The following is a 53,174-nucleotide window of genomic DNA, read 5'->3' as shown; positions in this document are numbered from 1 at the left end:
CCGCAGCGACCTCATAGACGGCTGCCTCGCCGAGACCGGCCTGACCATCAAACCCACCTGAGCAACCCAGCGACATCACGAGTTCAACCTCAGTAGTTTTCCCAGTCCACGGCAAAAGAGCGCGAGTCGAAGAAGTACTCCCGCGACCAGCATATCTTCCCGTATTTCACACGGAACATCGACATCATATCGAGCGCATGTATCAGCTTGCCGTCCTTGTCCATGACATTGTCTGTCCTGTGCAACAGAACAACGTCTCCGCTGTCCTGGATATGATGTATGTCCACACGAAATCGTTCCGCCCCCATGGTTTCACGGGCGCGGTGCAGGTTCTCCAGCATCGCGTCGAGGCTTTCCACGGGGTGGTCGATGGTTGTGATGGACTGCCAGCTGACATTCGAGTGGATCAGTCGCTTGAACATGACGATGGCGTCGTCGTAGGTGGGCCCGAAGTTTGCACAGAAGTCTCGGACTACTTCCGAGGGCGATGCGTGACTCACAAATTCTTCCTTGGCGTAAGAGGGTGTTCGGTACTGGTTTAGGCTGCCGCGGGGGGGTTTCGGACGGAGGTGTTGCCCTACTTTGTTCGGGTCGACGGTCAGCCGGTGGGTCAGGGAGTTGACCATGGCCCAGTGGATACGGTCTCCTGGCTGGCCGGATGCCGCAGACTGCACCGCCGCTACGAGCGCAACCGAGCACTTCCTCGCCTTCGTCGGCATCGCCGCAGCCCTCATCGGCTACCGCCGACTCACCAACTGAAACGGTGCCTAAGACCGTGTCCTATGTGGTGAGGCGGACGAGTAGCAGCAGAGGGCGGCGGCGAGGCCGAGGAAGGCCAGGTGGTTGCGGGGGTGGCGCTCGTAGCGGTGGTTGAGTCTGCGGTAGCCGGTGAGCCAGGACATGGTGCGTTCGATGACCCATCTGCGGCGGCCGAGCCGTTCGCTGGATTCGATGCCTTTGCGGGCGATCCGGACTGCGATGCGTTTGCCGCGTAACCATTTTCGCAGTTCAGGTATGTCGTAGGCCTTGTCGGCGTGGAGTTTGCGGGGCTTGTAGTGCCAGCCACGATCGGGGTCGTGTCTCGATTGGAGACCGGCCACCATCGGCTTCAGTCCGAGGCTGTCGTGCGTGTTGGCTGCGGAGACGCCGACGACCAGGGGCAGTCCGTGTCCGTCCGACAGGACGTGCATCTTGGAACCCGCCTTGCCCCGGTCCACGGGACTCGGACCTGTGAGTTCGCCCCTTTTTTGGCCCGCACGTGCGCCGAGTCGAGAACCGTTCGCGACAGGTCCAGCAAGCCGCACTCGTCGATCCTGTCGAGGACCGCCTCGTGCAACCGCCCCCAGACGCCAGCCCTGGACCAGATCATGAACCGACGATGGGCGGTGGACTTGGAGATGCCGAAGCACGGCGGCAGTGCCCGCCAGGCGCAGCCGCTGACCAGCACGTAGACGATCGCGGCGAACAGCGTCTCGTCCGGCGTGTCCTGCGTCCCGCCGCCCTGCGACCGCACCTTCGACGGCGGGATCAGCGGCTTCGCGATCTCCCACAACCCGTCCGGAACAATCCAACTCCACGTACCCCGCCCCATGAACCATCCAACGAGCGGGCACCACATAGGACACGGTCTAAATCTCGCCCAGCAGGACCTTCCATTCACGCACCTTGAAGGTGGCGTGGCCGGAGCGGATGACGGGACTGTCTCGGTAGAGCTTTTCCGCCTGCTCAAGAGAGTCGCAGCGCAGGACGGCCATCCCTCCCTCGCCGTCGCCGAACGGACCTGCGAGAACCAGGGCGCCTTTGTTGTACAGCCGGTGCGCGAAAGCTGCCTGGGCCGCACTCACCTCCTGGTCCATGGAGGTTCCGGTGAACTCGAGGGTCACCACAAAATGCTTCACTTCACACTCCGGTGATGTTGTTCAGTGCCATCCGCCGGAGCGATGCCATCCACCGCTCCGGCCAAAAAGGGTTTTCAGTTGCTGGGTGCTGCGGAGAACCGCGGAGTGAGCCACTCGACGATGGGACGCAGGGCTTGCTCGCGCTGCGGGAGGGGCAGACCGAAGTGGTCGGCTTCGACGAAGTGCATGGCCTTGTCCTCGGCCGGGCTGGCGTGGAACTGGGTTTGGTTGTCGTCGGGGAAGGCGAGGCTGTCGGAGGTGAAGTTGACCACGAACAGCGGTACGTGAATCGACTCGACCGACTCGAGCAGCTTGGCCCGTGTCGACAGCCCGGACCAGGTGCTCAGCCACGCTCGTGGTGTGACCACGCGACCGAACCCGCCTGGCGCGTAGTTGGTCTCCTCCGGCCGGGGCCCGAGAATGGATCCGGGCTTCCGGGTGGACTTCCAGGCGTGCAGGCTCAGGTCCAGGAACGCCGGGTCGGCCTCGGTCCGGTGGACGACCATGTAGCTGCCCACCACCGCGCGGCGCGTTATGCGACTGCGCTCCTCCAGGGGCAGGTCCGCGAACCCCGGATCTTGCATCCTTTGCCGGTTACGCTTCTGGTCGGCGATCAGACTGCGGGCCAGGGCATCGAGCCGGGCCACCCGTGCCCGCTGCGCCGCCCGGTAACGCTCCAGGAACCCCTCCGAGTACTTGCTCGGCTCCGGAAGCTCGCGGTATCCGTTGGCTGCGTTGTACATGTCGAGTTCCGGATCCGTTGCCAGCGGATCGTCCTCGTCGACGACGGAGGGGTCAATGCTCGTGAGCATGAACGGCCCCTGACCGGGATGCGCCGCGAGCAGGACGAACCCGTCGGCGCTGGGCATCTCCACCGCGTTGAGGTCCAGCGGTTCCCCGCCCGCGGTGTCCATCAGCCTGTCCGGAGGTGTCCTGGTCGCCTGCTGCTGGTAGAACGCAAGGAGCGATGCGCCGCCGCTGTTTCCGAGGAACACGATGTTCTCGAAGCCCAGCTTGTTCTTCAGATGGCTGAGTCCCGCCGCGAGGTCGAGCAGCAGTCTCTCGTGCTCGCAGTCGATGTCGTTGTGCAAGGACCGGGTCTGGTGGGAGTAGAAGGCATACCCGGCCTCCAGGAGAGCCGGAGCGGCGTAATGCCGGCTATTGTCGCCGCGCGGATGCGACACCACCACGACTGTCCGCTCGCCACCCCGAGTGTAGAGGACGCCCCGGGAGGCGACACCGTCGAAGGCGGCGACCGGGATGACCGTCGTCTCGGTCCTCTCCGGCAGGGCGGAGAAATCGGCGATGCCGACGCCCACGGTACTGATCTTTTTCTGCTGTTCAGCCATGTACTATCACCAGGATCCCGTCGCTTGACGCTCTTACTGACCGGACTACTTCTTGCCTTTGAGGTAGTGCTGCTGACGCTTGCTGGCCAGGGCCTCCTGCGTGGCGAGCAGCGGGCGCGCCGTGTCCACGAAGATGAACTCCATGTCGATGTAGTCGCCCGGCTTCACCGTCTTGCGGATCTGTTCCATGATTTCCTCGGGCAGGCCGTGGTGCAGGCCCCGTGGCAGGAAAGAAAGGCTGGCCGCTGGGGCCTCCAGACCGAGAGCGGTCCCCCCGTGGACGAACACAAACTCGTCCATGTCCACGTTGCGGTGGTACGCCGGTACCGGCTCCACGCCCGGAGCCGCCTCGATGGGACGGGGAAGCAGATTGCCCACGATGTAACTCCGCGTGGCGAAAATGCTGTGTGCGGTCGGCTGGAGATGGATGCGGTCGCTCGTGATCGGCCGGAAGTCCCTGATGTTGATCTTGAAGGGGAACAGGTCGCCCTTCCAGCCCACGGCGTCGATCGGGTCGAAGTCGTAGAACACCGTGGAGTATTGGCCGTCGTACTTGAGCCGAACGGGCCACTCACCGGTCTCGTTGCGGCCGTCACCGAGCTCGTCCAGCTCCGGTGAGGGCACGTACAGCAGGGCCGGGTCGAACGGAGCACGGCGGCCGATCGGACCGATGTCGGCGAAGCCGATCTCCTCGGCCGATTCGACGATCAGGAAGTAGTTGACCGGACCGGCGGGGCGGATCCGGTAGCTCACGCCCTTCGGCAGCAGCACGTAGTCGCCGGGCTCGTAGGGGATCGGGCCGAACTCGGTGTAGAAGACGCCGGTGCCCTCGTGCACGAAGTAGAGCTCATCCCCGTCGGCGTTGCGCGCCGTGTAGGTCATGTTCTCGCTGCGCCGGCTCACCCAGATGGACACGTCCGGGTTGTAGAACAGCTTCAGCTGGCCGCCATCGGCGAACGCAAGGTCGGTGGGCTCGAGCAGCTTCCCGTCGAGGTCGAGGTACGCCGCGGAACCCTCGATGCGCTTGAACTTGACCGGCTCGTTGCGCCGGTACAGGTACGCGTCGCGGCCCTCGAACCCCTGCCTGGTGATCATGTCCTCGTAGATGCCGACCAGATCCTGTCGTCCCACGCCCGCCTGCCGAAGGACTTCGCCCCGGCTGTGGTGAATCCACGAGCGCATTGGCCTGATTTCCACTGGAATACCTCCTGGGCTGTGTCCAGCTGTTGAGCACGATGCTGCACGCCACGTGCCGGCTGTGGAACGCCCGATGTATACGGGTACTCGCAGGGAGAGGCCGCCGCACGATCGAGCCGTTCGTATCTCCAAGTAGCCGCGTACGGTCGCTCTTCGTGCGTGAGTGTCGGCGGTTTGGGGCGGTTGCTACCGCATCTGGCTGCAGTGATGGTGGAGTCGGCCGAGCCGGCGGAGCGCCGGTTCACATCCTTGGACTGCCGGACGAGACCCTCAGTTCGGTTCGGTCAGGTCTCCGTGCCGCCGACGGCCGCCCGACCGGAGTGGCACGGACTCTGGTGCCTTACGGACAACGCGTCCGTACCAACGGACTTGGCCTGCTGCTCCTGCCCGGTCCGGGCGGCATGACGGAGGACGCGCAGCGGCCCGTCGAACAGCTCGCCCGCGTCGTGGGCCGGAAACTCACGTCGTCAGGATCGTCACCGAGGCCGGTCGTCCACGCGTGGATCCGCTCGATCGCGTCACGACGTGAGTTTCCGGTCAGGACGGCCGGTACATCTTCAAGGCCACCGTCAAGGACGACACGATCGCCGGCGTCACCTTCACCAAGAACCCCCTCTACCCGGGGCAGTTTGAAGATGAACAACGACAAGGTCGTGGTACGCGCCTTCGAGGGCCCCGAAGCCATGGGCGCCGCGATCGACAAGGGTGACATCGCTATCATGGCCCGCGCCATGTCCCCGGAGCAGATCAACAGGCTCGACGCGGGACGACGACGCTCCTCGGGCTGATCCACCCGTGCACGCCGCCGAAAGCGGCCGCCGTGGGGCGGTACGCCTCCGCCCGGTCGTCGCCCTCCGGATCATCGCTGCATCACCAGGCGCACCAGCGCCCTGCGGAAGGCGCCGGTTCTCAGGCGACGGGCGGCACACGGCAGGGAACAGGCGGCCGGAGTTTCCGGTACCTGCCGGCCGACGCTCCGCTGCGGGGGGTGGAGCCGCCCGGCGGCTGCGGCGCCCGGAGCGTCGGCCGAAGCTCACCGCATCACCGAGTGGCCCGATCGACCGCTCGCACCGACAGCGCGGTCGGTGCGAGCGGTCGACCTGGCGATGACAGCGCAGCGGCTCTCCCTCACTCAGGGCACCGTCATTCATTCTCCTGATCGCGATCACCCTCGTGATCCCGGTCGTCCTCGCCGTCGTCTCCCTGACGAGACGGCTCCGAAGGCGCTGAACGGCCCGGTGCGTGTCCGGGCGAGCTCGCAACACTCGCCCTGCGCCCTGTGCACGACGGTGCGGGTTCCGCGCCGGGGACGTCTGACGACGTCGTGTTCGCGAGCCGCGACCCGTGGGCTTCAGGTGCCGGATCGAGCCATGAACCGGTGCTCCCACACCGACTTCATCGCCGGCTCAGGCGTCACGAACCGGTCGAACTCGCCGACCGTGACACCGCTCGTCCCGCACCAGCGACTGATCACCCGACCCGCGGTCACGGGACTGCCCATCGCACTGCGGGTCAGGGGCGGGTGAGGAAGGCCCGCGGATGACGATCGGTTCCTCCGCCTCGGCGCGGGCGCGGGCCATGCCTGTCTCGACCTGGTCGCGGCTGAACTCCCTGTAGAAGCGTTCCCCGTGTGCGTCCGTGATCTCGATGATGATGCCGGTCCACTCCTCGGCGGGCTCCTCGGGCACATGCCCGAGCTGGTATTCGGCCCTCTGGAGCAGTTCCTCTGTCGCTCTCACCCCGGTCAGCCGCTCGGCGAGGCCGAAGACCGCCGCCTTGGTGTCGACGCGCTCGCTCGTCTCGTACTCGTCGTCCGACGCCGCGAGACCAACGTCGCGCATCACCGGGTTGGGGGCATCGGGGGTGCTCCCTCCCTGGCCGCGGGCCACTCGGACGTGGTCCGGAGTTCCCGTCCTCGTACCAGTGGAAGAAGTGCATGGGTTTGCCCCCATTGCTGGTGTGCACCGCGGCGCGCCCGCCCACCGGTGGGGCCGCCCTTGGGGCCGGTGGCGGGAAGGAGGCGCGTCCGCGGTGTGCGGTTCCGACGCCATCGCCCGCGGCACCACCACGATGCTCAGCATCCTGTACGGGCTGCTCGCCATGGCGGTGATCGTGGCGGCTCTCGGCGTGATCAACACCGTGGCCATTGCCGTGACCGAACGGGCGCCGGAGATCGGCGTGCTACGCGCCGTCGGGCTGGACCAGCACGGCGTGAAGCGCCTGGTGCGCCTGGAGTCCTTGGCCATCTCGCTCTTCGGTGGTGTCCTGGGCATCGTCCTGGGAGTCTTCTTCGGGTGGGCTGCGAGCCGACTCCTCGCCGCCCAGACGCCCGGCTTCGAGCTCGTCCCTCCCTGGAGAGCCTGGCCTTCTTCCTGGCACTCGCGGGCCTGGTGACATGCTCGCCGCCGTGTGGCCCGCTCGGCGCGCCTCGACCCGCTCAGCGCCATCACCGCGCAGTAGGGCCGGTGGCCGCGACGTACCGAAGCACGTCGCGGCCTGCCGCCGGCGGGGTCGAGTCGCCGGCCGACACCCCGGGCGTCGGCCGGTGTCCGCCGGGTGGGTCAGCTGGGCAGGGCCGACTTCTGGTTGGCGCTGCCCGCGGAGTCCCAGATCTGCAGTCGGGTTGCGTCGGCCGAGCTCGGCCCCGTCGCGTCGAGGCCCGCCCGGACTGCGGGTTGACCAGAGCGCCGGACGCGCCCGTGGGTCCAGCTGTCGATGGCGTACCTGGCCCACGTCTCCGCTGTGGCGGGGCTGAGGCCAAGCAAGTCGGCGACGACGATGGGCGTGCTGTCGTTGAGGCAGCGGTACGGCTGCTGGTCGTACTCGTCGGCCGTTTGGAAGTTGACGGCGAACGAGCGTCCTCGCCTGGGCAGGTCGAGTGGGCCGGTCAGGCCCCGGGCTGTGACCCAGCGGATAGCTTGCCGTTCACGACGTGCAGGGTGGTGTGGCTGGCGAGCGAGAGGTCGAAGTCCGTTTGGTCCAGAGTGCCCAGTTGCCGCTGAAGGCGGCACGGATGGCCGGCATGCGTTTCACGCCCTCATGCTGCTGATCCGCACAGGGAGGCGTGGTGGGCCGTCAAGGTGAGGCCGCGCCGTTCGGTGTTCATGGGGTTCTCGGTGGCCTCGGGTCGGTCCTTGCGTACCGATACGTCACTGTTTAGAATGGTGACATGCACGCATTTCCTGGAGGTGCCCTGGCCCTCGACTTCGCAGGAACGCTGCGCTACCGGCACCGCTCCCAACCGCGTGAAGACATGCCCACACCCGAGAGCCTCGGCGCGTGGTTTCGTGAAAGCGGAATCACGGAGCGCGAGATCACCGTCAAGGCCGCGGACCTTCGAGAGGCCCTGACACTCAGGGAAGCCGTCTATCGGCTCATCCTGGCGACGATGTCCGGCCAGGACTACGACCGGGACGCCTTGACACTCGTCAACAACTACGCGCGCAAGCCCACCCCAGTTCTGCAGCTCACCTCGAGAGGGCGGCACGTCGAAGCGTCTGTCGAGCAGGCGTTCGCCGCTGTTGCCCAGGACGCAGTCTCGGTCCTCGGAGGGCCGGACGTGCGGCTGCTGAAGGAGTGCAGCGATCCCGAGTGCTCGCAGGTCTACATCGACCGATCCCGGGGTGCGCGTCGGGAGTGGTGTGCCATGGACCCGTGCGGCAACAAGTTCAAGGCCGCGGCGTACCGCGCCCGCAAGCGGTTGGGTGGAAAAAGCAGGGCATCCACGGTCTCGCTGTAGCCCTGGAAGGCTCGCGACAGGTTCGGCCCCGTCGCGCCATGACGCCCCTTGCCGTGGTGCCGCCGTCGGGCCTGGCCCCGTCCGTTCCCGCCCGGCGCGGGTTGCACCCCGTGCGGCCGACGGGCCCCGGTGGCTGTCGTGGATGTTGCGCCACTGCCGCTCGGCGGGCGTCGAGATGCGAGGCGCGCTGAGCGACCGTCATTCGTCACTAGCTTGACTGGTGACCTTTTTGATGCCATCATGCCGTCACCTGATGAACAGGTGATGAAAGAATCGCGTGAGGACGCTCGTGGGCTGCGGATGATTTGCAGCTCACGCCATGAAGGAGATGACATGGCGCGGGGGCCACATCCCGTCGTCATCGACGCCGCCGCCGTCTGGTGCCGAGAAGTCCGGTGACGGTTCGGGGGGCGGAACTTCTCGCCGTCGTCCTTCGTTCAGCGGATCACTACGGTATGTGCCCCTCTTTCGCCGGGGCGCGGCATGTCGGGCCGAGCACGTCGGTCCGTGCCGCTCCTGGATCCGCAGGACCGTCCGGCGTATCCACCTCAAGGATCCACGTCGCCCTCTGTCACCGACAGGGGACGGACCGCAGTCGAGCACCCCGCGAGGGGTCTGCCAGGAGGCGTTGAAATGGAACAGGAAAGCAAGTCGGTGGACGCGGCGCAGTTGCAGCGCAGCCTGAGGTTCTCCAAGCTTCCGGACCGCATCCGGCTGGAGGACACCGTGGAAGAGCGGCCGGCCGTCCCGCACGACGCGGACGGCGGCGCCTACAACGCGGACTGGTGGCTCATACGCATGGGCGGTCTGTGACCCGACGCCTTCCGGCCGGGCAGGTCGCATTGACGCACCGGAGTCCTGACGGCGTACCGCGTCGACACGACGGCGGGCCCGGACTCCCGGCGGTCGCCTTCACCGTTGGCCGGAGTGCCCCTGGCGGAAATCGAGACATGAGCCGTCCGGCACGTGACACGGAGACGTGACGCTCCGCGAAAGGAACCCTTTGAAGCCCCGGAGAATCCTCCTCAAACTGACGTCGATCGCGGCCGCGGGCGCGGTCACGATCGGATGTTTCCTGCAGGTCTTCTAGCAGTACTCGTTAGGTTGATCTGGGTGGGGGGTGTTGTCTCCTGGTCGGTTTTGGTAACTGGCGGTGGCAGGTGGGGCAGGCGCCGGTCCAGCACAGCAGCAGCTGGAACGCGCGATCCTGCGTCGGGCAGCCGCCCATTTCGCTCGGGAGGTGAAGTCAGCCCCCCCCCTGCCGCCGGGACTTCATCTCCGCCAACCGCGCCCACTTCGGCGTGCAGCGGATCTGCCGGGTGCTTGGGGCGTCCCGCGCCGCCGGCTACTACCGGCACCTGGCCACCGAGCAGGCCCGCGCTGAGCGCCAGGCTGAGGAGAAGCGGACCGTGAGCGAGATCCGCGACATCCACGCCGAGCACCATGGTGCCTACGGCGCCCCGCGCGTCCATGCCGAACTCCGTGCCCGCGGGCGCAGGATCAACCGCAAGCGCGTCACTCGGCTGATGCGGATCAACCACATCGTCGGGCGGCACCTGGAAGAAGAAGCGGACGACGATCGCGGACCGGACCGCGCCGCCTGCGCCGGACCTGGTGATGCGCAACTTCACCGCGGACACACTCAACACCAGGTGGTGCGGCGACATCACCTACATAGCCGTCGGATCGACGTGGCTCTACCTCGCCACGGTGATCGACATCCGCTCAAGGAAGGTGGTGGGCTGGTCGATCGCCGACCACATGCGTACCTCGCTGGTCACCGACGCGATCGAGATGGCCGTTGCCGCCCGCCGAGGGCAGGTCCACGGCGTCGTTTTCCACACGGACAGGGTGCCCAGTACAGCGCGGCCGCCTTCGCTGAGGTGTGCCGCCGGCACGGCATCCGCGCAGCATGGGCCGGGTCGGCTCGATCTACGACAACGCCCTCGCCGAGTCGTTCTTCCAGGGCCTCAAGCGCGAGTTGCTCCACGAGAGGCGCTGGGTCTCCAAGGCACAGACCCGGCTCGAGCTGTTCCGCTGACTGTCGTACTACAGCCGGCGCCGTCGGCATTCCGCGCTCAGCTACCTCACACCAGCCGAGTTCGAACAGCAACTGATCACGTCACGTACGCTGACACTCGTCGCGTGAAACCCGGTGTCCACTCCCGGGAATCAACCTCACCCGAGCGAACCGGCCCGCCACCCGGGCGAACACCGACTCCAACTCGTCAGCCCAGCAACCGACTTCAGTCATGCCCTCCATGGCAGGACAACGACAATCGCCAGCTCAGGACACGATCCGCTGCTGGAGTATTAGTACTGCAACGGTCTTTTGTGTGACGGTGGGGCAGTTTCCGGTGGTCTGTGGCCGCGTTGTTTGTAGTGGCTGATGCGGGCTTGGTGTTGTCGTCTGCGGCGCCAATGTGACCAGTGCAGGACGTGGTCGATGCTCGGTCGGGGGCGGGTGAGCCGGCCGATCAGACGCCTGAGTTCGGGAAGGCTGAGGGGTATGAGCTGGGAGGATCCGTTTCTGCTTTCCCGGCGTCGAGTTCGCGGGCTCGCAGTGCGGTGAGGCAGGCGTGGGCTGCGATGGCCAGGGTGATGTGGCGGTGCCAGCCTTCGTAGCGCCGGACCTGGTAGTCGTCCAGGCCGCACTCCTGTTTCGCGGTCTGGAAGCATTCCTCGATCGCCCACCGGCTGCCGGCGATGCGGATCAGCTCGTCGAGGGTGGTGCCGGCCGGGCAGTAGGCGATGTAGTAGGAGATCTCCTCGGGCCGGCGGACGCTGCGGCGGGCGATGACCCAGTGCTGCCGGTCGGGCCGGTGCCAGGGACGCACCTCGACACGAGCCCAGTCGTAGACCCGTGGGCCGTGGGCGCCATCGCCGCAGGAACGGCGTTTCCACTTTTGTCGGGCCAGGCCGGGGAAGAGATCGTGGACGGGGTGGTCGATGGCCCAGCGGGTGACGACGGTGTCGTGGCGGGTGGTGGCCATGACGTGGAAGACGTCGGCCTGCTCGAGCTCGTGGCGCCAGCCCTTGGAGAATCCGTAGGCGGCGTCTGCGGTGACCCACCGGAACGGGATCCCGTCGGCGATCGCCTGGCGGACCATGGCCTTGCCCATTTCCACCTTGGTGGCGAAGCCGGTGCCGTCGGCGATGCCGGCCCGGCGGCACCGGTCGCGGTCGTCCGTCCATGAGGTGGGCAGATACAAACGGCGGTCGATCAGCGTCCGCCCGCGGGCGGACGCATAGGCGAGGAAGACGCCGATCTGACAGTTCTCCGTCCGGCCCGCGGTCCCGGAGTACTGCCGCTGGACCCCGGCTGACCGGGTGCCCTTCTTCAGGAAGCCGGTGTCGTCAACGATCAGGACCGCCTCTCGGTCGCCGAGGTGCTCGACCACGTAGTCCCGCACATCGTCCAGGACCTCGTCGGCATCCCAGTCGATCCGGTTCAGCAGCCGGTGGATCCGGTCCGGACCGGCATGTCCGGCCTCCTCCGCCAAGGTCCAGCCGTTCTTCCGCTCCAGCGGAGCAACCAGCCCACGCATATACGCCAGCGACGATTCACGCGGTTCCACCCTTGAAAACCGGTGCACGAACCGCTCGTGCAGCTCGGCCAGCCCCGCCGACCACTCCCGGGCATCCGCCCGCACCATCTCCCACCCCATGACCGGCACAACGCGCCAGCCGTCAAACCGTCACGCAAAACACCGTTGCAGTATTAGACCGTGTCCTATGTGGCTGTTGCTCGTTGGATGGTTCATGGGGCGGGGTACGTGGAGTTGGATTGTTCCGGACGGGTTGTGGGAGATCGCGAAGCCGCTGATCCCGCCGTCGAAGGTGCGGTCGCAGGGCGGCGGGACGCAGGACACGCCGGACGAGACGCTGTTCGCCGCGATCGTCTACGTGCTGGTCAGCGGCTGCGCCTGGCGGGCACTGCCGCCGTGCTTCGGCATCTCCAAGTCCACCGCCCATCGCCGGTTCATGATCTGGTCCAGGGCCGGCGTCTGGGGACGGTTGCACGAGGCGGTCCTCGACAGGATCGACGAGTGCGGCCTGCTGGACCTGACCCGCACGGTCCTCGACTCGGCGCACGTGCGGGCCAAAAAAGGGGCGAACTCACAGGCCCGAGCCCCGTGGACCGGGGCAAAGCGGGTTCCAAGATGCACGTCCTGTCGGACGGACACGGACTGCCCCTGGTCGTCGGCATCTCCGCAGCCAACACGCACGACAGCCTCGGACTGAAGCCCATGGTGGCCGGTCTCCAAACGAGACACGACCCCGACCGCGGCTGGCACTACAAGCCCCGCAAACTCCACGCCGACAAGGCCTACGACATACCTGAACTGCGAAAATGGTTACGCGGCAAACGCATCGCAGTCCGGATCGCCCGCAAAGGCATCGAATCCAGCGAACGGCTCGGCCGCCGCAGATGGGTCATCGAACGCACCATGTCCTGGCTCACCGGCTACCGCAGACTCAACCACCGCTACGAGCGCCACCCCCGCAACCACCTGGCCTTCCTCGGCCTCGCCGCCGCCCTCTGCTGCTACTCGTCCGCCTCACCACATAGGACACGGTCTTAACGCAGAGCGCGGTCCCCTTGTCGACTGGGCGGCAGACATGTTCCGGAAGGCACATAGAAGTGGAGAAGCGTCAGAAGAGTACTGGGCTGTCGAATCGCCCATCGCAGCGTTCGACTAGTAATCGAAGCTCTCAAACTTCACGTACTCTCCAACTGTCCATTCCAGTACTGACCTTCTCAGGCTGGGGCCGGTGCATACGTAGAACCGTCGCCGTCCCGCCACTCCTTCGGCCAGGACGTCGGCTTTCTCGATTCTCCGGGTGTGTACTTGAGCACCAAGCCGCCGGAGATTTTCGATCTCTGCGTCCTGTCCGGCATCGACCGCGCCGGTCACGAACAGCTTGGTCGTCGTTCCCAGCCCGTCGAGTCGGCCCAGGACATCGACGGCAAGAGGCAGGTCATCCGCTCTCAAGCTCCAGAGGACCTTCAGTCTCCGGCCGGATTCCAGTGCCGGTTGCGCCTGCGCCATGAGAGGCGTGATTCCTACACCGGCAGCCACCACAACGGTGTCGTCGTCCGCGTCGGCTTCGGCTGTGGTATCGGCGAATCTCATGTCCTCTTCGCCCCCGAAGCCCAGAACAGCGGCCTCAAGCGATGAACCGGGGTTCCACCCGGCGAGGAGATTCGTGACCGGACCCTGCTTACGGACCGTGATTTCGAACTCGGCACCGGTCAACGACTCCGGCTGCTCCGTTTCTGCGGTGTGCCCTGTGAGAGGAGCGGGCGGGCTCGTAATGGTGAAGGACCTGATGTAGTCATCGTTGAGCGATCGGGGGTCGTGCTCGCGCATGTGCGAGTATCCGCGATCAAGCTTGGCGGAGAAATCCAACAGGACATGCTGTCCCGCACGCCACGGCTTGAGGTTCGAGAATTCATCGCTCGACCTGGAGGAAGACGGGTCCGGAGCGAGACGGAAGGTGTACCGCGATATCGTCGGTGTGACAGCGGATTTGCGAATCAGTGTCGCGGTGGCTACACTCGTCGCCTTTCCGTCCGCATCGGTCTTGATAAAACCGGAGTCCGATCCGTTGATTTCGCGAGTCAGCTTGCGAACCGGCGGGTTGTAGGGAGACTGGTCCAGCAGTCGCCCACGGAACGGCAGCCCGTCCCTCACGAAGCGGGCCGCTTCCACCTTCACCCGGACAGCGAGCTTGCTGTGCGGCAGCACCGACGCGGCATCTGCGCCGATCAAAATCTCTGCCCGTCCCGTGACATAGAGAATGTCGCCGGTTTCGAAATCGGGAAAAGTAATTCCCACGGTCGGGTCGGACTTCAGATTTCCCAGCGTCTGATAGAGCTGGTTCCCCGAATACTCAGGGTAGACCAGGCTGACATCGTCTGCGCCGGAGTTGCTGAAGACCCGCACGAACCCGGGTGCCCCACCGCGGACATTGGTGTCCATGGTCTCGGTGCCGTGCCTGCTGGTGATGAGGAAAATATCGGATTTGCCGATGAGTGCCACGGCCTCGGGCGGCAACGGGAGCACATCACTCACCAGGGTGGGAGATGCTTCATGGGGCCATACGATTTTCCTGTTCAGGTACTTCGGGCAGTTGCCCAGTGTTTCATCGACGGCGACAGCCATCTGTACGTTCACCGGTCCCTCGTCTCCGACGGCAGCCGCATTTTCTTCCGGCTGCCTTGCCAGGACCGCACCACCGAGCATTCTTCCGGCGAGCTTGACTCGTGACCTGGTCTCCAAGTTGATCGCCAAACCGGAGACCTGCTTTCCGCCCCCTCCATGATTGACGACTCTTGCGTCGTGGGAAGGTCCGTCCCCACTCGCTTCTCTTTTCCCGTCATCAGCTTCGGAGATACGGCTGCCCTTGTCGGAGAACAGCGCCTCCAGTACGGGGTCGAATCCAATTCGCTCCCCGTTGCCCTCCTCCGGTCGACGTTCCAGATGAGCGAGGGAGCTCAGTGCCAGCACTCCGGCCGCGATCGGCCTGGTTGTTCCTGGCTGGCCGCCGAGAATGGTTGTCCAGAGATGGCCCTTTTCGTCGACTGTTCCCAGCGCGAAAAGGGGGCTCTGTGCCATCCAGAGTCCGTACTCCATCGGCAGGCCGCGCGTCGTGGGATTATCGAAGTACGGCACCCCGAGAAGCCGCTGCATCGTTACCTCGCCGTGGTGCCATGGGTACCGGGAATCAGAGAGGTTCGTTGACATGTTGTTGTCCTTTCCAGCTTCTGGCTTACGCGAGCGGGCGGTTTTGAGGGGTCGTGCGGTGTCTTTGTGTGCCGGCCGCGACTGCCGTATTTCAAGGAGCCGCGATCGAGCGCCTGGAGCGGTAAGCGGATCGCGTGTCAGTTCGGGACCGCCATGACGAGGGCGAAGCGGGTGGCCGGATCGGGTAGTCCCAGTTGCGGAAGGTGCCCCGGGCGGCGACCGGATCGACGGAGAAGGCGCCGCCGCGCAGAACCTTGTAGCCGGGGCCGAAGAAGACCTCGGAGTACTCCTTGTAGGGGAAGGTGGTGAAGCCGGGGTAGGGATCGAAGTCCGAGGACGTCCACTCCCAGACGTCGCCGATCAGTTGCCGGGCGCCGCTGGGTGCGGCGCCGGCGGGATAGCTGCCGACCGGTGCCAGCTGGAGGTGGCGCTGGCCGAGGTTGGCGTGCTGGGGGCCGGGCTCCACGTCGCCCCAGGGGTAGCGGCGGGAGCGACCCGTGGTGGGGTCGTGCCGGGCGGCCTTCTCCCACTCCGCCTCGGTCGGCAGCCGCCGTCCCGCCCAGCGGGCGTATGCGTCGGCCTCGTACCAGCACACGTGCAGTACGGGCTCGCGGGCCGGGACCTCCTCGGTCACACCGAACCGGCGGCGCAGCCACTGCCCGTGCTCCCGGTGCCAGAACAACGGCGCCGCGATGCCCGTCTCCTGGATGTGCCGCCATCCCTCGGGCGTCCACCACCGGGGGTCGTGGTAGCCGCCGGCCGCGACGAACTCCTGGTAGGCGGCGTTGGTGACGGGCACGGTGTCCAGCCAGAACGCGGGGACGTCCACCCGGTGGTGCGGGCGTTCGTTGTCGAGCACAGGGCTCGGTGCTGGTGCCCATGGTGAACGGGCCGCCGGGGACCAGCACCTCGCGGGGCAGCCGGGCCGCGTCGGCGGGCGCCGGGGGGCGGCGCGGGCGCGTGCAGGACGGGTTCGCCCCGGCGCAGTTGAAGGTGGCGAGCATCGTCTCGTCGTGCTGCTGTTCGTGCTGGGCGAGCATACCGAAGACGAATCCGCCCGCCAGCAGGGGATCGGGGCTGTCGGGTGAGGTGTCGAGACGTGGCCTGCGATCGCTTCCACGGGCTCGTAGGGCTCTTCGTAGGCCCACAACCGCGTCCGCGATGGCCTTCTCGGGGGTGACCAGGCTGAAGTACGACGCCTCCCCCTCGTGGGGGCCGGGTATCTGCCGGAGGAACCCCGGCGCCGGCCGCGAACCGGCGCCGACCCTTCCGGCGACGACCGCCGCCTCGGAGGTGAGGTTGAGATCCCCCATTTCCCCGATTCTTGAACTGCGGCTACAAAACTTGACCATAAAAAACTCCGCCAGTTGCGACGTCCGGGGTGTGAGCTAGACGTCCGGGGTGTGAGCTAAAGGGAGTCGACCGTCGCGTCAATCACCCGGCGAAGCCGACCCGGCTCCTCGGTGACGCGCGCCAGGAGCCGCAGCCCCACCATGATGCTCAGGAGCATGCTGCCCAGGGGTACGGGGTCACGTTCCGGAGCGATCTCTCCCGCCCGCTGGCCTTCCTCGATCAACGCCTGGAAGACACTCTCGACCAGGTCGAAGTCGCGGCGGACCACGCGGACCGCCTCCTCGTCGGTTCCCGCGAGTTCGCCCGCGGTATTAACGACCATGCAGCCTCGGGCACCCTCCTCGGCCATGAACACCAGCGCCTTGCGGAGGCGCTCCTTGACCGGGGTGGGCTCCTCCAGCAGCTCCGACAGGGCGCGAAGCCGGACGTCGACATAACGGCTCAGCGCCTGTTCGAACAGCGCACGCTTGCTCCCGAACGCGTTGTAGAGGCTCCCCATGCCGATGCCGACTGCATCCGCGAGGTTCTGCGGGGTGGTGGCGGCGTATCCCTTCCGCCAGAACACCTCCATGGCCTGCTCGACGGCAACATCCGGATCGAACTGCTTGGGCCTTGCCATGGCTACACGCTAACACCATTCTTGAACTGTAGCTCAAATTGGTGAGTGTGATGAAGCACATCAATTTTGTGTGTCGGCAGGCCCGAGCGGAAGCCCAGACGCCCCAGAGGGGCGCTCGCGAAAACCCGCCGGTCCCATCCAGCCGCAAGAGCCCGGCCACCGTGGTGGACACCACCCAGAGTGAGACTCTCCCCGAAATCGCCGACCGCCACAGCCGCGCATACAACACGCTCCGCAACCAGTGGGCACGCTCTGCGGGCCACTTCTTCCAGCACGGCACGGACGGCCTCAGTCCAGTTCCAGCCGGGTCAGGTCGCCCACCACGGCCAGGACATGGGGGGAGAGATTCGGTGCGCTGCGTGGTGCGCTCACGCACGACGTCGGCCTCCTTCGGACGGGCGAGCGCCAAGCGACTGCTGGAGTCAGCCTTGGAGGGCGAGATCACCGACCATCTCGGCTATGACAAGCACGATGCGGCGGGCAGGAACGGCGGCAACTCCCGCAACGGCGAACTCTCCAAGACGGTCCTGCCCGATGTCGGCCCGGTGGAGATCGTCGTGCCCCGCGACCGCCACGGCTCCTTCGAGCCGAAGATCGTCAAGAAGCGGCAGAAGCGCCTGCCCGGGGTCGACGAGATGGTCATCTCGCTGGCCGCGAAGGGCAGACCACCGGCGAGGTGCAGGCCGACGCACGCTCCTGCCCGCCAAGTCCATCGACGACCGCTACCTCACCCAGGACGACCGCATCGTGATTGCCGAAGGGCTGCTCGCCGGCCGAACGGCCGTGCAGATCGCCGAGGACATCGACAAGCACCGCTCGACTGTCTACCGGGAGATCTCTCGCGGCCGGGGACCCGACGACCGCTACAACCCGTAGTGGTCACACAACCAGGACCTCAAGGAGCGCTGGTCACCACAGCAGCTCACCCGTCACCTCGCGCGCAGCAGCCCTGGCCGGCCTGACATGAATGCCTGCCCGGAGACCATCTACCGCGCCCTCTGCAACGGACTCCTCGACAAACGCACCGCCCGCCTGCGCACGCGGAGGACCCGTCGGAAGAAGCAGCGCCGAGGCATACCCACCAAGAACGCCATCCCGAACATGCGGCCGGTCCACACCCGCCCCCGCGAGGCCGAGGACCGCGGGCGGGCCGGGCACTGGGAGGGCGATCTGATCGTCGGCAAAGGCCAGAGATCCGCAATCGGCACGCTGGTCGACCGGGCCACCCGCTATGCCCGTTGCCGGGTGTTGACGGGCGGGGTCGTCCGTGGCGGAATCACCGGCAGGTGATCAACGGGGTGTTGTGGCGGTTGCGGACGGGTGCTCCGTAGCGTGATCTGCCAGAGCGCTTCGGGCCGTGGCGGACGGTCTATGAGCGGTTCGCCCGCTGGGAGGCGGACGGGACCTGGGCCCGCCTGCTCGAGGAGGTCCGGGTCCGCGACGACGCTGTTGGGGCCGTGGAATGGACGGCCTCGGTCGACTCCACGATCAACCGGGCCCACCAGCACGCCGTCGGCGCCCGCAAAAGGGGCGTCGGCGGGGGACGAACTGGAAGATCCGGAACGCGCGGCGGCTGGTCAGGCGCTCGGTCGGTCCCGCGGCGGGCCGGCCACCAAGGTCACCTCGCCTGCGACGGCCGGGGCCTGCCCCTGGCCGTCGTCGTCCCGCCGGGCAACGTCAACGACTCCACCGCCTTCGACGCGGTCCTGGACGCGGTGAGAGTGCCCCGGACCGGCGTCGGGCGGCCGCGTCGCAGACCCGACGCGGTCATCGCCGACAAGGCGTATTCGTCACGGGCGATCCGCCAGACGCCCTGCGGCGCCGGGGCATCCGGGCGGTGATCCCGGAAAGGGCTGATCAGAGGGCCGACCGGATGCGGCGCGGCCGGGCCCGCGGCAGACCGCCGGCCTTCGACCGTGACCTCTACAAGGCCCGCAACATCGTCGAACGCTGCTTCAACCGGCTCAAACAGTTCCGGGCCATCGCGACCCGCTTCGACAAACTCGCGGCCCGCTACCAGGCCGGACTCCACCTCGCAGCACTCGTTCTCTGGCTCCGCGAACCCAGCCAAGATCATTTGTCAGACAGGCCTAGGAGTTCCGGGCTTCCTTGGCACGCTGATAGTGGCGCCGGGCCTTCATCCGGTTACCGCATTCGGCCATGGAGCACCATCGGGCACTGTTGGGCTTGCTTCGGTCGAGAAGGAAGCGTTGGCACTGCGGGTTTGCGCAGGGCCTGAGCCGTCCCGGCTTGGTCTCCTGCAGGCTGGCCCAGGTCAGCACCGACTCAACTGCCATGCGGCGCGTGGCGGGTACCTGAAGGGACCATTCGAGCTTCCCGTCCGCGATGTCGGGAATGCTGTTGACTCCCTTGAGGAACTCACCCAGGCACGCCGGTTCGCGCTCCCCTCTCACGACGTCTTGAAGGGCGTCGCGTGCGGCGATGAGGCAGCTGAGTTCGTCACTCGCCCCGCTCCCCCCATGCTGGCGCGCCCATGCTCGGCCCTCGGAAGGAGTGCCGAGAGCATCGCGTGTCGAGCCCGCGACCACGGGGGTCGTGTTGAGTAGCTCCAGCAGCAGGTCTTCTTGATTCCTGTCTATCACCACGACCGGCCCCTAACCCCTTTTCCACTGTCGACGGGTTACCTGACTTTGTTGCCTAATCTAACCATCACTCCTCATTATACGGGTTAAGGTGCGAGTGGGCGGGACACCACGCTCTCGCCCCAGCCCCCATCAGCCGCTCACCCTCCGTGCGCCACTCGCGTCCATCGGCTACAGGCAGGCGGAGTTGCATGCAGACAGCAGCACCCCCGTGCGCATACACGGCACCCCCGGGGCAGCCCCCGTCCCCGGGGGTCGAGGCCCGAGTCCGAGTACCGGTCCGCGAGGCAGATTCCGGCGGCGGACAGGGTGCGCGCGGTCCTGCACGGGCCCTCGAGCGGCGCCGTCGTCACCGTCCTCGCCGTGCCGGGGGCGCTGATCTGGTCGAACGCCAGCCTGCGGCGTACGAGTCGCGGCGACGCTGTCCGATGCGATCGCAGAGGCACGGGCACGCACATCACCTCGCCGCTCCGGCGTCTCCCAGGGTCCGAGCCGAGGGGGCGTCGGCGCACTCCCGCGCGATTCCGCGTCAGGCTGCACTCGCCGTACCGTGCAGCACGTTCCCGGCCGGCGAAGCGGCCGAGGGCACAAATAGTGCAGCCGCAGGCGTGAGGGGGCAGGCAGCCGCATAGCCGGACCCGATCATGGCCGGGCAGTGCACAGGTTCGCACCGGCCGCCCGGCAACGGCGAGGGCGGCGATGCAGATCTCCTGAGGGAAGGCCGTCGCCTCGGCTCGCGAATCCGCCCCGCTGCGGCCGCGCATGCCTTCCGTTGCCTCTTCGCCGGTCTGCGACGCCCAGAGGGAGCCACCGGCCGGGGAGGCACCGAGGGGCCGCGTCGGCCGCATGCCGCGGACACCGTCCCCTGTCCCGGGTTCTGGCGGATCTGCCGACTGTTCGCCCCCTCCCTGCTCGGCCCGCAGGGATGCGTGGGGGCTCGGCGGATTACGGGCCGCCACCGAGCCCACCGGCTCCGGCCGCCGTACCGGGCACGGGCCTCCGGGCGGAATCCACACCCCCTGCAGACCGACGACCTGCCCAAGGGGCCGGGTCATCCGCGAAGGGCCGGGTACTGCGAGGGCCGGACACCAGCACTAACCACTAAAAATCCCTTGACAGGTTAGTCATTGCGTGTTGGACTGCTTCTAACTACGCAAAGAAAACATGGAGGTCGACATGAGCAGCGTTGTGCATCACCGCACCGCCACCGTCAACGGCATGGATGTCTTCTACCGGGAGGCCGGAGACCCGCAAGCGCCGGCGCTTGTGCTGCTTCACGGCTTCCCCACGAGCTCGCACATGTTCCGGAACCTGATCCCGGCACTCGCCGACGCCTACCGCGTCATCGCGCCCGACATGATCGGCTTCGGACAATCGGCCATGCCGACGATCGACGAGTTCGACTACACCTTCGCCGCCCTCACCGACGTGACCGCCGGCTTGCTTGAGCAGCTCGGTGTCGACCAGTTCGCGGTCTACGTGCAGGACTACGGAGCGCCCGTCGCCTGGCGGCTCGCCACGCGGTCTCCGCAAAGCATCACCGCGATCGTCACGCAGAACGGCAACGCCTACACCGACGGGTTCGTCAAGGAATTCTGGGACGGGCTGTTCGCCTACACCGAGAACCCGACACCCGAGACCGAAGCCCCCGTCCGTGGAGCCCTGTCCCTCGAAATGACCCGCTGGCAGTACCTCAACGGGGTCGCGGATCCGAGCCTTGTCAGCCCGGACAACTGGACCATCGACCAGGCGCTGCTCGACCGCACGGGCAACGACGCCATCCAGCTCGCACTGTTCCGCGACTATCCGACCAACGTCGCCCTCTACCCCCAGCTGCAGCAGTACTTCCGCGACAGCCAGGTGCCGCTGCTGGCCGTATGGGGGGCCAACGACGAAATCTTCGGCCCCGACGGAGCACGCGCCTTCCAGCGCGACCTGCCCGACGCCGAGATCCACCTCCTGGAGTCCGGACACTTCGCCCTGGAGAGCCACTTGGAGGAGATCGCGGGCCACATCCGCGGCTTCCTCGCCCGCGCCACCTCCTGACACGCACAGGCTGCGCGCCACCCGCTGACCGGCCGACAAGTAAGCCCCCGGCCGGTCCCCCACAGCAGAGCATTTTCAGCAACCGCCCAGGACCGGACATGTACCACCTGCAGCGCACCTTCGATCCGATACCGCAATCCGTCGGCCATGCGCGAGGGTTCGTCACCTCCGCCATTGGCTGCCACGTAGACACCCCGCGATGCGACGACATCCGCAGCTGTGTCTCCGAGCTGGCCAGCAACGCCATTCTGCACACCGGCGGCAGCGGCAACCCTTTCGTCGTCCGGGTTTCCACCGACCAGCACGGATGTGTCCGTCTGGAGGTTCACGACCAGGCCCGCGATACGGGACCAGTACTGGCGGACCACCAGGACACCGACGCGACGGAAGGACGGGGAATGCTCATCGTTCAACTCCTCTCGGACGACTGGGGCGTCGATCCATCCCCCACAGGCAAGGTGGTGTGGTCACACTTCGCCAGCGCGGCGCAGGCCGCGGAACATGCCGCCTGCAAGCCACCGACCGGGCCGGCCGCGCGACCCGGCCTCCCGACGACCTGACACACATGGCTCCCACAAGGCAGCGCTGGTCGAGGCTCGCCTCGACGCGGGTCCGGCGGCGACTTCGGCAACAGCCGACTTCAGCTCCAACATCGCCGACCTGGTCAATGCGGCTGACTACCTGCGCAGCACGTTCCGAGCGCCCAGCATTCTCGTCGGCCCGTGAGCATTTTCAGCATCGTCTCTCCAGGGTGAGGACGGTTTTGGCGATGACGCTCTGCGGTTGGGGCTGATGTGGGATCTGCGGAAGATCTGTCAGGACTTCAGCCGTGCCATACCGCGTTCGACGGGAGCTCCGGCCTGGGCGAGTGTGCGGTTGACGGTCCGTTGGGGTGAGGGTGAGCTCCCCGCATCGCCCACGACACCATCATGATTCTCAACATCCTCGGGCCTTGCCCCCGAAGAGTGGACACCTGTTCGTGTCGTTATGCGGCGAGTGTCAGGGTAGCTGACTGTCGCTCGTAGGCGATCGGCGCCTGCTGTCCGCTCGCCGAGTGCCGTCGGCGGGTGTTGTAGCGCGTGGTCCAGCGGAAGACGGCCAGGCGGCAGGCGCGGGCCCCGTCGAAGCGGCGAAACGCCGTTCGTGCGGGGCCGGGGCCCACGGTCTACGGGTCTATGACTGGGCCCGGGCCGAAGTCCGTCCCTGGCACCGGGAAGACCGCCGGCACTGGGCCCTGGCCCGCCGCAGCCTCACCCGTCCCGGGGAGATCGCCTACTACATCGCCTACGCACCCGCCGAGGGCACCCTCGACGATCTCGTTCAGGTGGCCGGAGCCCGGTGGGCGATCGAGGAGTGTTTCCAGAGCGCCAACAGGAGTGTGGTCTGAACGACTACCAGGTCCGCCGCTACCCGGGCTGGCACCGGCACATCACCCTCGCCATGGCCGCCCACGCCTGCCTGACCGTCCTGAGGGCCGCCGAACTCGAGGCCGGGAAAGCAGAAACGGATCCTCCGGCCTCGTCCTCTTTGAGCCTGCCGGAACTCAGACGCCTGATCACCCGCCTCGCTCCAGGGCCCCGACCAGCCGTCTTCCACGTCCTGCACTGGTCCACCCGGTGCCGCCGACGCCAGCACCAAGCCCGCATCTGTCACTACAAACGACGAGGCCACACCCCACCAGAACCCAAACCACCGTCACACCAAAAACCGTTGCAGTACTGGGCGATCCGGACCACGGTGACCTTGCCGAACACCGTGTCCGGCATCCGGTGCCGGCCACGCTCGATCCGGGAGCGCTCGGCACCGGCAGCGTCCACGACCTCCTCACGGCGCACTTCGTCCGTGGCCCGTAGCGTCAGGTGGTCCCGGAACAACTGCCGGATGACTTCGCGCATCCACGCACCCAGCAGGTCCTCCGACTGCGCGTGCGTCATCACCGCAGCTTCCGGGGCCGCCAACTCCGTACACGCCGAGGCGAACAGACCCGCCGAGCCGGCGAAAGCGTCCTCACACTCCGCGAGCGCGTCTTGGGCCAGCCCCCACGACGCTCACCACCCCTGCTTCCTGCCGTCGACCTTGAACAGCCCGGATGAAGGCTCGGCCAGGATCCCGCGCTCCACCAGCCGCTTCAGCTTCGAGCGCATCCCCTCGCATGCCGCGGCTCGGTGCCCAGACCCAGAGAACCTTGACGCGGCATAGCCGTTTCGCGGATATCCACGGGTAGGGCAGGGTGCGGACGGCGTATCACTCGCACCCTGCCCACTGATCGGTTCGGCAGTCCCGTTCGCTGCCTACGGAGCGAGGACCACCTGTGCGGCGTAGGCCAGTCCGGACCCGAATCCCAGTAGCAGGGCGGGTGCACCGGAGGGGATGTCGCCGGCTTCCTTCATCCGCGACATGGCGAGAGGGATCGTGGTGCCGGAGGTGTTGCCGGAGGTGACGATATCTCGCGCGATCACTGCGTTGGGCAGACCTATGCGGGTGGCCAGCGTATCGATGATGCGCAGATTGGCCTGATGAGGTACGAAGACAGCGATGTCCTCAGGGAGAAGCCCTGCCCGCTCGATGGCGGCTGTGGCAACGGGCGCCATCTGAGTGGTGACCCAGCGGTAGACGGTCTGTCCTTCTTGTCGGAAGTAGCGGGTGTGCTCGTCGATGGTCACCGCGTCGTGAAGGTCGCCGGAACTTCCCCAGACCACGGGGCCGATGCCGACGTGATCGGCAGGGCCGACAACGGCGGCGGCGGCACCGTCACCGAGGATGACAGAGGTCTTCCTGTCGTTCATATCCAGCCACCCGGAGAAGCGTTCAGACGCGACGACCAACACGTGGCGGGCCTGCCCTGTCTGGACCGCAGCGCTGGCGACACCAAGACCATAGACGAAGCCGGAGCAGCCTGAACCGATATCGAAAGCGCCGGGCGCAAGGGCGCCGAGCCGGTGGGCCAGTTCGGGTGCGGCCGCCGGGACCGGGGAGGGGAGCGTGGAGGTCACGACGAGCACCAGATCGATGTCACGTGCCTCGACTCCGCTGTCGGCCAGGGCTTTGCCGCTGGCGCGCTCGGCCATGTCGATGACCGTCTCGTCGGGGTCGGCCCAGTGTCGCTCGGTGATGCCGACGCGGGTGCGAATCCATTCATCGCTGGTGTCGACACCACGGTCGATGAGATCGAGGTTGGTGACCGTGTTCGCCGGGCGGTAGTGGCCAACGCCCAGAATGCGTGTTCCGGGGGTGATGGGGGTCGCGTTGAGGTGGACGGTCATGGGAAGTCTGCCTCGGGTCTCTTTGTAGCGAGTCGTCTAACGGAAAATAGTAAATGATCCCGTGATACTAGACTGTTGTCGTGTTCGATATCCAGTACGCGCTTGGACCGACCAACCGGACTGGTCGACCAACTCGCCGACCGTGACGCTACGGCCGGATGGCTCGCCGGAGAGCTTGGCTACGACTCTCCGATTTCGGGACGCGACCACGCGGGCTGCTTGAAGACCGACCACCGCATCGTGGTCCTGGGTGCCGGATCGGCGGCGATCGGGGTTGCCGACATGATCTCCACCGCACTCGTGGATGAAGGCCTCACCCAGCAGCAGGCGGCCGACCGCTTCTGGTTCGTCGATATCGACGGCCTGCTGGTGCGATCCCGCAGTGAACTCACGCCCGAGCAGCGCATCTACGGGCGCGACGACACGGAGGTACGGCACTGGGGCGCGGGTGCACCGGATCTGGCGCGGGTCGTCGGTGCGGTGAGGCCGACGGTGCTGATCGGGCTGTCCACGTCGCATGGCGCGTTCACCGAACAGGTGGTGCGAACGATGGCCGACGTCTGCGACCGGCCTGTGATCCTTCCGCTGTCCAACCCGACCTCGCACGCCGAGGCCGACCCCGCCGACCTCGCCCGATGGACCGGCGGCCGGGCACTGGTCGCCACCGGCTCGCCGTTCCCGCCGCTGAAGGTGGACGGACGCGAAGTGCCGGTCGCTCAGGCCAACAACGTCTACGTCTTCCCCGCCATCGGGCTGGCCGTGACGCCGGCCGGGCCACCCGGGTCACCGGCCGAATGATGGTGGCGGCGGCAGGGGCCGTGGCGGAGTGCGCGCTGCAAGCCGGCTCAGACGGAGCGACCCCGCTACTGCCCCCGCTGGTGGGCATGCGGGACGCGGCCCGGGAGATCGCGCTTGCCGTGGCCAAGGCCGTGGTCGAGGACCACGTCGCACCCCAGGCCACGGAGGCCGAGCTGCGCGCCGCGATCTCGGCGGCGCAGTGGACACCACGGTACGCGTCCGGAGCTATCACGGATCGGCGTCTCGCTCTTGATTGGGGTGAAGCAGATCGGGGCCACCGACGGACATCCGGCAGCTTGACCACTTCCTCGCCATCATGGACCACGGCGGCTTGAACCGGGCGGCCTCGGCGCCGTACGTCCCGCAGCAACCGGCGCTGTCGTAGACGGCGCGGTCGCTGGAGCACGATCTGAGGGCCACCCTGTTCCACCGCATCGGCGAGCGGGTGGTACTCACGGAGGGGGCCTGCGCTGATCGAGCCCCGCTCGCGCGGCGGTGCGCAGCATGCAGAGGGCGCGGGCCGGCGTCGACGCGGTGCGGGAACTGGGGACTGGCAGGCCCGACAACGACGCGATGCCGCCCCCCGCCGTCGAACCTTTCACCTCGATGATCCGCAGCTTCATGCGCCGTCATCCCAGGGTGCGGGTGCGCATGCGTGCCGCCTTCACGGGAGGTCGTCTCCCGTCCCCTCGGCGTGCGAGGGCTCGGGCAGATGACCCCGTCGGACGGCCCGTTTCCGGCGGCAGGCCGGTTGCCGGCGACGAGTTGGCCGGACACCGGCTGATCGGACTGCCCCCAGTTCCGGCGAACCGCCGCGACGGCCCAGCGGTGGCGGTCTTGCACCACCACTCGGGCACACGGAACCTCGTTGCGCACCCATGCATTGTTCGAGGACATCGCGCTCCATCTCCAGTCGAATGACGCGACGTCAGGGGCCGCACCCTCACTGCGTGCACCCCTTGGCGCGGCCGCCTGTCAGCCGTAGTGCGTCCACCACAGGTTGGTGGAGCAGCCCTCTCCTTCTGCGCAGTAGAAGAACTCTGGACCGGTGGGGCGCGTGGTTGCGTATACGCGCTTGTTGTTGTCGTCCGCGGCGCTCTGGCACTGCACGAACTCCGTCTGAGAGGGGGTCCCCCAGTAGGTGCCCACCTTGTCTTTGTGCAGCTCTGCCGCGTGCAGGGGGGCTTCAAGTTCCCGGTAGGAGTGGGCTGCCGGTGATGCCCCCAGATCCAGAGGGCGTGTTCGGGTGTGTCCCGGATAGCTCGGGTGGTCTCGGCGATGTTGTCCGCTCCCAGCAGCCGCAGCCGGCCGATGGCCAGATTCCGCAAATACGGCCATCGCCCGCGGCGCGCTGCCGGTGTGGACGGTGGAGGCGTCCTCGGCGAACACCACATCTCTGACATGGTGGCTCGAATTTTCACTTCCCCAGTGCCCACGCACGCATCCGGCACGCGCTGGAGGTGGGCGCGCAGGCGGCCGGTGTCGTGCGGGTGGAGGGGGCCCAGTTTCGCCAGGGCGGCAGGGATCGCGGAGGATGGGACCGGCAGGCACGGGACCTCGTGTGATCAGCCGGCGTAGACACGCTGACGATCACCGGTCTCGTGCCTGTGCTGTTGCCACGTCAACTCCTGCTGAGCACGGACGATCTACGCGATCCCGGAACCTGCAACCGCCCTGTCACGGTGACCCTTCGCCGAAGGGCTCGGCCAGCGGTGGTGATGCGAGGTATCGGCGCGAAGAGGACGCCCTGGACCGAAGAGCACGGCAACCAAGATCTCCGACAGAGTCAGGCACACCGCAGTGCGGCCACGCACCCATGTCGGGCAGGATGGCGACCGCCACACGGATCTCCTCCGAGCACTCCCCCGCCGCGGCCGGCCCACCTCCGCCGGCTCCATCGAACTGCGGGATCAGCCTGTCGTCCGGCCCCGGCGTTCTGCGGTCAGAGGGCGACGGAGGTACTGAAAACGCGCTGTGCCGGGGGCGCGGCGAGGAAGGCTCCCAGCTCGCTGGGCGCGCCTTCGGGGGTGGCCCGCCATGCGGCGTAGGCGTCGTGCGCGGCTGCGGTCTCCCATCGCTCGATCACGATGTACCGCTGCCTGTCCGCGTCGTCGATGATGACTTCGAGTCCCAGGCAGCCGGGGAAGTCGGCTGTCTGTGCCAGCAGCCGCTGAATGACAGCCGTGACGTCTCCGGCGTCTTCGCGGATCACGAGTTCAAGCAAAACTGCTGTAGACATGGTTGATCTTTCGGGTGGTATGGACAGACCCCCCCCCAGAACGGGGCCGGGTCAACGGATGTGCATCTGGCGGTGCCGACAGCACGGCGTGGTAGAGGAGGAGGTCCCCGCGCGTGATGCCGTTGCGCGGTGGCGTAGTTCTTCCGTGCCTCGTCTTGCAGTATGCCGATGTCGGGCGGGCCTCCGTGCGTGGAGGCGGGTCCCTGACGTCAGCCTCGGAACAGCGCGCCCGAATCGGGAACCGGGGCATAGGCGTTGAGTGAGGACAGCAACTGCCACGACGTGGCGGTCGCAGCGGTGACGACCGGCAGGTCGACGACGGCTTCCGCCGCGGGAATCGCCTCCAGGGACGGCATCTGCACGCACGCGCTCAGCACCACCGCGTCGGCCCCGCGCGTGTCAAGTCGACGCACGATGTGGGGCAGCCGTTCCGGGTCGAGACGCCCGACGGCGAGGTTGTCGTCCACTTCCAGGCTGATCGCGTCCTGGACCTCGATGCCTTCGCCCTCGATGTAGTCAACCACGAGGGCGGTGAGCGGCTTGAGGTACGGGGTCACGATCGAGACCTTGCGGGCGCCGAGTCGGTGCAGGCCGGCGATGAGAGCCCCCGCGCTCGACACCACGTCCACGGGCGAACCCACGTCCGCCGATGTGTGGGTGAGCCGCTTCTCGATGTCTCGGTGCGCCCCACGGCCTTGGGACATGATGGCGACCAGGCAGGCGTAGGCCATCACGTCCACCGAGGCGTCGGCCAGTTCGACCACCGCGCGGTCGGCGTCCGCGTTCATCGCGGCGAGCTCTTCCGCGCTGACCGTCTTCATCCGCATCCGGCTGGAATGGAAGGTGAACCGGTCGCCGGTCACTGCCGAGACCCGTCGCAGTACTTCGGGGACCTCCGTCTCCATCGTCGTGTTGGAGCTCGGCACCAAGAGTCCAACGCGGTAGTCATTCATGACCATTCACCTTTCGCGAGCGACCGGGTATGGCACAACCGTTTCACCGAGTACCTCGTCGTGGAACGCCCTGCCGATACCCCCTACTCGCGGGGCGAGGACCGCGTTCTCCCGAGGTACGGAGGAAGGTCGTCAGTGCGGCGGCTCACACATGCAGGACGGTGTGCCGCGGGGCGTAGTAGGCGCTCTCGTGCTCCGCGATCGGCACGGCGCGAGCCCAAGACCGTGTCCTATGTGTGAGTCGAAGGAGTCGTTTGGAGCAGCGGAGGGCGGCGGCGAGGTCGAGGAAGGCCAGGTAGTTGCGGGGTGGCGTTCGTAGCGGTGGTTGAGTCGGCGGTAGCCGGTCAGCCAGGACATGGTGCGTTCGATGACCCACCTGCGGCGCCCCAGCCGATCGCTGGACTCGACGCCTTTGCGGGCGATGCGGACTCCGATGTGCTTCCCCCAGAGCCACTTCCGCTACGACTCGCGCTCCTGCCAAACCCCGGCTGAGCAGGAACGTCCACCGTACCGACGACAACATCACCCGCCCCGGGCGGTGGAACCCGGCGCCCGCCCTACGCGACAGCCGGGCCACCGGCCTGCCCACCATCAGCTCCGGCAAGCGTGAGGGTCCGCCGACTCCGTCGGCGGACCCTCACGAAGGATCGAGACCAGAAGCGCAGATCGGGTGCCCTGCGGCCGACGAGCGCATGGGCGTCGGCGGACTCCGGCGGATAGGCGACCGATAGGGCCGAGACGGCCTCCGACCGGTACCGCGAGAATGCGGGCTGCCGCGCATGTGGTCGAGGAGCGCAACGTCCCTACGGCCGTGTCCGCGAGGCGGTGCGGCCGGCCACATGTCTACGCAGTTGTCTGATTTACTGCCGGACTTCGCCGACGTGGACGGGTTGGGCGGCGCGGACTGTCCGGCGGGCGGGCACTGCGCGGCGCTCGCCCGCGGCGGAGCCGGGTTCGCGCTGAACCGCGGGCCGGCCGCCCGAACCGGCGGGTGTCCGCCGCCGAGGCAGCGGGCACCCGGCACCCGTGCTGAGCGGATCGGTCACTGGGACGCGGCGAGCGTGATGGCCGTGGCCACCGCGACGATGACGAACAGGACCGGGACCACGGCGGCGGAGCGGGAGGCGGTGTCACCGTAGTCGCCCCACTTCACGTGGAAACCGATGGCACCGAGGAACAGGACGGCCAACCCGACGGCGGCCGCGATGCCCAGCGGCTGCCACCAGATGCCCGCCACGAGCCCGGCCGCCGCCGCCACCTCGGCGAGGCCGATGAGACGGACCAGCGCGGAGCTGAGCCCCTTCGCGACGAGACCGTCCGGGACGTCGCCCTTGAGCTGCGCCTTCGGGGCGCCCGCCGCAAGGGAGACAAGGGCGAGGAGAACACTGAGGATGACAGCGGCGATGTACACGAGGGTCCTTGAGGAGAGAGCAGAGGAAGACGGGGATGGGTGTGCGGGGCCGCACCGGTCCGTCCGCGCGGATGCCGCGGGGACAGGGGATTCGGTGGTGCCGCCCCTGTGGATGCGCGCCGACCGTTCGTACGGCGGCGGTGACCGCCGCCAGGGCGTGCCGGATACGGGTGCGTCGGCGCGGGTGATGCGCTTGACCGCGCTCCCGGACCGATGTGTTGCGAACCCCTGGACCAGTGTCAGCCGCGGGGATCGTGGCTGTGCCGCGCGTCAGGTACCGATGGTGCGCAGGGCCGCCGCGAGCTTGCCGAGGTCGAGCCCCGCCAGATGGTCCAGGAAGTTGTGCCGGACGGAGGCCAGGTGGGTCGGCCAGGCCGTCCGCAGCCGGGTGAGGCCCTCATCGGTGAGGACGGCGTTCCAGCCGCGGGCGTCCTGAGCCGACTTGACCCGCTGGATGAGCCCCTCTTTCGCCAACCGGTCCGCCAGGCGCGACATACCGCTGCCCGACATCTCGACCGCGGAGGCCAGGTCGCCCATGCGCATCTGCTGGTCCGGAGCTTCGGAGAGGAAGGCCAGGGCCATGTATTCGATCAGGGAGAGGCTCTGCTCACGCAGCATGTCGGCGTCGACTGCGCGCGGCAGGGCGTAGATGACACGAGCGAGCGACCTCACAACGGCCTCTTCGTCCGTGGTGAGGGGCTGTGGCACGGGCACGGCGGAATCCGGCTGCCCCTCGTCGCTCGACACGAGGACATGATAGTCGGCTGTCAGGGGAACCCGCCAAGCTTGCTCGGGTGGGAGCAGAGCTCAAGTCGCCACGACGTGCTCCACCGGCCGCGGACCGCGCCGTGGCGGTCCGTCACGGCGCATGCGGACGACGACCGGACGGGCCCTTCTGCCGGCCCGCCGCCGTGTGTCCTGTCGAGAATGGGCGACCGCCGGGCTCCCGCAGCGCCGTCCACGCTGTCGGCCGGGAGCCGCCCGGTCGCACCTGTGTGTCGTGTGCCCGCTACCGGCTCCGCGGCCGCCCGGGGGAGGCCGCGGATGTGGGGACGTTACGCGGCGCGCAGCGGGGCGAGGGCCTTGCTCCAGGCCAGCACCTGGTCCAGCGTGGTGTTCAGGGCCTCGAGCTGGAACTCGCCGGGCTTGAACACGCTGAAGTTCTCGAAGTCGTGGAACAGCGACAGCGACACCTGCGAACGCACATCCGCCATCTGCAGCTCACCCGCGATCAGGCGCAGGTGCTCCACGGCGCGGGCGCCGCCCAGACCGCCGTAGCCGACGAAGGCGACGGCCTTGTTGTTCCACTCGGCGTAGAGGTAGTCGATGGCGTTCTTCAGGGCGCCGGACGTCGAGTGGTTGTACTCGGGCGTCACCATGACGAAGCCGTCGAACGAGGCGATCTTGCTCGCCCACTCCTGCGTGTGCGGCTGGGCATACTGGCCCAGCGACGGCGGAAGCGCCTCGTCCAGGTGCGGGAGCTTGTAGTCGAGGAGATCGACCAGCTCGAACTCCGCGTCGGTGCGCTTCGAGGCGACGTCGTGCACCCAGCGGGCGACAGCCTCGCCGCTGCGTCCCGGACGGGTGCTGCCGAGGATGATTCCGATCTTGGTCACGTCAAAACCCTTCATGGATGATGGCCCCGTGCCCGTACGGGCGTGCATGTAGCCCTGACAACCGGATGGGGGATATACTTGCTTCGACAAGCAATCTAGTAGGAAGAGCTTGTTTCGTCAAATAAATGGATCGCCCTCGCGACGGGTCCGGGATGCGCTGCCTCGCCCCACGGGGATTCCCGGCCGGCCCCTCCCGACGGACGGCCGCCGACCAGATCCGCTGCGAGCGAAGGAGGTCATCACCGCAGGCCAAGACCGATCCGGTTTCACACGGCGAGGAAACGCGGGGCTCGAACGAGAGCACCACGGCGAAGCACGGAGCCGGACCGGTCGACCGACGGAAGCATTTTTCACCGCACACACACGAGGTATGTCCCGATGGCACGCAAGCCCACCCCGCCCCCAGAAGCACTGCAACCGCTCACTCCCGAGGAGGAAGCAGTCGTCCGGGCTCTTCCCTCCCTCCTGTACGCCCTGCCACGCGCCATCGACGCCCAGATGTCACGGGAGCAGGGGCTGTCGAACACGGAGTATCTGACCCTGATGCGTCTGTCGGAGGCACCCGATCGACAGTTGCGCATGCACGAGCTCGCCCGCGCCATCGAGATGTCCCTCAGCGGTACGACCCGCATCGTGAACCGGTTGGAGAGCGAGGGCTACATCCAGCGGCTGCGCTGCGACAGGGACGGCCGCAGCTGGCACGCCTCGCTGACCGATGCCGGCTTCGCCCGCCTGGAAGAAGCCTGGCCCACCAATCTGGCCGCGATACGCCGGCACTTTCTCGACCACCTGACGGAGCTGGACCTCAAGCAGCTCGCGACCGCTCTGCAAAACGTCGCGACCTGAGGCGTCGCCGCGGACGGCCACGGCGCGATCGCACCCGGCCAGCTGCGGACGACCGGCGGTGAGCGGCCGACGGTGAGCCGCTTACGGCCCGTCGGCTTCCGGCCGGCGGCGAACGCGGTCGGCAGTCCGTCGGCGACGCGCGTGCGGTCCGCGGTGAGCGGCCGGCAGTCCGTCGGCGCCTGGTCGGCGACGCGCGTGCGGCCGGCAGTCCGTCGGCGGTGCGCCTCCGGCCAGTGGCCGGAGGAATCGCCCACGTGACCCCGAGCGCACCCCTCGTCCATCACGGCCGCGACGCGGCGCAGCGTGGACCACGCCCTTCGGGTGTGACGCAAGGTACAGATCCCCGACACCCGCAACCGCTCCCGAGTCGATTATATTTGCTTCGCGTAGCAATTAAATGGCCTGTGCGCCCCACCGTGTCGTCACCTCGTGGTGCCGCGCCGAACGGATCCGAACCGATCCACTCGTGCAACCGTCACTCGTCGCATGCCGCGCGGCCGACCTCCGATTCCGCAAGACGACGCACGACCGATTCTCGGGAAGGAAACCCATGACTCTCACCATCGCCAACGCGCAGACCGACCTCCCCCTGCCCGGGAGGGCCGTCGACGGGACGGGCTCCGGGCGGCACCGGGGCATGCGTGCCGATGAGGACGGCTGGGCACCGGAAGGCGAACTCGCGGGACACGGGCGGCACCGCAGCGTGGACGGCACCGGATGGCTGCCGTCGGCGGACGCCCCCGGCGACACCCGCCAGTCCACCATCGCCCCAGACCCAGCGAACAGGACGTAACCCGCAAGACCGTCTTTGAACAGATCGAATTGCTGGGCGAGATCGTGCCCGTGCTGCGCAAGGAGTTCGCGACGGGCCGCCCGGCCGACGTTCCGGACGCCCCCACGCACGCCGCCCGCACCGCGGCGGCTTCGGAGCGGGCCGCACGCCCGGAGGGACCCGCGATGAGGCGCACCCTCACCGTCTTCTCGGCCGGAACTGCGGCTGCCGTCCTCCACCCGCATGCCAGCCGGCCGGCTCGCCGACGCCGCGCAGTGCCGGAACGCGGACCATGACGCTGACCAGCGTCGTCACCCTGGTCGTCGGCGTGGTGATCACCTTGGTCTCCATTGCCTCGGGCACCGGCGGCACACCCTCCGTGATCGAATTCCTCGTGGGCGGCGCGATCTCCGGCTTCGGCTTCGGCAGCTTCCGGCAACGCGCGGCGTGTCGCATGTCCACGTGCGCCACCCGGAAGAGCGCACGGCCGTATGCCCGCCGCCGTCGCCGACCGCGCCGGCTCCCGTAGCCCACCGCGCCGGCCGCCGGTGCCGACGGTCCGCGACGCCCGGTCTCACGACGACGAAACCGTCACCGCCTTGACTGGTTACGCAGAAAGGCGGCATGATCTCACCTGTCCAACCGGTGACGCACATGATGTGCGCCCCCGTCCACGAACAGAGAAGCGAAGATGGATCTGAAACTCGAAGTTGTGGTGCTGCCCGTCTCGGACGTCGACCGGGCCAAGGCCTTCTACGAGAAGGCGGGCTTCCGTCTCGACGTCGACTACGTCGCCGACGACAGCTACCGCGTGGTGCATCTGACACCCCCCCGGATCGCAGTGCTCGATCCTCTTCGGCACCGGGGTCACCACGGCCACACCCGGTTCGGTGCAGGGCCTGCACCTCATCGTCTCGGACATCGTGGCGGCCCACGCCGAACTCGTCGACCGCGGCATCGAGATGAGCGAGGTCTTCCATGACACGAGTGGGGTCTTCCACCGCGGCACCGAGGAGGGACGCGTCAGCGGCCCCGCGCCGAAGCGCGCCAGCTACGGTTCCTTCGCCACGTTCAGCGACCCGGACGGCAACGGGTGGGCGCTCCAGGAAGTGACGACCCGGCTTCCCGGCCGGTGACGACCGCCCCGCACCCGCACCCCCTCAAGACACCGCCCCGGCCGGCTCGCTTCCGGCGGAGCCGCCCCCTCCCCTGAGCGACAGGAGCAGTGATGGACGAGGCCTTCCGCGCCTACGACGTGATCGTCATCGGCGCGGGCCCGGTGGGTGAAAACGTGGCCGACCGGGGCCCGTGCCGCCGGGCTCACCACCGTGATCGTGGAGCGCGAACTGCTCGGTGGCGAGTGCTCGTTCTGGGCCTGCGAACCCAGCGAGGCCTTGCTGCGGCCCGTGGTGGCCCGCGCCGACGCGCCGCGTACCGGGACTGGGTGACGCGGTGCGAGGACCGCTGGACGTGGACGCCGTCCTCGCGCACCGCGACAGGATGGCCGCCCACTGCAAGGACGAGGACCAGGTCGACTGGCTCGACTCGGTCTCCGTCGACCTGATACGCGGTCACGGCCGCCTCACCGGCCCCCGTCGGGTATCGGTGAGGACCCCTGACGGAGACACCGCACGGCTGACCGCGCGCCACGCCGTCGCGCTCTGTACCGGTACCGGCACCGCCCTGCCCGACATCCCCGGCCTCGACGCCGCGGCCCCGTGGACAACCGTGAGGCGACCAGCGCCGACCGTGTGCCCCGCCGCCTGGTCGTGGTGGACGCGGGTGTGGTCGCCGTCGAACTGGCCACCGCCTGGCAGGCGCTCGGCTCCCAGGTGACCCTCCTCGTACGCGGCGACGGCCTGCTGACGAGGATGGAACCCTTCGCCGGCGAACTGGTGGCGGACGGACTCCGCGAGGCCGGCGCCGACATCCGACTGGGAACCGAGGTCGTCTCCGTGGAGCGGCGCCCGGGCGGATCGGGCGACGAGGTACGCGTCACCTGACCGACGGTGAGGAACTGATCACGGACGAGATTTCTGTTCGCCACCGGCCGCGCACCGCGGACGTCGGCCTGGAGACCGTCGGCCTCACCCCGGGGACTGGCTGACCATGGACGACACCTGCCGGGTGACCGCCGTCACCGACGGGTGGCTCCACGCCGTCGGCGACGTCAATCGCCGGGCGCTGACGACCCACCAGGGCAAGTACCAGGCCCGGATCGCGGGCGCGGCCATCGCCGCCCGCGCCGCGGGAACGCCGCTCGACGACGGCCGCTGGGGCGCCCACGCCGCGACGGCCGACCACACCGCCGTGCCACAGGTGGTCTTCACCACGCCCGAGGTGGCCTCCGCCGGCCTCACCGCGCACGAGGCGAAGCGGACCGGTCGCCAGGTCGAGGTGGTGGACTACGACCTCGCCCGGCTGGAGGGCGGGCAGCAGTACGCCGAGGCTACCGCGGCCGGGCCCGCATGGTCATCGACACCGAACGCGGCACTGTGGCGGGCGTCGCCTTCGCCGGGCCCGGGGTCGGCGAGCTCCTCCACTCGGCGACGACCGCCGTCACGGGAGAGGTGTCCCTGGAACGGCTCTGGCACGCCGTCCCCGCCTTCCCCACGATCAGCGAGGTCTGGCTCAGGCTCCTGGAGACCTATCGGGACGGCGCCAGTAGACCCGCGTGAACCCGTCTGCCCGGCGATTCCGCGTAGACGGTGACAAGCCCCCGCTGTCACACCCCCGACAGGGGGTGAGGGCGGCCGCTCCACGGTGCGCGATCCGGGCGGCCGCCCCCCGTTACCCGTGTTTGTCGCTCCGCCAAGGGGGCCTCCGGTCTTCGGGTCCGGCATGACTTCCCCCTTCCGTTGATGATCCAGGGGTGCCGCCACCAGCTCCGGAGGCATCGACGGACCGCTGACGAGAGAGGCTTGAGCACCGGCTTTGCCCAAGGCCGCAAGAGTCCTCCGTGACGTGGATGCGGCGCCTCGGCGCCCAGGCAAGGCCGGACGAAAGCGTGACGGAGGAGCCTGCCGTCATCGACATAGGCGACATCGACGTCTTCCTCGGCCCGGACGTCGGCAAGGGCGGCCACCAGGCCACCGCCGTCACCTCGGCCGGGAAAGAGACCTTCGACAAGCACCTGCCCAACACCGGTACCAGCTCAACGAGTTGTTTGCGAAACTCCGGACCGAACACGGGACCACGCTGGTCGTGGCCGATCAGCCGGACTCGATCGGGGCCCTGCCGCCGACGGTCGCCAGGGACATCGGCTGCCCGGTCGCCTGCCTATTGGCCAGCCTGGACAATCTCGGCGTAGACGCGCAGGTCAGAGTGCCTGGTCGGCACCTTCCACCGGCGGAAAGCGTCCATGCCACCGGACGGCCGGCCGGCCTCGTCCTGGTCGGCGACGAAGCGCACGACACGCCGCTGCACGTCGCTCAGGTCGCCGAAGGACTGAGGCGGTCCGACGGGATCGTCCGGGAAAACCAGCCTGAACAGCGTCTCCGCCGTGTAGTACCTGTCGTCGAACGCCTCGACGCGCCTGCAGTCAGCCAGGCCGACCAGCATGGCATCGACCGCCCGGAGCGTCGTGGCTTCGGATCACCACGCCCGCCGCCCCTGCCGCTGCCGCTGCCGTCAACGACGCCGCCGCCGGCTGGGATCCGGGCCCGCCGTGCCGCGAAGTCGAGCGGCACGGCGGGCACTCCCTCAGCGCAGGACGACCGCGCTGACCCGGTTGGTGTTGGCGTCCTCGATGCAGCCACGCAGACGCATCACGTCGTGCGGGGTCAGCGCGGGACGGATGACCCCGACGTAGACGCCGTCGCGCACCCGGGTGAGATCGGCGTCGTTGTTGTGGGCGGCCGTGGAGCGACGGCACGTCGCCCAAAGGTCGTCGGCGGCGAGCGCGATGTCGCCGTCCCGGGTCTGCACCGTGAACACCATGGTGGTGCCCTCCGCGCTGGACGCGGGCTCGGGCCGGGTCTGGGTCGCGTCCGCCAGGGCGGACCAGAGCAGGGGGACGATCAGCAGGCCGACCACCGTCACCACCGCGTTGAGCGCTCTGCGCCCCGGCCGCGCCGACGGCAGCGCCGGGCGGTCGTCCCAGGCTTGCGTGCCGCCGGTCGGCGGCGCGGTCAGGCCCGTCAGCCGTCCGGCGAGACGGCGCTCCGCTCCTCGTCCGACGCTCGCGCCCGCGATCTTCTGGATGACCGTCGCCAGGCCGGAGAGGACCGCGCCGGCCACCATCAGCACCGGGACGAAGACGAAGGTGCGCTGGGTGTCCCCCAGACCGTTCAGGTCGGCCGGGGCCAGCCAGGCGAAGCGGTCGCGCCGCGCGCCCCGGGTCTGGTCCAGTCGGCCGCGCACGTCCTCGATGCGGCTCTCGGACCGCTCCAGCCGGGTCTCCAGCCCGGAGAACCGGGCGATCAGCAGGACCGTGGCGAGGAAGACCTCGATGATGAGGAAGAGCATCGCGCAGATCAGCGCCCGCTGCCATTCCCATCGGGTCAGGTAGAGGACCGTGTAGTAGCCGGCGTAGGCGCCGGAGAGGCCGCCGAAGGTGTAGCCGACCAGTTTCAGTGTCTTCACGCCGCCGGCTCCTGTCCCGCCGTCACGGACGCGATCCGGGGCACGTCGCGTCCGGTCACCGCTCCCGTCCCGCCGTCGACGGTCAGCGGTGTGCCGGTCGGGAAGCGCACGGTCGCGCCGATCACGCCGACGGCCGTGGGCACGTGGTACTCACGGGCCAGGACGGCGAGGTGCGACAACGGGCTGCCCGTCTCCGCCACGAGCCCGGCGAGGTCCGGCAGCAAAGGTGCCAGAGAGGGGTCCAGGGAGGCGACGATCAGGACCGGACGCTCGGGGCGCTGGCCCTGCCCGTCCCAGGCCGTGCCGGCGCCGAAGCCGCCGCCCGCCCCCTGTCCCTGGTCCGGCGCCGACGACGCCCCGGTGGGCGCGGCCACGGGCACGCCGTCGGCCAAACGAAACGCGACGGGGAGCGTACCGGCGTCCGGGCGGGACACTCTGTCGGCGAGGTCGGCAGGCAGTCCCCCACCCTGTGCCGCGTGCACCACCTCGTCCCAGCGCAGCAGTGCCAGCCGGGACAAGGGGAGGGTCCCGTGCCCGCCAGCCAGCCGGTCGGCCAGCTGCGCGAGCATCCGTACCTGCATCTCCTGCACCCATCGGATGCGCAGCCGCAGCCCTTCACGCGCGGGCAGGACACCCACCCCGCGCGGCAGCGCGGTGACCGGGTCCGTCGCCGGCAGTGGCGGGCGGGCGGCCAGTGCGGGGGGCAGCAGCGTCAGCACGACCGGGTGGCGTGCGATGAGCTGCTCGTCGGTGAGCTTGCGGCTACGGCCCTCGGCCAGTTCGGCCAGCGCCTCGCCCGCGGCGGTGGCGCCGTGGTCCGCGCGCAGGAGCGCGCCGGCCAGGGACTCCTGGGCGTGCAGGGCGGACAGCGTCTGCCGTCCCCAGGCGACCGCGTCCACCAGCCAGCCGCTGAGCATCTCGGCGGGCGGCGGGAACTCGGCCAGGGCACGGTCCACGTCGGCCATGAGGTCGAGCGCCAGCAGCGGGAGCGCGGAGCGCAGCCGGCCCACTCGCCAGGCCGCCGCCGCACGCCGTGCTCCGGGTGCGGGATTGACGCGGTCGAGGAGGGGATGGGCGGGGGGTACGACTCCGAGCAGCCGCAGGTCGGCGACGGCCCTTCCTCGTACGGTGCGCACCACGGGCAGGCCGCGCAGTCGGCGCCGTGGCGCGGCTCCGGCGATGTCGAGCGCCAGTTTGAGCCCCTGGGACATGGGAGTCAGCCAGAGGTCTTCCTCCAGGGGCTGGAGCACTCCGGGAAGTGTCTCGGCGACGGGCCCGGGTCCGAGCAGGCGGGCGCCGCGCGGCGGACGCCGGGTCATCGCGGTGATGGGACGTGCCTGGAACAGCCACAGGCGCCCCTCACCGTCGAAGCCGAACTCCATGTCCTGCGGGCTGCCGAAGAGACGCTGGGTCTTCCTGGCCAGGCTCACCAGCCGGACCAACTGCCCTCGGGAGAGCGGGCCGTCGTGCGCGGCCGAGTCGCCGCCCACCACGCGGGCGTACCGGGTGAGCTGGTAGCGCGTGCCTTGGGTGCCGCCCCCGACGAGCTGGTCGGGGCCGCCGCGCACCGCGCTGACCAGGATGCGGTCGGTACGGCCTGCGACGGGGTCGGCTCCGAACATCACACCGCCGACGGCCGAGGTGAGCATCGGCTGCACCAGCACCGCCATGTCGTCGCCGGTCGGAGGCTGTTCCGCGGTCGGGCGCAGCGGCCTGATCCGCCGGGCGGAGGCGAGGACGGTCCGTACCGCCGAGACGAAGTCCTCCCAGCCCCGCACGTCCAGTACGGAGTCGAAGTGCCCCGCCATCGAGGACTCCGCGGAGTCCTCGTGGCGGGAGGAGGAGCGCACGACGAGCGGCCGTCGCGTGTCCCGCTCCTCGGCCAGCGTCCGCCAGGCGGCGCGCAGCGCCTCGTGACCTGTGCGCGGTGGCTCCGTGCCGATGGTGGCTCCGGGCACCCGCGAGGCGGGCACCAGGACGAATCCCGGCAGGACGGGCAGTCCGGCCATGGCGGCGTGGGCCAGGTGGGCGGCCTTGGCGCCGATGATGGACGGATCGTGGGCCAGTGGGTTGTCCAGTGGCACCACGGCCCAGTCCGCAGGCTCGAATCGCATGGCTCATTTCTCCTGTGCGTGGGTGAAGTCGTGGAGGGCTCTGCGCACCGAGGGCCTGCGGGGCCCGCCCGATGCGACGACCGCGGAGCTGGTGGGCGGTCGGTGGCGTCGGCGGCGCGCGCGGACCTTCACGACGATGAGGGCCGGCACGGTGACCGCGGAGAGGGCCAGGGCGCCGACCAGGCCGGCCGAGTGCAGGAATTCGATCGCTGCGGCACCGGCGAAGTAGCCGAGGGCCACCGTGCCGCAGCCCCAGACCAGTGACGCCGCGGCGCTCCAGCGCAGGAAGCGGCGGTACGGCATGCCCGACGCGCCAGCGGCGTAGGGCACGAAGGTCCTCGCGAAGCCGATGAACTTGCTCGTGAAGACCGCGGCCGCACCGTGGTGGGTGAGGAAGGCCCGGGCGCGTCCTGTCCCATGGCCGGTGAGGGCGTTCGACGAGCGCCGACGTCCTTGATCGGTGGTCGCGTGCGACGAACGCCGGCGTGCTTGGCCGGTGGTGGCGTTCGACCCGCGCCAACGTCGTTGGCGGGTACCGGCGTTGTAGGTCCGTCGGCGTTCGCGGTGGCCTCGCGCGCACCGGCGGCCCAGTGCGTAGCCGAGGCTGTCGCCGGTGACGGCACCCGTCACCACAACAGCCGCGAGGAGGAAGACGTTAAGTTCGCCCCGGCCCGCGATCGCGGAGGCGAGGAGAACGACCGCCTCACCGGGCACCAGGAGCCCGATGAAGGCGCTCGTCTCAGCGGCCGTCAGGAGGAACATCACGGCGTACGACCACCAACCGGCCGCCTCGATCACACCGTTGAGGTGCATGGCGGTCAGCCCGCCCGTCCCCACCGCACGGTGTCGGGGGCGTGGGCGTGGGCGTGAGCCGGTGCCCCGGCCGCCCGGCCCCGGGGCGGGGACTGGCCGTCGTGTCGCAGCTCGGCGCGCGGCCTCAGCGGCGCGACACGTCCTTCCGGCTCCCAGGCGTCGGCGGGGCCCGGGCCGCGGACGTCCTTGCGCGGCAGGCGCCCTGCGGCGAACCAGGTCAGAAGCGGTACGACCGCGCCCAGTACACCGGCGGAGGCCGGGTGAGGGGAGGTCAGGACGGACGTCGCCACGCCGCACACCGCGGTCACCGCGAGGGCGATGCGTGCGCGGACCGAGGCGATGGCGGTGATCACGGCCGAAGCCAGCAGCAGGTACCAGCCGGTGAGCGCACCGGGCATCGTCAGGTACTCCCGGAAGAGCGAACTCTCGTGCGCCGGGAGGTGCTCGAGGGGAACCGACCAGGTATAGGCCAGGCCGATCGCGCTGGACAGCAGCAGCGCGACGGCTGCACGGGTGTAGACGGCCAGCCGTTGGTGCGCCAGCCAGAGCAGGATCAGCGCCGTCAGGGGCCAGGGGGCCAGCGCGTAGACGGAGGCCATCACCCGCGTCGTGTCCGTCCAGGCGAGGTCGGGATAGGGGTCGGCACCGGAGGAGAGACCGAGCAGGGCGGCGTGCAGCATCGCGATCGCCGCAGCGCCCGTCGCCACGTGCCGCAAGGTCGTGCGGACGATCGCCTGTTGTGCTTGTCGTGCTTGTCGGGTGTCGCGGGGACGACTTCCGGCCGGCCTGCCGGCCGCCAGGGCGGCGGCGTGCGGCATCTGCGTGGGATGGGTCACGACTGGTCACCTCGCTTAGTTGATGAATAAGCACGTTTTGCGGTGGGTCCGCCGGGCGTGCGGCCGACCGGCCTCGCGGTACGGGTGGCGACCCCGTGGACGCGAGGCGCCGCGGATCCGGCGCCGGGCGGCCGAGCAGCGCCCCGACCCGCACCCCGACCGAGGGCGGGGCCGCGCCCCCGACTCCACGGCGGGCACGTCCGCACCACCGGGCGCCTCGCCTCGCTGATTGACACGTCAAGCATGCAGGGCCAATACTTGTTTCGTCAATCAACAACTTCGAGCGGCCGACGCCAGCGCGATCACCGGTGGAGGAGAGCATGACGCCCCAGACCTTCGAGATAGGCCTCAACTCTTTCGGGGAGGTCGCCACGGACCACGGCCGGACACTCAGCGACGCCGAGACCGTCCGCCTCCTCGTCGCGGAGGCGGCACTCGCCGAGACCTCGGGGCTGGACGTCTTCAGCGTCGGCGAGCACTACCGGGCGGGCCACGTCGACAGCGCCGCTCCCGTGCTGCTCTCCGCGATCGCCACCGCCACGGAACGCATCCGCCTCGGAACGTCGGTGACCGTACTGAGCACCAACGATCCCGTACGGCTGTACCACGACTTCTCGACCCTGGACGCCGTGTCGAACGGCCGGGCCCAGCTCGTCCTCGGACGGGCGTCGGCCACGGAGTCCTTCCCCCTGTTCGGCTACGACCTCGCCGACTACGAGGAGTTGTTCGAGGAGAAGCTCGAACTCTTCATGCGTCTGCAGCGGGAGGAGACGGTGACGTGGTCCGGCGCGCTGCGGACACCGCTCGTCGAACAGCGACTGCGCCCCCGGATGCCCTCAGGGGGTATCCCCACCTGGATCGGCGTGGGCGGCAGCCCTCACTCCGTGGTCCGCGCCGCCGGCTACGGCCTGCCCCTGATGATGGCCATCACCGGCGGACGCCCGCAACGGTTCGAGGGCCACGTCAAGCTCTACCAGCAGGCACTGCAACAGGCCGGGCACGAGCCGCTGCCGATCGGCCAGCACTCCCTGGGGCTCGTCGCCGACACCGACGAGGAAGCGGTCGAGACCTGGTGGCAGTACTGGCAGCCGGTCGTGGCCCAGGTTGCCGAGGAGCGCGGGTTCTACAAGCCCACCCGCGAACGGTACGAGGCGGAGATCGAGCAGGGAGCACTCTTCGTCGGCTCCCCGGAGACCGTCGCCCACAAGATCGCCCAGACCGCGCGCGACCTGCACCTGAACCGCTTCGACCTCAAGTACGACATCATGCACCTGCCCCGTCAGGCCCGCGCCCGCACGATCGAACTGCTGGGCCGCGAAGTCGCCCCCCGGGTCAGGGAACTGCTCACCAAGGAGTCCACCCATGGATGACCTCGTTTTCGGCCTGGACACATTCGGGGACCTGCCCTTGGACGACTCAGGCGTCCCGGTCTCCCACGGCAGGGCGATCCGGCAGGTCGTCGCCGAGGCCGTCCTCGCGGACGACATCGGCGTCGACGTCATCGCGCTCGGCGAACACCACCGCCCCGAGTACTCGATCTCGTCCCCCGAGACCGTGCTCGCCGGCATCGCCACCGCCACGTCGCGCATCCACCTGTCCTCCGGCGTGACAGTGCTCAGTTCCGACGATCCCGTCCGGGTGTTCCAGCGCTTCGCGACGGTCGACGCCCTCTCCGACGGCCGGGCCGAGATCATCCTCGGCCGCGGCTCCTTCACCGAGTCGTTCCCCCTGTTCGGCTACGACCTCAACGACTACGACGCGTTGTTCGAGGAGAAGCTTGAGCTGTTCGCGAAGCTGCTGGAGGAGAAGCCCGTCACGTGGTCAGGCACCCTGCGCGCGCCCCTGGAGAACGCCGAGGTCTTCCCGACCACCGAGTCGGGGCACCTGACCACCTGGGTCGGCGTCGGAGGTTCACCCCAGTCGGTCATCCGCACCGCCCGCCACGGGCTGCCGCTCATGCTCGCCGTCATCGGCGGCTCCCCCGAACGCTTCCTGCCGTACACGGACCTCTACCGGCGCGCCGCGGCCCAGTTCGGCACCACGGAGCATCCGGTGGGCATGCACTCCCCCGGATTCATCGCCGGCACCGACGAAGAGGCCCGGGAACTGTTCTGGCCGGGCTACCGGCTCATGCGTGACCGTATCGGTGCGCTGCGGGGCTGGCCGCCGGTGCGCCGGGAGGAGTTCGAGGCCGAGATCGAGCACGGCTCCATGTACATCGGGTCGCCGGAGACGGTCGCCCGCAGGATCGCCGCAGCGGTACGCGGACTCCGCGTCGGCAGATTCGACCTCATATACACCGCGGGCTCACAGCCGGTCAGCGCCCGTTTTCACGCGGTCGAGCTCTACGGCACGAAGGTCATCCCCATGGTCCGCGACATCCTCGCCGGTTGATGCCATGGAAGGAAAGGCAATGAACACGCAGGACATCCGCACGATAGGCATCCTGGGCGCCGGAAAGGTGGGCACCGTGGTGGGCCGGCTGGCCGTGTCGGCGGGCTTTCACGTGCTGATCGCCGGCTCGGGGGCGCCCGAGGACATCGCGCTGACCGTCGAGATCCTCACGCCCGGCGCGAGCGCGGTCACCGCCACAGAGGCGGCGGCCCGGGCCGATGTCGCGATCCTGGCCCTGCCCCTGGGCAGGTACCGCGGCATCCCGGTCGACGCGCTGCACGGCAGACTGGTCGTCGACGCGATGAACTACTGGTGGGAGGTCGACGGTGTACGCGACGACCTGACTGACCCGCGCACCTCCACCAGCGAGATCGTTCAGGCGTTCCTCCCGGGCTCCCGCGTGGTCAAGGCGTTCAACCACATGGGCTACCACGACCTGGAGGACGAGGCGCGGCCCGCGGGGGCGCCCGGCCGCAAGGCCATCGGCATCGCCGGCGACAGCGCGGCGGACCGGGCCACGACCGCACACCTCGTCAACGCTCTCGGCTTCGACCCCGTCATCGTCGGCCTGCTCGCGGACGGCGTACGACTCGAACCTGGGACCGAACCCTTCGGGGCCGACGTCAGCGCCGACGAGCTGCGGGCCATGCTGGACCGCTTCCCCTCCTCGGAGCGCGGCCGGGCGGTCCTCCGGGCCCGAGCGTCCGCCACGGCCCGGCCCGCCGACGCCGCGTAGGGGCCGCCTGTGCCGAGGTCTCGGCAGGGGGACGGGACCCGGCCCGAAGGAACCGGGTCCCGATCCGAAGTAGCCCGGCCCGCCGGGGACCTGCCGAAGCCTCGGGATCAGGCCGGGCTCGCGGGCGATCCGGGCCGTCTCCGCGACGGCGTGGTGACGAGGGCCGGGAGGTCACTTTTCACCCGTCGGAACTGGCCCACTCCTCAAGCGTCGCCGACAGTGTCAAGCTGTCCGGCTCAGAGGGGGCTTCAGTCCAGCTGGAGCAGGGAGGCTACGACGCACACCACCGTGGCAGCACGCAGCCGATGCGCCACGGCACCGTCCTGCCGCCGGGAGCCTTCAGCAGTCCGGCAATCGCAGCAACACCACCGCCCACCTGCCAGTAGGTAGAGACGTCGGTGGCGGCGACGGCTCCTCTCCGGCACGCGGAGTCAACGCAGTCGTCGAACGCGGCCGTCAGGTGCGGCTGGTACCAGATGTACACCGCCACCTGCCCAAGGAGCAGCGCGGCAACCACCAGCAGCCACTTCCGGTCCTCACGCGATATACGGTCATCCGATGCCATACGCCGAACCCCAATCCAACCCCGAACCCAACCCGCTGGCCGGTATCGGTGCGGCGGCGATGACGTCGTGCCCGAGGGCTGAGGACCGTCCGGACTGCTTGGCGTCCTACAGCCCGGGTCATTCCTCCGGCGACCGTCGCCACAGCGCCTGAGGAGGACCCGGCACGCCGTGCGCAGATGGCCGGACCGGACACCCGCCGCCACCCGTGCACCCCGACCGCATCACCAAGCTGTCTCGATGGGGCGTCAGTCCAGAGAACCTCGACACGACGTGTTCGTCCCGCAGTTGCACCATCGGACCGATGCGACCGAGAGCGGCGTCGTCTGTCTCGACCCGGACGGCGAACGGCCTGGACTCGTGCATCCGCCAGGGACGCGACGTGTGCGCGGTGCTGGGCGGTCTCATTCGTGGGCATCCGGGACGCGTGGCAGGTTGAGCAAGCCTCGGACAGCTCTCCGGGCGAGTTCGACGTCGTAGGGGGCGTGACCGGCGAGCTGGATCCCGACCGCCTCGCCGACGCCGTCTCGGCGGGCGGCGGCCCCGGCGGGATGGCCCCGCTGCTGCGACCGGCAGCGATCAAGCCGGCGCTGCCTGGAGGGAGCGCGCGTTGTGCAGCGGCCGCGGCAGCCGCCGGCCCGGCCCGTCCGGCGGACGGGGGCAGGGCGCCTCCCTGCCCGTGAGCGGGATCGCTGAGGTGATCGTCGTATCCGGTGCTGCGCGGTGCGACGTAACGCAGGGGTCTCGGCCTCGAAACTTCAGTCGTTCCGGGAGCGGATCGCCTTACGCTCGCCCAAGGATCGTTCTGAGGAGGGGCGTTGACCGACGACGGTGCAGCGGCAGACGACGGCGGGACCCGGCCCGACGGAGGCGGGGGCGCGGACGGCGGTGGCACTGGTGCTCCGGATCCGGATGTCGGACGTCTCCGCCGCTGGACGGGTACGGTCCACCTGTGGATGCTGCGGCTTCACCGGCGGATCCAACGCCCGGCGCGCTCCTACCTGATCGCGTACATCGGGGTGGTCCTGGGCGCTATCGGCCTCTTCGACATCTACCGCGGCGGGAACCTCGACGTACGGACGGACGGTGTCCTGCTGCTGGTGGTCGCCGTCACAACCGTCGTCGGCTGCACGGTCGCACTGCGGCTCGGAACGAGCACCCCGTCCCAACGGTGGACGGTACGGTGCGCCGACGGAGCGGCTCTCGCGGTCGCTCTGTGGATCGCCTACCGCATCCAGTCGAACTTCGTCCTCCAGCCTGTCCTGGTCGTCTCCGCCGTCCTCGTGGTCGGCGCGGGCGTGCTCGCCGCGCTCCTGCTGTACGGGGACGGGTGCACGCGTTCTGAACCGCCGTCACCTCCGGCCGCGCGGGAGGAGCGGCCCGCCAGGGCGACCTTGCTCGCGGGCGGGCTGGGCGCGCTCGGCACACTCCTCGCGGCGGCCCTGGCCCTCCCCCAGTTCTGGTACGCGTCCCACTACGAGCCGTCGAACGCCCCGCCCGTCGTCGCGGTCGAGAACGGCATCGACGACGTCGAGGACACCGGCGACCACGTCGAGTTCAGCCTGTGGATCTCGGTCGAGAACAAGGGGAAGACGCCTGTCAGGATGCTCACCTCCCTGTACGAGGTCAGCGGAACCCGTGTCACGGTCGGCCAGGCGCCCGTCGCTCCGGAGGAGCTGCCCTACGAGAGGATCACCGGCGGGAACTACGGGGCGGCCGCCCGGCTCAGCGCGTTCGCCGACTACGGCGACCCGCAGACGATCCAGGTTGGCCCAGTCGGCGAGGACTACGCCTGGATCGGCCCGGACGAGAAGGTCCACACGAGACTCCGCGCCCAGGCGCCCCGCGACCGGTTCCAGCTCCTGCGCATCACAGCGGACGTCGCCGTCGCGCGGGCCGACCGCGTCGAGGTCGACGACCGGCCGCAGCCGGGCGGGCGGGCGCTGAAGTCCTGCGACGGTACGCGGATCGCCGAGAACCGCCGTCCCCTCGCCCGCCTCGGAGCCTTCGAGTGGCTGACCGAGAGCCGCCGGGAACTCGTCACCTTCTGGGCCGTGTCGGGCGAGCTGGGCGACGAATCGCCGTGGTGGCCCGCGTTCCCGTGGACCGGCGTGTCCATCGAGCACGACGGGCACGACTGCGCCCACGCCCTCGAGCCCGACCACGACGGCCTCGAGGACCGTGCCATGGTCGGCTGGGCCAGTTCCGTGGCCGAGGCAGCCGTACCCGCGGCGTCCAAGGCTCGGCCGTAGGCCGCCGGCACGACCGGACCGGCCGGCGGCCAGACCGGCGGGGCAGCACCGAGATGCCGGCTCCGGCGAGCAGTGGCAGGCGCTCTTTCCGCGTCTCCCGCCTCGCCCGGCGTGCGGCTGACAGTCCGCGACGGCGCGGAGACTCGGAGCGGTCATACCCGGCCGCGAGCGTGATGAGTCTTTCGTCACAGCCGGGCTGTGCTGCGACCGGCAGGCGGGAAGGGCGCGTGGCCTGGTACGGGACCGCGCAGGGCGGTCCGCCGCACCCGGAACGAGGGTCGTGACCCCTGGCCCCCAGCTCCTCCGTGGCCGAGATCACACCCCATCCCATGTCACCTTCGCCAACACTGGTCAGGCAAATCGGTCGACATCAGGAAGAGGTGGAACGATTTGGTACGTATGCGAGCCTCCCGGCGCGTCCTGGCCGCCGCGGTCGTCGCCGGAACGGCCGTTCCCGTACTCGTGGGGGCCGGGGCGGCGGACGCCATGGCGGGCGCACCGAGAGTGAAATGCAGCTCGGAGAAGGCTGGGCTGGCCGCGAAACTGCAGCGGGACATCACGACCGCGCTCAGGGGCAGCACGGCCATCACTGCCGTGTCACTGCACGATCGCACGACGGACACCGTGTGCACGCTGCGGGCGGACCAGAAGTTCGACTCCGCCAGCACCGTCAAGGTCACCGTCCTGGCGACACTGCTCTGGGACGTGAACAGGCACAACCGCCACCTCACTCCGCGTGAGACCGAACTCGCGACCGCGATGATCACGAAGTCGGACAACGACGCGACGACCGCGCTGTGGCGGCAGCTCGGAGTGCCGAAGATCAAGAACTTTCTGTCTGCGGCGGACATGACCCGGACGGTGCCGGGCAGCAACGGCCACTGGGGCTTGACCCAGATCACGGCCGGTGACGAGCAGAAGCTGATGAACCTGATCACGGGCAGCAACAGCGTACTCAGCGACAAGGCGCGAGCCTACGCCCTCAAGCTGATGAACAAGGTCGTTCCTTCACAGCGCTGGGGTACACCGGCGGGCGCGCCGAGCTCCGCGGTGTTTCATGTCAAGAACGGCTGGCTGTCGCGCGCCGCACACGGCTGGCGGGTACACGGCCTGGGCGCCTTCACCGGCCGCGGGCACGACTACACCATCACCGTGCTCACCCACGACAACGAGACAATGGCCGCCGGAATCGCCACCACCGAAGCGGTGGCCCGCGCGATCCACAAGGGCCTCAACCCCACGGCGAACGCCGTCGAGACCAGTACGGGCTGACTGCGCCACCCGGATCGCCGAGGCGACCGCCCGGCTCGTTACGCGGGGCTGCGGTCGAAGCTGTGCTGTTTCCCGGGATCGACGTGCGAGTGGAGCGCGTCAGCGAGCCCTCCGACGCCCTTGTGGTGGAGGCGGTGTCCACCGCTCGCCCGGGCCGGTGCCCGGACTGGTTGTACCGCCGCCTGCGGCAGGCCGCGGGCCGATCCCGGCTGCTCAGGCGGCCGGCAGCGCCCACGGCGTCGGATCTGATCCAGCGCCAACCCATCCGGGACCGGGCGAAAGGGAGCCGAGCCCACGGCGGCGGAACGGCTGGAGCCATCCCAGAACCGGCCGTCCCGCGGAGGCCCAAGCCGCTCCTCTCGGCATCCTGGTTCGGCGGCGGCCACGTGCCAAGAGCGCTCAGGTCGGTCACGGTAGGAGTTGTCACCCAGCGTTCGGCTGTGCGGCTGCCTTGAGGAGGACGAGGACCATGCGTATCGCAGTTGCCGGTGCCACCGGGAACATCGGGGCCCTCACCGTCGACGCCCTAAAACGAGGCAGTCACGAGGTGGTCCGCATCAGCCGCTCGCTCGGCGTGGACCTGATCACCGGCGACGGTCTCGACCCCGCCCTGACCGATGTCGAGGCCGTGGTCGACGCGACCAGCTACACGGGCGCGGATCGCGACGCGGCGCAGGCGTACTTCGCCACCGCGACCCGGAATTTGCTCGCCGCGGAGCAACGTGCCGGTGTCCGTCACCACGTGCTGCTCTCGATCGTGGGGGTCGACCGTGTCGTGGGCAACGCGCATTACGCCGGCAAGCGGGAGCAGGAACGTCTCGTGACCGAGGGCGGTGTTCCCTGGACAATCGTCAGGGCCACCCAGTTCCACGACTTCGCCGCGACGGTGGTGGGCTGGACCGAGCAGGACGGCGTCGCCACGATCCCGCCTCTGCTCGTACAGCCGATCGCGCCGGAGGACGTGGCCGACATCCTCGCCGAGATCGCCACAGGCGCGCCGCGTGGACGATACCGCGATGTCGCCGGCCCGGAACCGCAGGATTTGGTGGACATGGCCAGGCGAACCAACGACGTGCGAGGTCATGCGGTGAAGCTCGTACCCTCATGGTCGTCGGTGCTCGGCGCGGAAACGGCCGGTGACGTGCTGCTGCCCGGCGAGGGCGCCCGCGTCGCGCCGACCACGTTCGACGACTGGCTGGCCCGACAGCGATAGCGAAGCACCGCTGTCGGGCATGCCGAGCGTGCCCTGTCCATGTCCGCTTGCCGGTGCACGTCAGCAGCGCTGCAGCCGGATGAAGGGTCTCCTTCGGGTCGGCTCTTCTTGAAGCCAAGGCTCACCCGGTCAGGTGGACCGTGAAGTGCCGCTCGGTCTCCCCTGCGGGCACGGTGCGAACGAAGCCCTGGGCGTTGCGGTAGTCGCCCGATCCGCCGGTGACGCCGACGTCGACGGAGGAGGGTGCGGGCAGGTGGAGCAGTGCCTGCGCGGCAAGCTGCCCCTCGGGCAGGGAGAAGGTGCCCAGGCACTGCAGCGCGCCCGGCTCGACTCGGGTGTACGTGCAAACCACGCTGTGGTCACCCACCTTCTTGCCCTCCCGGTAGAGGTCCTCGTGGATGACGCGCTGGTCACCCACGCTGACGCCGGCCGTCCCGAGGTCGAGATCTCCGAGCGAAGTCTGCTTGCCCACCAGCTCGAAGACCTGCTCGTGCCGGGTCGACATGTCGGCCGAAGCCAGCGGGGCGACGGTGACGCCCACAGCCAATGCGGCAGCCACCCCGGTGGCTGCCGTCAGGTACCGCACCTTGTTCTCCCTCGATGTGTTCAGCACGTGTCGCTCCATTCATGCGCGGCGCTTGCAGGGGCGACGACGCGCCTGGAAGCCCGGGTGGTTCGGAAGGGGCCAGCCCGTCGGCCGGCCCCGGAGGGGTCGCTGAATCGACGGTCACACAGCCCTCCATCACCGGTCAAGGGGGTGACTGGTGGCATGAATCACCTGACGAACGGGTGACGCGCGTGGCCCTCCGTCCTGGGAGGTACCGACCGACGCCGAAGGTCGATCCGCAACGCTCCACAGCGGGACACCGGGCAAGGTCGCTCCGCGTCGGCAACGCGGGCCAAGCGATCACAACGACCTCTCATACACCGTTCTCCCCAGCACGGTTCGAGCGGCGGGCGGAAACGGGGCAGACAGCTCCACCGCCCACACACAAGGGCACCCCGGTGGATCTGAAGACTCGGACTGCGCCGTGCTCCTCGCCGCGCTCGCCCGCGGCCTCTGCACCACCCTGCCGAGCGAGGCCCGTAACGGCTGCCCCATACCGTTCGTCCCGTCGCGCCGACTGCGGGCCGCCCACCGGCGCGCGGCCCGAAACGGGTCGACCGTGGGTCACGGGCCGGCAGACGGGGTTCGTGTCCGGATGCGGCCCCTGGGGCAGAGCAGCGGCGACGTCCGGCCCGCGAGAGTGGGTTCAGGGCGGTGTGAGGCGGTCGAGTTGGGCTGCGAGGTCGGGGTGGGTGGTGGTCAGGTGCCGGCGGGCGGCGGTCAGGGGGGCGATGAGGTCGGCGGGATTGTCGTGGGCAAGGGCCGCGTGGAGCTCGCTGAGGGGGCGACGGGCTGCCGTGGGCAGGTCGGTGAGGGCGGTGATCTGGCCGGCGATGCGGCGCAGGTCGGCTGCGTTGCGGCGGGCCCAGATGGCGGTGCTGCGGTCGGCGGCGCGGGCTTGGCGCGTGGCCTGGACGCGCTGCTCGCCGGTGGTCCCGGCCGGGCCGGGACGGCCGCGCAGGTAGCGGCGCTCGGCGGCCTGACGGCTGGCGACGCCGAGGGGGTGTGCGAGGTCGGCCCAGCTGGCGCCCGCGTCCCGGGCCGTCTCGATCAGGCCGGTCTCCCATCCGGCGAGCTGCTCGCGCACCTGCCGCAGCAGCAGAAGCGAGGCCAGCGCCTGCTCCGGGCGCGGTGCGGCGCCAGGGGCGTCGGGGGTCTCGTGCCGGGCGGCATGCAGGGCGTCGTCTATGGCTCGCAGGGCCGCCGCGGCGGCAAGGAACGACGCCGGGCTGGGGGCGTCGGCGCTGGATGAGGGCGGCTTGTCGGCCGGGGTCATGGCACCTTCCTCGGGTTGTCATCTGCTGGACGACATGATGTTTGTCATCTGTTGGATGACATGTTACAACGGTGTCAGTGAGGCGCATTGGCAGCAACTGCCCGAACCTGCTGGAGGTGTTTTCACGATGTTGATGCGCACTGACCCCTTCCGTGAGCTGGACCGGCTGGCCCAGCAGCTGATGGGCCCGGGCACCTGGTCGAAGCCGTCGGCGATGCCGATGGACGCCTACCGCGAGGGCGACGAGTACGTGGTGGCCTTCGACCTCCCGGGCGTGGCCGCGGACGCGATCGACATCGACGTCGAGCGGAACATGCTGACCGTCAAGGCCGAGCGCCGACCGGTGGCGAAGGCCGACGACGTGCAGATGGAACTCTCCGAGCGGCCGCTGGGCGTGTTCTCCCGCCAGATCGTGCTCGCCGACACCCTCGACACCGAGCACATCAAGGCCGACTACGACGCGGGCGTGCTCACCCTGCGCATCCCGATCGCCGAGCGCGCCAAGCCCCGCAAGATCTCCATCGGCGTCGGATCCGGCCACAAGGAGATCTCCGGCTGAGCCGGACCGTCGAACGGCTCGAACAGCGGCGGAGGACGGGTACCTGGTCTCCCCTTCTCCCGTCCTCCGCGCGCCCCAATGAACGAGGAAAGGGGTGCGGCCGACGTGGCCCTGCGATGCGAAGCGTTCCTCGACCGGGTGAAGGAACGCGGCGAATACGGCTCCCTGCACGAGGCCGAGCGCGCGGCCCGCGTGGTGCTCGCCCTGCTGGGCGCACACCTGGTCGGCGAGGTACGCGCCCAGCTCGCCGCGCGTCTGCCGGAAGGCTTCGCCCTGATCCTTCTCAACCCGCTGCAGAGCGCCGAGCCGCTGTCACCGGAGCGGTTCGTCCGCGCGACCGCGGCCTGGATCGAAGGAGCCACCGAACAGACCGCGGCGTGGGACGCCAGCGCCGTCCTCAGCACCGTCGCCGACGCCGCCGGCGACGACCTGCTGAGCCAGATCCTGCTCCAGCTCCCCACGGGCTACGACCTCCTCTTCGGCCGCCCCCAGCCCACCTGA

Annotated in this window: 47 protein-coding genes and 14 pseudogenes; 31 read left to right on the top strand and 30 right to left on the bottom strand. The window is 69.0% G+C overall.

The window, feature by feature from the left end; genetic code table 11:
* Positions 1–89: 89 nt before the first annotated feature.
* Positions 90–626 carry a nuclear transport factor 2 family protein gene (locus BLT82_RS34920; protein ID WP_107490294.1) on the bottom strand — a complete coding sequence of 179 codons (537 nt, stop codon included), beginning with the start codon at positions 624–626 and terminating at the stop codon, positions 90–92.
* A 12-nt stretch (positions 627–638) separates the two neighbouring features.
* Between BLT82_RS34920 and BLT82_RS36690 the strand changes: the two are divergent.
* Positions 639–759, top strand: a pseudogene (locus tag BLT82_RS36690) (IS5/IS1182 family transposase); the annotation flags it as partial.
* Between the two features lie 8 nt (positions 760–767).
* Here BLT82_RS36690 and BLT82_RS34915 read toward each other — a convergent pair.
* The 4 genes from BLT82_RS34915 to BLT82_RS34900 form a co-directional block, all read right to left on the bottom strand.
* Positions 768–1,591, bottom strand: a protein-coding gene (locus tag BLT82_RS34915) for an IS5 family transposase (protein WP_093662240.1) whose coding sequence is annotated in 2 segments (ribosomal slippage) — positions 768–1,243 and positions 1,243–1,591 — 825 coding nt in all. Because the reading frame shifts where the segments join, the coding sequence is not laid out codon by codon here.
* 37 nt (positions 1,592–1,628) lie between these two features.
* Complete coding sequence (locus BLT82_RS34910; RefSeq protein ID WP_143041591.1) at positions 1,629–1,883, bottom strand: YciI family protein; 255 nt, start codon at positions 1,881–1,883, stop codon at positions 1,629–1,631.
* A gap of 89 nt (positions 1,884–1,972) precedes the next feature.
* Positions 1,973–3,247 carry an alpha/beta fold hydrolase gene (locus BLT82_RS34905; RefSeq protein WP_143041590.1) on the bottom strand — a complete coding sequence of 425 codons (1,275 nt, stop codon included), beginning with the start codon at positions 3,245–3,247 and terminating at the stop codon, positions 1,973–1,975.
* A gap of 45 nt (positions 3,248–3,292) precedes the next feature.
* Entirely contained in the window at positions 3,293–4,378 is a 1,086-nt protein-coding gene (locus BLT82_RS34900) for a homogentisate 1,2-dioxygenase (protein ID WP_244529905.1), read from the bottom strand.
* Between the two features lie 701 nt (positions 4,379–5,079).
* Here BLT82_RS34900 and BLT82_RS37495 point away from each other — a divergent pair.
* The gene (locus tag BLT82_RS37495) at positions 5,080–5,232 is read left to right on the top strand and encodes a hypothetical protein (RefSeq protein WP_167746176.1); all 153 of its coding nucleotides are present in this window, start codon (positions 5,080–5,082) and stop codon (positions 5,230–5,232) included.
* 618 nt (positions 5,233–5,850) lie between these two features.
* Here BLT82_RS37495 and BLT82_RS38450 read toward each other — a convergent pair.
* On the bottom strand, positions 5,851–6,285 hold the full coding sequence (locus BLT82_RS38450; protein WP_244529904.1) for a DUF6461 domain-containing protein: 435 nt from the start codon (positions 6,283–6,285) through the stop codon (positions 5,851–5,853).
* 199 nt (positions 6,286–6,484) lie between these two features.
* On the opposite strand from BLT82_RS38450, the pseudogene BLT82_RS34890 reads away from it, so the two are divergent.
* From BLT82_RS34890 to BLT82_RS34875, 4 genes and pseudogenes are all read left to right on the top strand, one after another.
* Positions 6,485–6,875 (top strand): annotated as a pseudogene (locus tag BLT82_RS34890) (ABC transporter permease); the annotation flags it as partial.
* A gap of 738 nt (positions 6,876–7,613) precedes the next feature.
* Positions 7,614–8,183 (top strand): CGNR zinc finger domain-containing protein, encoded by a 570-nt coding sequence (locus BLT82_RS34885; protein WP_093662232.1) that lies wholly within the window; start codon positions 7,614–7,616, stop codon positions 8,181–8,183.
* Positions 8,184–8,816: 633 nt separating this feature from the next.
* The gene (locus BLT82_RS34880) at positions 8,817–8,996 is read left to right on the top strand and encodes a hypothetical protein (protein WP_093662230.1); all 180 of its coding nucleotides are present in this window, start codon (positions 8,817–8,819) and stop codon (positions 8,994–8,996) included.
* Between the two features lie 375 nt (positions 8,997–9,371).
* A pseudogene (locus BLT82_RS34875) lies at positions 9,372–10,332 on the top strand (IS3 family transposase); the annotation flags it as partial.
* Between the two features lie 328 nt (positions 10,333–10,660).
* Here the strand turns inward: BLT82_RS34875 and BLT82_RS34865 are convergent.
* Positions 10,661–11,839: an IS701 family transposase gene (locus BLT82_RS34865; RefSeq protein WP_093662252.1), complete on the bottom strand. Its 1,179-nt coding sequence runs from the start codon at positions 11,837–11,839 to the stop codon at positions 10,661–10,663.
* 106 nt (positions 11,840–11,945) lie between these two features.
* On the opposite strand from BLT82_RS34865, the gene BLT82_RS34860 reads away from it, so the two are divergent.
* A protein-coding gene (locus BLT82_RS34860) for an IS5 family transposase (protein ID WP_093662228.1) occupies positions 11,946–12,769 on the top strand; the annotation gives its coding sequence in 2 pieces (ribosomal slippage) (positions 11,946–12,294 and positions 12,294–12,769; 825 coding nt in all).
* Positions 12,770–12,883: 114 nt separating this feature from the next.
* Here the strand turns inward: BLT82_RS34860 and BLT82_RS34855 are convergent.
* The 3 genes and pseudogenes from BLT82_RS34855 to BLT82_RS34845 all read right to left on the bottom strand — a co-directional run bounded on the left by BLT82_RS34855 (position 12,884) and on the right by BLT82_RS34845 (position 16,907).
* Positions 12,884–14,935, bottom strand: a complete 2,052-nt coding sequence (locus BLT82_RS34855; RefSeq protein ID WP_093662226.1) for a pyridoxamine 5'-phosphate oxidase family protein — start codon at positions 14,933–14,935, stop codon at positions 12,884–12,886.
* 91 nt (positions 14,936–15,026) lie between these two features.
* Positions 15,027–16,011: pseudogene (locus BLT82_RS34850) on the bottom strand (SUMF1/EgtB/PvdO family nonheme iron enzyme); the annotation flags it as partial.
* Positions 16,012–16,343: 332 nt separating this feature from the next.
* Positions 16,344–16,907: a TetR/AcrR family transcriptional regulator gene (locus tag BLT82_RS34845; protein ID WP_093662224.1), complete on the bottom strand. Its 564-nt coding sequence runs from the start codon at positions 16,905–16,907 to the stop codon at positions 16,344–16,346.
* A 407-nt stretch (positions 16,908–17,314) separates the two neighbouring features.
* On the opposite strand from BLT82_RS34845, the pseudogene BLT82_RS34840 reads away from it, so the two are divergent.
* The 5 genes and pseudogenes from BLT82_RS34840 to BLT82_RS38915 form a co-directional block, all read left to right on the top strand.
* Positions 17,315–17,592, top strand: a pseudogene (locus tag BLT82_RS34840) (transposase); the annotation flags it as partial.
* An 11-nt stretch (positions 17,593–17,603) separates the two neighbouring features.
* Positions 17,604–17,783: a helix-turn-helix domain-containing protein gene (locus BLT82_RS34835; RefSeq protein ID WP_093662222.1), complete on the top strand. Its 180-nt coding sequence runs from the start codon at positions 17,604–17,606 to the stop codon at positions 17,781–17,783.
* 75 nt (positions 17,784–17,858) lie between these two features.
* Positions 17,859–18,197, top strand: a pseudogene (locus BLT82_RS34830) (IS30 family transposase); the annotation flags it as partial.
* Between the two features lie 47 nt (positions 18,198–18,244).
* The gene (locus BLT82_RS38920) at positions 18,245–18,748 is read left to right on the top strand and encodes an IS5 family transposase (protein WP_404205790.1); all 504 of its coding nucleotides are present in this window, start codon (positions 18,245–18,247) and stop codon (positions 18,746–18,748) included.
* A pseudogene (locus BLT82_RS38915) lies at positions 18,745–18,906 on the top strand (IS5/IS1182 family transposase); the annotation flags it as partial. The gene BLT82_RS38920 and the pseudogene BLT82_RS38915, both read left to right, overlap by 4 nt.
* Positions 18,907–18,997: 91 nt before the next feature.
* Here BLT82_RS38915 and BLT82_RS34820 read toward each other — a convergent pair.
* Entirely contained in the window at positions 18,998–19,510 is a 513-nt protein-coding gene (locus tag BLT82_RS34820) for a CGNR zinc finger domain-containing protein (RefSeq protein WP_093662250.1), read from the bottom strand.
* Positions 19,511–20,686: 1,176 nt separating this feature from the next.
* Here BLT82_RS34820 and BLT82_RS34815 point away from each other — a divergent pair.
* Complete coding sequence (locus BLT82_RS34815) at positions 20,687–21,556, top strand: alpha/beta fold hydrolase (RefSeq protein WP_093662248.1); 870 nt, start codon at positions 20,687–20,689, stop codon at positions 21,554–21,556.
* A gap of 98 nt (positions 21,557–21,654) precedes the next feature.
* The gene (locus tag BLT82_RS34810) at positions 21,655–22,116 is read left to right on the top strand and encodes an ATP-binding protein (protein WP_093662218.1); all 462 of its coding nucleotides are present in this window, start codon (positions 21,655–21,657) and stop codon (positions 22,114–22,116) included.
* Between the two features lie 172 nt (positions 22,117–22,288).
* Here the strand turns inward: BLT82_RS34810 and BLT82_RS36675 are convergent.
* Positions 22,289–22,465: pseudogene (locus BLT82_RS36675) on the bottom strand (IS5/IS1182 family transposase); the annotation flags it as partial.
* Between the two features lie 208 nt (positions 22,466–22,673).
* Between BLT82_RS36675 and BLT82_RS34805 the strand changes: the two are divergent.
* Positions 22,674–23,095 (top strand): annotated as a pseudogene (locus BLT82_RS34805) (IS701 family transposase); the annotation flags it as partial.
* 113 nt (positions 23,096–23,208) lie between these two features.
* Here the strand turns inward: BLT82_RS34805 and BLT82_RS34800 are convergent.
* Positions 23,209–23,490 (bottom strand): hypothetical protein, encoded by a 282-nt coding sequence (locus BLT82_RS34800; RefSeq protein WP_143041589.1) that lies wholly within the window; start codon positions 23,488–23,490, stop codon positions 23,209–23,211.
* Between the two features lie 357 nt (positions 23,491–23,847).
* Entirely contained in the window at positions 23,848–24,819 is a 972-nt protein-coding gene (locus BLT82_RS34795) for a beta-ketoacyl-ACP synthase III (RefSeq protein ID WP_093662214.1), read from the bottom strand.
* 102 nt (positions 24,820–24,921) lie between these two features.
* Between BLT82_RS34795 and BLT82_RS38445 the strand changes: the two genes are divergently transcribed.
* Positions 24,922–25,617 (top strand): malic enzyme-like NAD(P)-binding protein, encoded by a 696-nt coding sequence (locus tag BLT82_RS38445; protein ID WP_244529903.1) that lies wholly within the window; start codon positions 24,922–24,924, stop codon positions 25,615–25,617.
* Positions 25,618–26,069: 452 nt separating this feature from the next.
* Here BLT82_RS38445 and BLT82_RS37490 read toward each other — a convergent pair whose 3' ends face one another.
* From BLT82_RS37490 to BLT82_RS34755, 8 genes and pseudogenes are all read right to left on the bottom strand, one after another.
* Positions 26,070–26,240 carry a hypothetical protein gene (locus BLT82_RS37490; protein WP_167746174.1) on the bottom strand — a complete coding sequence of 57 codons (171 nt, stop codon included), beginning with the start codon at positions 26,238–26,240 and terminating at the stop codon, positions 26,070–26,072.
* Between the two features lie 352 nt (positions 26,241–26,592).
* Positions 26,593–26,766, bottom strand: coding sequence for a hypothetical protein (locus BLT82_RS37485; RefSeq protein WP_167746173.1), 174 nt, complete (start codon positions 26,764–26,766; stop codon positions 26,593–26,595).
* 793 nt (positions 26,767–27,559) lie between these two features.
* Positions 27,560–27,856 carry a putative quinol monooxygenase gene (locus BLT82_RS34780; protein ID WP_093662212.1) on the bottom strand — a complete coding sequence of 99 codons (297 nt, stop codon included), beginning with the start codon at positions 27,854–27,856 and terminating at the stop codon, positions 27,560–27,562.
* Between the two features lie 209 nt (positions 27,857–28,065).
* Positions 28,066–28,809: a maleate cis-trans isomerase family protein gene (locus BLT82_RS34775; protein WP_093662210.1), complete on the bottom strand. Its 744-nt coding sequence runs from the start codon at positions 28,807–28,809 to the stop codon at positions 28,066–28,068.
* Between the two features lie 265 nt (positions 28,810–29,074).
* A pseudogene (locus BLT82_RS34770) lies at positions 29,075–29,235 on the bottom strand (transposase); the annotation flags it as partial.
* A 616-nt stretch (positions 29,236–29,851) separates the two neighbouring features.
* Positions 29,852–30,220 (bottom strand): DoxX family protein, encoded by a 369-nt coding sequence (locus tag BLT82_RS37480; RefSeq protein WP_167746172.1) that lies wholly within the window; start codon positions 30,218–30,220, stop codon positions 29,852–29,854.
* Between the two features lie 270 nt (positions 30,221–30,490).
* Entirely contained in the window at positions 30,491–30,967 is a 477-nt protein-coding gene (locus BLT82_RS34760) for a MarR family winged helix-turn-helix transcriptional regulator (protein WP_244529900.1), read from the bottom strand.
* 308 nt (positions 30,968–31,275) lie between these two features.
* Positions 31,276–31,836: an NADPH-dependent FMN reductase gene (locus tag BLT82_RS34755; RefSeq protein ID WP_093662206.1), complete on the bottom strand. Its 561-nt coding sequence runs from the start codon at positions 31,834–31,836 to the stop codon at positions 31,276–31,278.
* Positions 31,837–32,214: 378 nt separating this feature from the next.
* Here BLT82_RS34755 and BLT82_RS34750 point away from each other — a divergent pair, with 378 nt between their 5' ends.
* The 7 genes and pseudogenes from BLT82_RS34750 to BLT82_RS38425 form a co-directional block, all read left to right on the top strand.
* Complete coding sequence (locus BLT82_RS34750) at positions 32,215–32,682, top strand: MarR family winged helix-turn-helix transcriptional regulator (protein ID WP_093662204.1); 468 nt, start codon at positions 32,215–32,217, stop codon at positions 32,680–32,682.
* A gap of 550 nt (positions 32,683–33,232) precedes the next feature.
* Positions 33,233–33,475: a hypothetical protein gene (locus BLT82_RS37475; RefSeq protein WP_167746171.1), complete on the top strand. Its 243-nt coding sequence runs from the start codon at positions 33,233–33,235 to the stop codon at positions 33,473–33,475.
* Positions 33,476–33,480: 5 nt separating this feature from the next.
* A pseudogene (locus BLT82_RS38910) lies at positions 33,481–33,624 on the top strand (5,10-methylene tetrahydromethanopterin reductase); the annotation flags it as partial.
* A 122-nt stretch (positions 33,625–33,746) separates the two neighbouring features.
* Complete coding sequence (locus BLT82_RS38430; protein ID WP_093662200.1) at positions 33,747–33,983, top strand: hypothetical protein; 237 nt, start codon at positions 33,747–33,749, stop codon at positions 33,981–33,983.
* Between the two features lie 162 nt (positions 33,984–34,145).
* Positions 34,146–34,590: pseudogene (locus tag BLT82_RS34735) on the top strand (VOC family protein).
* A gap of 92 nt (positions 34,591–34,682) precedes the next feature.
* Positions 34,683–36,132: pseudogene (locus tag BLT82_RS34730) on the top strand (dihydrolipoyl dehydrogenase family protein).
* A 290-nt stretch (positions 36,133–36,422) separates the two neighbouring features.
* A pseudogene (locus tag BLT82_RS38425) lies at positions 36,423–36,709 on the top strand (IS110 family transposase); the annotation flags it as partial.
* A gap of 24 nt (positions 36,710–36,733) precedes the next feature.
* Here BLT82_RS38425 and BLT82_RS34720 read toward each other — a convergent pair.
* The 5 genes from BLT82_RS34720 to BLT82_RS34700 form a co-directional block, all read right to left on the bottom strand.
* Positions 36,734–37,015 carry a hypothetical protein gene (locus BLT82_RS34720; RefSeq protein WP_093662198.1) on the bottom strand — a complete coding sequence of 94 codons (282 nt, stop codon included), beginning with the start codon at positions 37,013–37,015 and terminating at the stop codon, positions 36,734–36,736.
* Positions 37,016–37,156: 141 nt separating this feature from the next.
* Complete coding sequence (locus BLT82_RS34715) at positions 37,157–38,038, bottom strand: hypothetical protein (RefSeq protein ID WP_093662196.1); 882 nt, start codon at positions 38,036–38,038, stop codon at positions 37,157–37,159.
* Complete coding sequence (locus BLT82_RS34710; protein WP_093662194.1) at positions 38,035–40,152, bottom strand: PEP/pyruvate-binding domain-containing protein; 2,118 nt, start codon at positions 40,150–40,152, stop codon at positions 38,035–38,037. Before BLT82_RS34710 ends, BLT82_RS34715 begins: the two co-directional genes overlap by 4 nt.
* A gap of 3 nt (positions 40,153–40,155) precedes the next feature.
* On the bottom strand, positions 40,156–40,965 hold the full coding sequence (locus BLT82_RS34705; protein WP_093662244.1) for a DedA family protein: 810 nt from the start codon (positions 40,963–40,965) through the stop codon (positions 40,156–40,158).
* Between the two features lie 5 nt (positions 40,966–40,970).
* Entirely contained in the window at positions 40,971–41,801 is an 831-nt protein-coding gene (locus tag BLT82_RS34700; RefSeq protein ID WP_143041588.1) for a hypothetical protein, read from the bottom strand.
* Between the two features lie 320 nt (positions 41,802–42,121).
* Between BLT82_RS34700 and BLT82_RS34695 the strand changes: the two genes are divergently transcribed.
* From BLT82_RS34695 to BLT82_RS34685, 3 genes are read left to right on the top strand one after another with little or no spacing between them, the layout of a single operon-like run.
* The gene (locus tag BLT82_RS34695; RefSeq protein WP_093662189.1) at positions 42,122–43,171 is read left to right on the top strand and encodes an LLM class flavin-dependent oxidoreductase; all 1,050 of its coding nucleotides are present in this window, start codon (positions 42,122–42,124) and stop codon (positions 43,169–43,171) included.
* A complete protein-coding gene (locus BLT82_RS34690) occupies positions 43,164–44,195 on the top strand; it encodes an LLM class flavin-dependent oxidoreductase (RefSeq protein ID WP_093662187.1) in 1,032 nt (343 codons plus the stop codon). Before BLT82_RS34695 ends, BLT82_RS34690 begins: the two co-directional genes overlap by 8 nt.
* A gap of 19 nt (positions 44,196–44,214) precedes the next feature.
* On the top strand, positions 44,215–44,931 hold the full coding sequence (locus tag BLT82_RS34685) for an NADPH-dependent F420 reductase (protein WP_093662185.1): 717 nt from the start codon (positions 44,215–44,217) through the stop codon (positions 44,929–44,931).
* Between the two features lie 271 nt (positions 44,932–45,202).
* Here the strand turns inward: BLT82_RS34685 and BLT82_RS34680 are convergent, their stop codons facing one another.
* A complete protein-coding gene (locus BLT82_RS34680; RefSeq protein ID WP_143041587.1) occupies positions 45,203–45,496 on the bottom strand; it encodes a hypothetical protein in 294 nt (97 codons plus the stop codon).
* 954 nt (positions 45,497–46,450) lie between these two features.
* Here BLT82_RS34680 and BLT82_RS34675 point away from each other — a divergent pair.
* From BLT82_RS34675 to BLT82_RS34665, 3 genes are all read left to right on the top strand, one after another.
* On the top strand, positions 46,451–47,746 hold the full coding sequence (locus BLT82_RS34675; RefSeq protein WP_107490293.1) for a hypothetical protein: 1,296 nt from the start codon (positions 46,451–46,453) through the stop codon (positions 47,744–47,746).
* Between the two features lie 399 nt (positions 47,747–48,145).
* Positions 48,146–49,018 carry a serine hydrolase gene (locus tag BLT82_RS34670; protein WP_167746170.1) on the top strand — a complete coding sequence of 291 codons (873 nt, stop codon included), beginning with the start codon at positions 48,146–48,148 and terminating at the stop codon, positions 49,016–49,018.
* A gap of 469 nt (positions 49,019–49,487) precedes the next feature.
* Positions 49,488–50,231 (top strand): SDR family oxidoreductase, encoded by a 744-nt coding sequence (locus BLT82_RS34665; protein WP_093662177.1) that lies wholly within the window; start codon positions 49,488–49,490, stop codon positions 50,229–50,231.
* Positions 50,232–50,352: 121 nt separating this feature from the next.
* Here the strand turns inward: BLT82_RS34665 and BLT82_RS34660 are convergent, their stop codons facing one another.
* Both BLT82_RS34660 and BLT82_RS34655 read right to left on the bottom strand, forming a co-directional pair.
* A complete protein-coding gene (locus BLT82_RS34660; protein WP_093662175.1) occupies positions 50,353–50,844 on the bottom strand; it encodes an allene oxide cyclase barrel-like domain-containing protein in 492 nt (163 codons plus the stop codon).
* A gap of 640 nt (positions 50,845–51,484) precedes the next feature.
* Positions 51,485–52,114, bottom strand: a complete 630-nt coding sequence (locus BLT82_RS34655) for a type III effector protein (protein WP_093662173.1) — start codon at positions 52,112–52,114, stop codon at positions 51,485–51,487.
* 127 nt (positions 52,115–52,241) lie between these two features.
* Here BLT82_RS34655 and BLT82_RS34650 point away from each other — a divergent pair, with 127 nt between their 5' ends.
* Entirely contained in the window at positions 52,242–52,673 is a 432-nt protein-coding gene (locus BLT82_RS34650) for an Hsp20/alpha crystallin family protein (protein ID WP_093659605.1), read from the top strand.
* Positions 52,674–52,751: 78 nt separating this feature from the next.
* Positions 52,752–53,174 (top strand): DUF2267 domain-containing protein, encoded by a 423-nt coding sequence (locus BLT82_RS34645; RefSeq protein ID WP_244529658.1) that lies wholly within the window; start codon positions 52,752–52,754, stop codon positions 53,172–53,174.

This window comes from Streptomyces wuyuanensis, assembly GCF_900103455.1.
GTDB classification, from domain to species: Bacteria; Actinomycetota; Actinomycetes; order Streptomycetales; family Streptomycetaceae; genus Streptomyces; species Streptomyces wuyuanensis.
Note: the sequence above shows the minus strand (reverse complement) of the source record. Positions and strands in the feature narration are given on the sequence as shown.

Excerpts from the sequence above, each read along its gene's own strand:
- BLT82_RS34920 (WP_107490294.1), bottom strand. The coding sequence starts at position 626 with ATGGTCAACTCCCTGACCCACCGGCTGACCGTCGACCCGAACAAAGTA.
- BLT82_RS34905 (WP_143041590.1), bottom strand. The coding sequence starts at position 3,247 with ATGGCTGAACAGCAGAAAAAGATCAGTACCGTGGGCGTCGGCATCGCC.
- BLT82_RS37495 (WP_167746176.1), top strand. The coding sequence starts at position 5,080 with ATGAACAACGACAAGGTCGTGGTACGCGCCTTCGAGGGCCCCGAAGCC.
- BLT82_RS38450 (WP_244529904.1), bottom strand. The coding sequence starts at position 6,285 with ATGCGCGACGTTGGTCTCGCGGCGTCGGACGACGAGTACGAGACGAGC.
- BLT82_RS34885 (WP_093662232.1), top strand. The coding sequence starts at position 7,614 with ATGCACGCATTTCCTGGAGGTGCCCTGGCCCTCGACTTCGCAGGAACG.
- BLT82_RS34880 (WP_093662230.1), top strand. The coding sequence starts at position 8,817 with ATGGAACAGGAAAGCAAGTCGGTGGACGCGGCGCAGTTGCAGCGCAGC.
- BLT82_RS34865 (WP_093662252.1), bottom strand. The coding sequence starts at position 11,839 with ATGGTGCGGGCGGATGCCCGGGAGTGGTCGGCGGGGCTGGCCGAGCTG.
- BLT82_RS34855 (WP_093662226.1), bottom strand. The coding sequence starts at position 14,935 with ATGTCAACGAACCTCTCTGATTCCCGGTACCCATGGCACCACGGCGAG.
- BLT82_RS34845 (WP_093662224.1), bottom strand. The coding sequence starts at position 16,907 with ATGGCAAGGCCCAAGCAGTTCGATCCGGATGTTGCCGTCGAGCAGGCC.
- BLT82_RS34815 (WP_093662248.1), top strand. The coding sequence starts at position 20,687 with ATGAGCAGCGTTGTGCATCACCGCACCGCCACCGTCAACGGCATGGAT.
- BLT82_RS34810 (WP_093662218.1), top strand. The coding sequence starts at position 21,655 with ATGTACCACCTGCAGCGCACCTTCGATCCGATACCGCAATCCGTCGGC.
- BLT82_RS34800 (WP_143041589.1), bottom strand. The coding sequence starts at position 23,490 with ATGACGCACGCGCAGTCGGAGGACCTGCTGGGTGCGTGGATGCGCGAA.
- BLT82_RS34795 (WP_093662214.1), bottom strand. The coding sequence starts at position 24,819 with ATGACCGTCCACCTCAACGCGACCCCCATCACCCCCGGAACACGCATT.
- BLT82_RS37490 (WP_167746174.1), bottom strand. The coding sequence starts at position 26,240 with ATGAAGCTGCGGATCATCGAGGTGAAAGGTTCGACGGCGGGGGGCGGC.
- BLT82_RS34780 (WP_093662212.1), bottom strand. The coding sequence starts at position 27,856 with ATGTCTACAGCAGTTTTGCTTGAACTCGTGATCCGCGAAGACGCCGGA.
- BLT82_RS34775 (WP_093662210.1), bottom strand. The coding sequence starts at position 28,809 with ATGAATGACTACCGCGTTGGACTCTTGGTGCCGAGCTCCAACACGACG.
- BLT82_RS34750 (WP_093662204.1), top strand. The coding sequence starts at position 32,215 with ATGGCACGCAAGCCCACCCCGCCCCCAGAAGCACTGCAACCGCTCACT.
- BLT82_RS37475 (WP_167746171.1), top strand. The coding sequence starts at position 33,233 with ATGACTCTCACCATCGCCAACGCGCAGACCGACCTCCCCCTGCCCGGG.
- BLT82_RS38430 (WP_093662200.1), top strand. The coding sequence starts at position 33,747 with ATGACGCTGACCAGCGTCGTCACCCTGGTCGTCGGCGTGGTGATCACC.
- BLT82_RS34720 (WP_093662198.1), bottom strand. The coding sequence starts at position 37,015 with ATGCTGGTCGGCCTGGCTGACTGCAGGCGCGTCGAGGCGTTCGACGAC.
- BLT82_RS34710 (WP_093662194.1), bottom strand. The coding sequence starts at position 40,152 with ATGCGATTCGAGCCTGCGGACTGGGCCGTGGTGCCACTGGACAACCCA.
- BLT82_RS34705 (WP_093662244.1), bottom strand. The coding sequence starts at position 40,965 with ATGCACCTCAACGGTGTGATCGAGGCGGCCGGTTGGTGGTCGTACGCC.
- BLT82_RS34695 (WP_093662189.1), top strand. The coding sequence starts at position 42,122 with ATGACGCCCCAGACCTTCGAGATAGGCCTCAACTCTTTCGGGGAGGTC.
- BLT82_RS34690 (WP_093662187.1), top strand. The coding sequence starts at position 43,164 with ATGGATGACCTCGTTTTCGGCCTGGACACATTCGGGGACCTGCCCTTG.
- BLT82_RS34685 (WP_093662185.1), top strand. The coding sequence starts at position 44,215 with ATGAACACGCAGGACATCCGCACGATAGGCATCCTGGGCGCCGGAAAG.
- BLT82_RS34680 (WP_143041587.1), bottom strand. The coding sequence starts at position 45,496 with ATGGCATCGGATGACCGTATATCGCGTGAGGACCGGAAGTGGCTGCTG.
- BLT82_RS34675 (WP_107490293.1), top strand. The coding sequence starts at position 46,451 with ATGCTGCGGCTTCACCGGCGGATCCAACGCCCGGCGCGCTCCTACCTG.
- BLT82_RS34670 (WP_167746170.1), top strand. The coding sequence starts at position 48,146 with ATGCGAGCCTCCCGGCGCGTCCTGGCCGCCGCGGTCGTCGCCGGAACG.
- BLT82_RS34665 (WP_093662177.1), top strand. The coding sequence starts at position 49,488 with ATGCGTATCGCAGTTGCCGGTGCCACCGGGAACATCGGGGCCCTCACC.
- BLT82_RS34655 (WP_093662173.1), bottom strand. The coding sequence starts at position 52,114 with ATGACCCCGGCCGACAAGCCGCCCTCATCCAGCGCCGACGCCCCCAGC.
- BLT82_RS34650 (WP_093659605.1), top strand. The coding sequence starts at position 52,242 with ATGTTGATGCGCACTGACCCCTTCCGTGAGCTGGACCGGCTGGCCCAG.
- BLT82_RS34645 (WP_244529658.1), top strand. The coding sequence starts at position 52,752 with ATGAACGAGGAAAGGGGTGCGGCCGACGTGGCCCTGCGATGCGAAGCG.